The sequence below is a fragment of the Rhodococcus sp. 15-649-2-2 genome (assembly GCF_002258645.1).
In the GTDB taxonomy this organism is placed as follows: domain Bacteria; phylum Actinomycetota; class Actinomycetes; order Mycobacteriales; family Mycobacteriaceae; genus Rhodococcoides.
In genome coordinates, this window is the sequence record NZ_NPFM01000033.1 from 1 (window position 1) to 49,906 (window position 49,906).

Consider the following 49,906-nt stretch of genomic DNA (forward strand, 5'->3'; position numbering starts at 1 on the left):
GGAAAACCCCGTCACCGCCCACAAAGGCGGCACCATCACCGGCCTGAGCGTCACCGCAGGCGACGCCATCACCCAAGGCACCGTCCTCACAGAAATCAAATAACGACATATCGGTAGCGATGCGAAGTTCGGCTCATATCCAGGCCTTGGATGGCGTTACCCTGTAGCGATGTCCGAGCTTCCGGAAATTCGTATCGGTACTGCTGATCGGGAAAAGGCGCTCGACGCGCTGAGCCTGCACTTCAGCGAGGGTCGCCTCACGGTCCCCGAGTTCGACGAGCGCAGCGCCACTATCGCGTCCGCCACGACGCGCGGGGAGCTCGACACGGTATTCGTCGACCTCCCCGCCGCGTCGGCGCCGTCGCAGTCGCCTGCTCGGCCTGGGCAGTCGCCTGCTCCGGCCGAGGCCGGCGGCGGCCTCGATTGGCGTGCAGTGGTCATGCCGCTGGTCATCTTCGGTTCGTTGGCGTTGTTCTTCCTCACCGATTTCGAAAGCAAGTGGCTCTTCTTCCTCCTCATCCCGCTCGCCGGTGCATTGTTGTCCGCAGGCGGACACTCGAAGAGCCCGAAGAAAAAGAAGAAGAGGGAGCGTTGAAGGCTCTCCTGTTCGATGTGTTCGGCACCGTCGTCGACTGGCGTACCAGCATCGCTCGCGACGTCCGAACTCAGTGCGGGCCGGATGTCGACAGCTATTCCTTCGCCGACCGTTGGCGCAGCATGTACCAGCCCGCGATGGAAGAGGTTCGGTCCGGTCGCAGGCCCTTCACCCGGCTCGATGTACTGCATCTGGAATCGCTCCGAGTCGTCCTGTCGGAGTTCGACATTCGGCTGGCCGAGGATCGCATTGCCGCGTTGAATCAGGCGTGGCACCGATTGGATCCCTGGCCGGATTCGGTCCCCGGACTCACCCGGCTTCGCACCGAGTTCATCATCGCCCCGCTCTCGAACGGGAATATCTCACTGCTGCTCGACATGGCCAAGAACGCCGGACTGCCGTGGGATGCAATCCTCGGCGCAGAACCGGTCCGGGCGTACAAGCCCACCCCCGACGCCTACGTGCGTACCGCGGATATTCTGGGCCTCGAGCCGAGCGAATGCATGATGGTGGCCGCGCACAACAGCGATCTCGTCGCGGCTGCCGACTGCGGGTTCGCAACGGCGTTCGTCGCGCGTCCGCTCGAACACGGACCGGGCCAGACTGCCGACCTCGTTGCGGAGTCGGACTGGACCTACAGCGTCGACTCGATCGAGTCTCTCGCAACGCAACTTCACTGTTGACGTTCGGCTGCCTCAGCTCGACTCGGTCGGAACGAGGCGCTGCGCAATCCAGGCGTTCACTTCCCTGTGTGACTCGAACCGTACGATCGTCAACTCCGGACGCCGGAGGCTGCCGTGACGCACTCTCTCCGCAGTCCGAGGGTACGTACGCCATGCCCATCGGATGATGTGGTCACGGTCGAAGAAAATGCGGTGCAACGGCGGCTCGACGTTACCGTTCCACAGTTCGCGCCTGCCGAAGCGTCGACGCAACGTTCGAATCACGATCTGCCGCATCACCGTTCGACGTGGCAGATCGAGCCACAACATCAGATCAGCACGATCGGCGAGGCGATCCCGCACAGCATGGTACTGCCACTCGGTGACCCACGACGGGCGCGCAATGAACTCCTCCACGTCGGACTCGAAAGTCGCCCGCGGCGTCCAATTCGGCCCGTGATAGAGGCTGTCGATCTCGATGTGTTCGATTCCCAGAAGCGATCCGAGACGAGCGGACAGCGTCGTTTTGCCGGAACCGGACGTCCCGGCAACGACGATCCTCGAGGGGCGACGGTATACCGCATCGTTCGGTCCGAGAATCACGGAGACGACTGTAGCGGCCACCACCTTTCGCGGTCTCGACGCTACCGGTCGTCGCGTTTCGCGGTGTTCGCTTTGCGGGCCATCAGATACGCCTGCGGTGTGGGCTCGTATCCCACCGCGGCCCGGTGCACTCGAACGTCCACCGCGAAATTCGCATCGACGAGATCGGCCACGATCGCATCGGGGTCGAGTCGGTAGGCGTCGTACGAAACCGAGTGTCCGTAAACCTGTTCGAGCCGTACTCGCTCGTTTCCGGATTGGAACGCGATCAGCAGCAATCCCCCCGGTGTCAACACTCTGTTCAATTCGGCGAATATCGCCGGCAGGTGCTCGAGAGGAGTGTGGATGATCGAATACCAGGCAACGATCCCGGCAACCGAGCTGTCCGCCGCAGCCAACGACTCCATGGATCCGACGCGGAATGTCAGATGCGGGAATTCGCGTCGAGCAACCTCGACCATGTTCGGCGACAGGTCGATTCCGGTCACGTCCAGGCCCAGCTGATGCAGGTGCTCGGTGATGCGGCCGGAGCCACAACCGACCTCGAGAACCTCGCCACCCGGCACCCGGTCGGCAAACGTCGCCAAGAGACCGAGCTCGAGATGCCGACCGTCGAGTTCGTGACGAACGAGGTCCGCGTAACTCTCGGCAACAGTGTCGTAGGCGGTTCTCGTCATCGAAACATGCTGTTGCTCGGCCACGATCGCTACGGTACCGGCTCACCCTGCGGGGTCAGGTACGAGTGCGTCAGCATCTCGAAGAAGTGGCCGGTGGGGTCACGGAAATACACTCCGCGGCCACCGTGCTCGGTGTTGACCGTTCCTGGTTCGGTCATTCGGGGGTCGGCCCAGTGTTCGACATCGTTGTCCGACAGCCTGGCGTAGGCCTCGTCGAACAGGTCCTCGCTGACCCGAAAAGCGTAGTGCTGGAACTGAATGTCTTCCACCGGTGGTTCGGCGAACTGGATCAGCGTGCCGTCGGTGAGTTGCACGTTGACGAACGGCCCCCACGACGGAGCCTCGGGTAAGGCGAACAGTTCACGAAAGAACGCCGCCGATGCAGAACTGTTCTTCGCAGGAATGATGGTGTGATCGAACGAGATGGACAACCGCTGCCTCCTGGGCAGTACGACGCCTCCATGCCTGACGCAGTCCGTCATCGACACGCGACGCTGCCGTCGACAATTCCAGGCGCGGCGGTCCGGGTCAACCGGTGATTTTGCGGTGGCCGGTCGGTCTTCTTCGTATGACCGATCTCGAGGAAAGGGAAGCATCGTGGTTCGTCGACTTCTGTTCGTTCATGGTGCCGGCGGATTCGTCGACGACGCGGAGCTCGCGCACGGGTTGGCCGGGGCTCTGCGTCTCGACCTTCGTATGCCGGAGCTGTCCGACACAGCCATGGGTTTCGAGGACTGGGCCGAACCGGTTCGGCAGCACCTGGATCGGCTCGGACCGGCGGATTCGGTGATCGCGCATTCCTTCGGCGCGTCGATCCTCGTCCGGGTCCTGGCAGAACGTCGCCGGGATCGGCCCGTCCGGGCTGCTCTACTGGCGATGCCGGACTGGACTCCGCGTGGGTGGGACGTCGCAGACTACGCATTCACCGAGCCTGAGCCCGAGACCGACCTGACACTCGTCCACTGCCGGGACGACGACGTGGTTCCCATTTCTCACCTGGCGCTGAACTCGAAGGCTCTCCCGTCTGCGACAGTGGTCGAGTTCCGGACCGGTGGTCATCAGTTCGACGGCATGATCGACGCCGTTGCCGCCGAGATCCGGAAGCACGGCAACTACCGATAGTCGTGATCGATTCCCGTTGCCCACTGCGAGCATTCGACGGAACTCACGTCGTCGCGGCCTTTCAGGAAGCCCCGGGCACCGAAATCGCCCGACGCCGACGCCACGGCCGCCTCGAAATGACGCCGCGCCAAGACGACCGGATGACCTGGGCGGCCGTCGAACACCGCCCTGGCGAGACCGGTTCCCCGCGCAGCATCGAGCACTGCCCGCACCACCTCGGCTCCGACGTCCGGGGTATCGACCACGTGCACCACTGCGTAGTTCGCGTCCGACGCCGCCGTCAGCCCCGCCTCGAACGACGCGCTCATTCCTTCTTCCCACCGGGGTGCATGCACGGCGATCGCGCCGTCGGGGACAGGGGCATGGGCCGCGCCCAGCACCACGATCACGCGGTCACAGCCGCCGTCACGCAATGCCTGCACTGCCGTACGAAGCCACAGCCCGTCGTGGGCGAGAACCTTGGGCGATCCGTATCGCGTTCCGGCACCGGCGGCGAGCAGCACTCCGACGGCAAGGTCCGACACGATCGCTCCCTTCACTGTTGGGTGGAGTCTTGGATGTTCGCACAACGTCCACGTCGAGTACGCCCCGAAGTTTGTGCGCGCTCGACTAGCGAGGATAGGCGTGATGGCTGATTCTTAGTGCACTTCTCCTGCAGCGTCGCAGGAATCCTGCCCTGTTGCTTCCGCGAGGTGCCCACCCATGTCCGTCAAGCCCACCACCCGCAAACGTGTCCATCCTGTCGATGAAGTTCTTCCTGTTCCGAAACTTGCCGCGTACGGGTTCCAACACGTCGTTGCGTTCTATGCCGGTGCCGTGCTCGTGCCGATCATCATCGGCAGCGCGATCGGACTGACCAACGAACAACTGATCCACCTGATCAATGCGGATCTGTTCACCTGCGGCATCGCGTCGATCATTCAGTCGGTCGGATTCTGGAAGATCGGTGTCCGCCTACCGCTACTGCAAGGCGTGACGTTCGCCGGTGTCTCACCGGTGATCGCAATCGCGATGGCGAACGGCGGCGGCACCGAGGGGTTGCTGTACGTCTACGGTGCCGTCATCGTCGCCGGTCTCGTCACGTTCTTCATGGCGCCGTACTTCAGTAAGCTGCTGCGCTTCTTCCCACCGGTGGTGACCGGTACCGTCATCACGATCATCGGTGTGGCGCTCCTCCCGGTGGCCGTCAACGACGCGGTGACCAATCCCGCTACTCACGAACAGGACCCGACCAACGGGCGGTGGATGGCGTACGCGATCGGCACACTGCTGATCATCGTGTTGATCCAACGGTTCTTCAAGGGATTCATGGCCACCATCGCCGTGCTCCTTGGCCTCGTCATCGGCAGCGCGGTCGCATTCGTGTTGGGAGACATGAACTTCGACGGCACCTCGGACGCATCGTGGGTCGGTTTCACGCAGCCCTTCCTGTTCGGTGTGCCCAAATTCAGTGTCATCGCCATCATTTCGATGATCGTCGTCATGCTGATCATCGCCGTCGAAACCACCGGCAGTGTGTATGCGACGGGTGAGATCGTCGGCAAGCGCATCAAGAAGGACGACATCGCAGCGACTCTGCGCGCGGACGGAGTGGCCACCGTCATCGGCGGTACGTTCAACTCGTTCCCGTACACGGCCTTCTCGGAGAACGTCGGCCTGGTGCGCCTGACCGGTGTGCGCAGCCGCTGGGTGGTGGCCACGGCAGGCGGCATCATGATTCTGCTGGGCCTGCTGCCCAAAACGGCAGCCGTCGTGGCATCCATCCCGCCGCCGGTGCTCGGCGGAGCCGCGCTCGCCCTGTTCGCGACCGTCGCCGTGGTCGGAATCCAGACCCTGTCGAAGGTGGATTTCACCGATCACCGCAACCTGATCATCGTCGCCACGAGCCTCGGGCTCGCGATGCTCGTGACGATTCAACCGTCGGTCTCCGAAGGCGTGCCCGATTGGCTGGAGATGTTGTTCGGCAGCGGCATCGTCCTCGGCGCGGTCTCCGCGATCGTGCTCAACGTGCTGTTCTTCCACATCGGCAACCGCGGTCAGGCCGTCGCCGGCGGTCCGGGTAAGGGCATCACCCTCGACAAGGTCAACGAGATGTCCGCCGAGGACTTCGCTGCCACGTTCGGCAGCTTGGTGCAGGGCACTCCGTGGGTTGTCGAGCGCGCCTACCAGCAACGGCCTTTCGCCGATGCTCACGGTCTGCGCGAGGCCTTCCAGGAGGCACTGCTGGCCGGCACCACCGAGGAACAGATCGAGCTGATCAACAGCTACCCCGATCTCGGCAGCGAGGACGCCACCGGCACCCTCAATGCCGCAGATCACGTCGGCCTGTCCAACCTCGAGGAGGACGAGCACGACAACATCGTCCAACTGGCGGCCGAATATCGCGAACACTTCGGCTTCCCGCTGGTGATCTGCGCGCGGGAGACCGAACGCTACGATCGAGTCCTGGCCAACGGCTGGTCTCGCGTCGAGAACGCACCGTCGGCAGAGCGGTCGTTCGCGATGATCGAGATAGCCAAGATCGCGAACTACCGATTCGACGATCTCGTGGCCGATGCCAACCCGATCGCGGCCGCACGGTTCGGTCGCATCAACGACTTCAGATAGCGAGCGCGAGTTGCTACACGAATGGATAGGGCTCGACGGGTTCAACCGGCTCAGTGATCGTCAGGCGATGCATGCACTCTACGAGTGCTGCGCGTCGTCGATCTGGGCCCGTCGAGTCGCCCAGGGCCGTCCCTTCAGCAGTCGAGATCTGCTGTTGGACAGGGCGGATCGAGTGCTCGCCGAGTTACCCGAGGCCGAGATCGATCATGCGCTCGACGGTCATCCTCGCATCGGCGGAAAGGCCGACAACCCGTCGTCGAAGCGCGAGCAGGCCGCGGTGACGACCGCGGGTTCCGAGGTGCGCGAGAAGTTGGCGGCGGGCAACAGAACGTACGAGGACAAGTTCGGTCACGTCTACCTGGTGTGCGCCACCGGCCGGTCCGCGGAGGACCTGCTCGCTATCCTCGAGGAGAGGCTCGACAACGATGCCGAAACCGAAAGACGGGTGCTCCGCGTGGAACTGGCCAAGATCAATCGAATTCGCCTCGGCCGCATGCTGGGTCCGGAGCAGTGACCGGGCTGTCCACACACGTGCTCGATGCCACCTCGGGAACACCGGCGGTCGGGATGCGGGTGCGGTTGTTCCACCCAGAGAAGGGTGAGATCTCCACCGCCACCACCGATGGGGACGGACGCATCGGTGAAGTCGTACCCGGGCCGATCGATCCGGGCGTCTACCGCCTCTCGTTCGACACGGGTGACTACTTCGAGGCCACGTCGACACCGAGCTTCTACCCCGAGGTGTCCATCTCGTTCACCGTCACCGATCCCGATGCGCACTACCACGTGCCTTTGCTGTTGTCCCCCTTCGCTTATTCGACCTATCGCGGGAGCTGACATGACCGACCTGACCGGCAAGATCGTCCTCGGATCCAATCAGTACGGCAAGGCGGAGAACCGCGTGGTGCGGATCTATCGAGACTCGCCGCGGCACGAAATTCACGACATCAACGTCTCGAGCGCGCTGCGCGGCAACTTCTCCCCTGCGCATCTGGTGGGTGATCAGTCCAACGTGCTGCCCACCGACACCCAGAAGCAGACCGCGTACGCGTATGCCAAGACCAAGGGCCTACTGCACCTCGAGAGTTACGGCCTCGATCTGGCTCGCCATTACGTGGACGACGTCGAGCCCGTCGACGGTGCCCGCATCGAGCTCGAGGAGTATGCCTGGGCTCGAGTGGTCATCGACGGCGTCGAGCACGATCACTCGTGGACGCGAAAGGGCGAGGAGATCCGCACGTCGGCAGTGACCGTCGAAGGCAAGGGCGATGCCCAGCGCACGTGGGTGATCAGCGGCTTCAAAGAAATGGTGATCCTGAAGTCGACGGGTTCGGAGTTCCACGGCTTCCTCGAGGACGACCTGACCGTTCTCGAGCCCACCACCGACCGCGTGATGGCGACGTCACTGACGGCGCAATGGCGTTACACCACAACCGATGTCGAGTGGGACGCGGTGTACGCGGGTGTGAAGGCCGCGATGATCGAAAGGTTCGCCAATCTGCAGTCCTTGGCGTTGCAGCAGACGTTGTACGCCATGGGTGAGGCAGTGCTGGAGAAGTATCCGTTCATCGCCGAGATCTCGATGTCGGCACCGAACAAGCACCACTTCCTGTACGACCTCGGCAAGTTCGACATCGAGAACAACCTCGAGGTGTTCAACGCCGACGATCGTCCGTACGGTCTGATTCAGGCAACGGTCGAACGCGAGGATGCCCCCGATGCCGGAAGTGCCTGGCGAACGTACTCTGTCGTCGGGTGAGTGCGCTGCGCTCACGTGTGCAGTGCAGCAGACCATTCCACCAAGGGAGTCAGGGCACGCCAGGCGTCGCGCACCTTCGTCGCGGCTTTCGGTGTCTTCAGCCACTCGGGTGAACCGAAGTGTTTACCGGCGGTGAGCGACTTGTGCCGGAGAAGGTCGATGCGTGGGTGATCGATCTCGAATCCGCGCGGTTTGGTCTTGAGCGTGTCTCCGCCGATTTCGTAGCCGGCCTTGGTCAGCGCCGCGATGATTCGTTCGAGTTCGGCCCCGCGCACATCGTCGTCCACGGTGCTGCGGTAGCGGGCGATGCCCTCGGTGGAGCTGTTGTAGAAGCCGCCCGCGACGAACAGCCCGGCGGGGTCGATCTGCACGTAGTAGCCCAGACTGTCACCGCGAGCGACGAATCCACCCTGATGGGTCTTGTAGGGGGTTTTGTCCTTCGAGAATCGAACATCGCGGTACGGGCGGAACACCTTGGCATTGCCGAACTCCGGTTCGAGAGTCGCCAGCAGCGCCGTCATCGGTCCTTTGACCGCGTTGTCGTAGACATCTTTGTGTTCGTTCCACCAGAGCTTGCTGTTGTCGGCCTCGAGGTCCTCGTAGAAGTCCAGCGCAGCGAAAGGGATTCCGGTGAAGCCTGTCATTCCTCGATCTTATGCCGCTCCCGTGGCCGACGACCGAGGGATGGATTGCAGAGCGAGGTAAACGTCCAGTCTGTCCTCGGTGGAGCCCAGGTCGCGGCCGAGTAGTTCCTCGACCCGCTTGATTCGATACCGGACGGTGTTGAGGTGCACATGCAACGAGTCGGCGGTTCGGTTCCATGATCCGCCGGTGGCAAGAAACTCACGAAGTGTGTCGACCAGACCGGCGTCGGCGCGCCGGTCGTACTCGAGCAGGGGTGCCAGAACATGCTCGACGAAAGATCGACGCACGTCGTCGGGCAGTGCCGACAGCATCGACACTGCCGACGTCAGCTGCGCACCGGTGGTGACAGTGACGGGGCCCGTTCCCTGCCTGCTCATGTCGAGAGCGTGCCGGGCCGAACGCAGCGCGCCGTCGATGGTGAGACCGGTGGCCTCCGAGCTGACGCCCACGAGCAGGCGGCCGCGCCCGATACCGGAACCCAAGCGGGACAATCGAGTTCGGAGGGTCTGCGCGATGTATGGATCCTCGGTGTTCACGATCGCGACGATGTCGCCGTGTGTGCTGGCACCGACGCAGCCGCCGCCGAAGGAGGTCAGAGTGTCGCTGAGCACTGTCCGCAACATCTCGCGCAGATCGACTTTGCCGCTGTGCACGATCCTGATGACGACCAGCGGACGGTCCGGATCGACGGCTGCCTGCCGCAACCGAGTCAGCGCCTCGGGCCTGCTGCTGTCGGCTTCGATCAATGCCACTGCCTGGTCTGCTATTTCGCGCCGGACCAGCCGTCCTTCCTCGCGTCGAGCACGATCGAGGGCGGCGATGGCTGCCAGCTGACCGAACGCGTCGGAGATCGCGGGAAGGAACGTGTCCATGTCTCCCGCCACCGCGAGAAACCACCGTGTGGTTCTCTGCGCGAGCGACGGGCCGATCCCGAAGATGCTGTACGGCTCGCCGTCACTGAGAGTCGTTGTCGTGGGTAGTCTTTCGGAGGACAGCGCGGCGTGTGTCAACGTGTCGACGTCGGCATCGGAGAACGCGACGACCTCGGCCACCAATCGACGCCCGGTAGCGGTGAAGATCAGACATGCCATTCCAGTTTCCCTGGAGGTGTGCAGGGCCAGCTCGTCGAGGGCCCTACCGTCTGCGACCGCGGTGAGCAGTTGGCGGTGCCGAACGAGGGAGCTGTTGAGCGACGCGATTCGATCACCGGTGACGCGCCCGACGAGGAACTCGGTGACCTCACCGAACGAGACATTGTCGGGTACGGCGAGCAAGGGCAGTCCGTGCCGCTCGCATGCGTCGATCAGATCCCGTGGGATGTGGCCGAGCAATCCCTCCCCCGCCGCCAGCGCCGAGGCCCCGGATTCTGCGACCGCCCGGACGAACACCTCGCTGTCGGCCGGCGTACGACGCCACACGAGGCCGGTGATGACCAATTCACCGCCGGCGATGTAGCGCGACGGATCCGGCAGATCGGTGGTGTAGGTCCACCGCAACGTGCGTCCAAGAGCGTCCTGGTCGGAGGTGAGCAATCGAATGCAGAGCCCTGTGGCGTCGAGCAAGTCCTTGACCAGCACTGTTGCCCTCCCCCCGCTCGGCATTGCTGCGCTCGTTCGAGGCAACCCTAGGTGCGGGTTGTTTCCGCCGAGTTTCGGACGGATCGCCGGACCACCGCAGATCGGTAACAGAAACTCACTAGAGTTCGAGGTGACACATCGGGTGGTGGACCTGCCGGCGCGGTGGACACTCCCGGCGAGGATGAGGTGAACGAAGACCATGGATCTCGGCACTGTCGACAACATTCTGCTTCCCAGCTCCCGCGCGGATCTGCCGCCGGGGCGCAAGGACACCGCAGTGCTCGCAGGTGGTACCTGGCTGTTCTCCGAGAAGCAGGATCATCTGAGCACCCTCGTCGATGTCACCGCCTTGGGCTGGGAACCGTTGACGGTCACCGAGGCCGGACTCGAGATCGCCGCCACGTGCACGATCGAGACGCTGGCTCGATTCGAGTCGCCCTGGCCTGCCGCCGCGCTGTTCCCTCGCTGTGCCGCAGCACTGTTGGCCTCGTTCAAGATCTGGAAGACCGCCACCGTCGGTGGCAACATCGCTTTGGCCCTACCTGCCGGTGCGATGATCTCGGTCACCGCAGCTCTGGACGGCATCGGGCAGGTATGGTCGGCAGACGGTCCCGAACACGACTACGACATCGCGATCGACGAATTGATCACCGGGCCGCATACCAACGCCCTTCGTCCTGGAGATGTGTTGCGCAGCATCGCGATTCCACGGCATGCACTCGAGGCGAGGACCGCGATGCGCAAGCTCGCACTGTCACCGCTCGGCCGGTCGGCCGCGGTGGTGATCGGCCGAGTCGACGCCGGCGGCACGTTCGTGCTGACGGTCAGCGCATCGACCGTCCGCCCGTTCGTACTTCGCTTCTCGGCTCTGCCGACGTCCGACGAACTCGATGACGCGCTGGCCGAGACGATCGACCCCGAGCACTGGTACGACGACCCCCACGGTGCGCCGGACTGGCGTCGACACATCAGTTGTACTGCAGCCCAGCAGATTCGCGAGGAGTTGTCATGATCGTCGACATCAACGGTGTACCGACCGACGTCAGTCCACGGCCGGGCCAGTGCCTACGAACCATGCTGCGCGAACACGAACATTTCGAGGTGAAGAAAGGCTGCGACGCAGGCGATTGCGGAGCATGTTCGGTTCTCGTCGACGGTGAGCCGGTGCATTCGTGCATCTTCCCCGCATTCCGCGCCGAGAACCGATCCGTGACCACCGTTACCGGGCTCGGCACCCCGGACGACCTGCATCCCATGCAGAGCCGCTTCGTCGAAGCCGCCGGCTTCCAGTGTGGTTTCTGCACGGCAGGAATGGTCGTCACCGCATCGACCCTGACCGAGAACGACATGGACCAACTCCCCGAGCGACTGAAGGGAAATCTGTGTCGCTGCACCGGGTACCGGGCGATAGCCGACGCAGTCTGTGGTGTGGTGAACACCGAGAAAGCCGTCGACGGACCGGCCTGCGGGCGGTCCGTCGCTGCGCCGGCCAGCACCCGGATCGTCACCGGAACCGAGCCTTACACCCTCGATCACTCACCCCAGGGGCTCCTGCACGCCACGGTGCTCGGCAGCCCCCATGCGCATGCGCGCATCGTCGCCATCGACGTCACTGCCGCGGAGCGGGTGCCCGGGGTTGTGCTTGTGCTCACCGCGAAAGACAGCCCCACGACCGCATTTTCGACGGCACGCCACGATCGACGCGTCGACGATCCCGACGACACCCACGTGCTCGACACCGTCGTGCGCTTCATCGGCCAGCGGGTAGCGATCGTGGTCGCAGATTCGGTCGCTGCCGCGGAGGAAGGGTGCCGCGCCCTCGTCGTCGAGTACGACGTGCTGCCTGCAGTGTTCGATCCCGAATCCGCGCTCGAACCCGGTGCGCCGAAGATCCACGGCGACAAGGATGCGACGGCTCGCATTGCGGATCCGTCACGAAATCTGGTGGCAGAGTTGCACGGCAGCACCGGGGACGTCGACGCCGCGGTCCGTGATGCGGCGGCGGTGATCACCGGACGGTGGACGACGCAGCGAGTACAACACGTGCACCTGGAGACCCACGGCACCATCGGGTGGCTGGACGAGACCGGAAAGCTGAATCTGCGCACCAGCACTCAGGTTCCGTTTCTGGTACGCGACGAGATCTGCGAGATCTTCGGCCTCCCGCGCGAAGGGGTGCGGGTGTTCACCGCCCGCGTCGGCGGCGGCTTCGGCGGCAAGCAGGAGTTGCTGACCGAGGACGTCGTGGCGCTGGCAGTGCTCCGCACCGGCCGACCCGTGCAATTCGAGTTCACGCGGACCGACGAGTTCACCGTCTCACCGTGTCGTCATCCGTTCCGGGTCGACGTCACCGCTGCCGCGAGCGCCGACGGCACGTTGACCGCGCTGTCGATCGACGTTCTCACCGATGCCGGGGCCTACGGCAATCACAGTGCCGGAGTGATGTTCCACGGGTGCGGCGAGTCCGTCGCCGTCTACCGGTGCGCCAACAAGCGAGTCGATGCGAAGACCGTCTACACCAACAACATTCCGTCCGGAGCATTCCGTGGCTATGGACTGGGACAGGTGATGTTCGCGATCGAATCGGCAATGGACGATCTGGCCAGAGAGATCGACGTCGATCCGTTCGAGTTTCGGCGACGCAACGTGATCGTCCCCGGCGACGACATCGTCGCCGCGCATCTCGAGGAGGACGACCTGCAGTTCGGAAGCTACGGCCTCGATCAGTGCATCGACCTCGCCGAGGCAGCCCTGCGACGCGGCAACGGTGAGCATGCGCCGACGGGATGGAAAGTCGGCGAAGGGATGGCGGTGGCCATGATCGCGACCATTCCACCACGCGGCCATCGCGCCGAGACGTCGGTAGCGTTACTGCCCGAGGGTCGGTACGAGATACGCGTCGGAACAGCGGAATTCGGCAACGGGACCACTACCGTGCACACTCAGATCGCGGCGAGCGAGTTGGGCACGTCGGTCGATCGCATTCAGGTTCGTCAGTCCGACACCGACTCCACCACCTACGACACCGGTGCCTTCGGTTCAGCGGGCACGGTGGTGGCAGGCAAGGCTCTCTACGCGGCGGTCCGCGCTCTGTCGGCACGGATTCTCGATATCGCCGGAGCCGTTACCGGACAACGGCACTCGGACTGCATACTGGGGCCGGAAGGCGTGCGGTGCGGCGATCGGTTCGTCACCCTCGACGACATCTTGGCGAAGGCGGGTGGCTCGCTGGTCACCGAGGGCAACAGCGGCGGGCTACCGAGATCTTTGGCGTTCAATGTCCAAGCGTTCCGGGTGGCGGTGGACGAGAACACCGGCACCGTGCAGATTCTGCACTCGGTGCAAGCCGCGGACGCAGGAACTGTGATGAACCCGCAGCAGTGCCGCGGCCAGGTCGAAGGTGGCGTTGCACAGGCTATCGGCAGCGCACTGTACGAGGAGATCCGTACCGACAGTGCCGGTCTGGTCACCACCGATTCCATCCGGAGCTATCACGTTCCGCAGTTCGCAGATATTCCTCGGACCGAAGTACTGTTCGCCGACACGTACGACCGGTTGGGTCCGTTCGGTGCGAAGTCGATGAGCGAGTCTCCGTACAACCCCGTCGCTCCTGCTTTGGCAAACGCTGTCCGCGACGCCGTGGGGGCCAGACTGTACGACCTACCGATGTCCTCGGACCGCGTGTGGCGGGCCGTCAGCGGTCGTAGAACGTCTGCAGAATGATGGTGCTGCGTGTCTGCACGTTGGCGGTGGCCCTGATCTCCTGCAGTAGGCGCTCGAGTGCACGGGGCGACTCGACCCGCACCAACAGCACGTAGCTCTCCTCGCCTGCAACCGAATGGCACGATTCGATGGCCGAGAGGTGCTTCAGTCTGGCGGGAGCGTCGTCGGGTTGTGCCGGGTCGATGGGAGTGATGGCGACGAACGCCGACAACGGCCGCCCCAGGGCTTCCGGATCGACCTGGGCGGTGTAGCCACGGATCACGCGCCGCGACTCCAGCCGTCGGACTCTGGATTGGACGGCCGAGACGGACAGGGAGGCCTTCTCCGCCAGCGTCGCCAACGTGGCGCGGCCGTCGGAGACAAGCTCGTCGATGATCAAGCGATCGACGCGATCGAGATTTTCACTCACCTGCGCAATGTAGCCCAGTTCAGGAAAGAATCAGCACGCAGGACCGTTTTCGTCGACCGAATCGGTGTTTGCGCCTCTTTCTGCTCGAACATCGGCGGTCACACGAACAGCGGCGGTAGAGCGAGAACCATGACCGCCGACCAACTGACGTGCGTGAGTATCGGTGCCAGGATTCCTCCCGATGCACGCCGCTGAAGACCCATCACGTACCCCAGCAGCACAGCGGCGAAGCCGAGCATCGGATTGCCGGACGCGAGAGTAGCGATCGCGTACACGACGGTCGAGATGATCACCGGGTTCTTCACGCCGATCGCCGAGTACAGCGCCCCGCGGAAGAAGATCTCCTCCGCGACCCCGTTGAGCAGCGCGATGAAGACGATCAGAACCAGCGAGCCCACTCTGGCGTGTGCGAGCACGTTCTCGGTGAAGTCGGCCAGCGGCGGAATCTGCCGTACGACCAGGCCGCCGAGCATGAATACCCCGCCCACGGCGAGACCGATCAGGATGGGTGTGACGATCGGCCTACGGATCGACCCGCCGACCACGATGCGTCCCAGATGCAGGGGGCCCGAGAGCAGTCCGCCCACCGTCCACACCGCAGCGAGTACGAGCGTCAGTGCGTAGAACGACGGGTCGCCGGGCTCGACCTTGAGCGAAAAGTAGAGCACTGTGGCACCGATCACCAATGTGATCATGACGATGATCCGGCGCTTGCGGAATGCTGCGTCGGATTCTCGGTGATCGCGCTCCACAGGATCGACCAGCGCGGACTTCATCACGTTCAGCGCGGTCGTCGACCACGTTCCCATCACGCCTCCTCGGTATCGGTCAAGCGACGCACGGCCGATGACACGCGTCGGTTCACACCGGCCACCACGTCCAGGTTGGTACGCACCGCTGCCGCCACCGGCTTCGAGGACAGCAGTCGCCGCCCGCCGAGGGCTTCGATCAAGCCCCAGGTTCGGTCCGAGGACGCTGCCACACCGCGGCGCCGGACTCCCAGGGCATCGCCGCCGCTCCACGCCGCATCCGTGTTCGCCAGCCGAAGCGGATCCTTCAGCGCACACACACCGGGAGGCTCACCGACCATGCCCCGCACACTACGGGCCATGGCGTCTGCGATGGTGGTCAGACCACGTGGAGGGTCGGGAACGAGTTCACGTATCCGACTCTCCGACGTCGTCATCGTGTTGTGCAGCGACCCCACCAGATCCTCGGCGAGCCCAGCCGGAACAGGAATGATCAGGCCGATCACTTTGCCCGCGAGCGAGGTGGGCACGAACGGCACCGGGACCCCGACCCGTTGAAGACCGGCAGCTTCGACATACGCGAACACCAGATCGCGGTACGGCACCACATCCGGCCCACCGATGTCGTACGAGCCCGCCGGGACCTTCTCGCCGTCGGCGGACGCCACCAGATAGTTCAGCACGTCGTCGACGGCGATCGGCTGCACGGGCTCGGCGAGCCAGCTCGGCAGCGGCAGTACCGGCAAGCGATCGGCGAGATAACGCAACATTTCGTACGACGTCGAACCGGCACCCATGACGATGGCGGCTCGGAGCCAGACCAACTCGACCCCGTCCACCGTCAACGCTTCCCCCACGTCCGCGCGACTCGCGAGATGCTCGGAGAGGTGGTCGTCGTCGGGTACGAAGCCGCCCAGGTACACGATCCGCTGCACACCCGCCCGGGCCGCGGCCGCGGCGAACTGCTCCGCGGACCGTCGATCCTGCGCACGATAGTCGGACTCACCGATGGCGTGCACCAGGTAGTACGCAACATCGATGTCGCCGGATTCTGCGAACGCAGCGGCACACGACTGCTGGTCGGTGACATCCAGCGATACCGCAGTGACGGAGTCGTAGAAGTCGAAGGTTCGCAGGTTGCTCGGCGTACGAGAACCGACCACCACGTCGGCATCGTCGGCCAGCAGAGCTGCCACCAGCCGCGACCCGATGTATCCGCTGGCACCGGTGACGAGGGCTCTCATGCTACGAGGCTAACGGCACTCGGGGCGTGGTGTCGGTGTGGCATTGTCGCTCCTATGGCTCTGGTGTTGGCAGGCGTGGTGCTCCCCGATCCACTCGGTACCGAAACGGTGCTCCGGCGCGGAGTCGCGGTGGCGCGGGTCGGGGTGACCTGGATGATCACCACAACCGAATTCGCGCTTACCCTGCCCGGCCGAATCGAAGCACTGATGAACCACATAGAGACATTGATGACACGCATCGACCGGGTGATCGACTCGGCCGACGCCGTTGTCGCCAGCGTGCAGCGAACGACCGGTGCCGCCGACGAGGTCGTCGCCTCGGCATCGGTCGCCTCGCACACTGCGCTCGAGCTGATCGAACTGTTCGATCCCATCGCCAAGCAGGCCGAGCCCATGGCGCGGAGGTTCGTCGACAACCTGTCCGACGAAGAGGTCGACGCCGCCATTGCCATGGTCGATCAGTTACCCGGCCTTCTCGCTCACATGGAAGCTCTGCTCCCCATCCTCGCCACCCTCGACACGGTGTCCCCCGAGATTCACGAATTGCTCGGAGTCACCAAAGACGTCCGCCGCGCGGTGATCGGCATCCCCGGGTTCAAGTTCTTCCGAAACCGAGGCGAAGACAAGTTGAACGACGAAGAGCGCACCGAAGAGTGACCACTACTTGACGAAGGCGAAATCTTCACCTGCATGGAAACGGGCCAGGGTCTCCGAGATGGACCGCCGTGATGGCGGGTGAAATGCAAACGCGTGCAATGCTGCTGCGACGTAAGCGATTTCGGGTGACTTGATGAAGCCGATCCCGCCGAGCGATTCGATGGCAGCCGAACTACTACGGACCAGTGCGTCACGAATCGCAATGCGGTTGAACAACAGTTTCACCGAGATGTCCTGTCCGCGTTCACCTTCGTCGAAGGCGCGGGCCACGTTCTCGATAGCCGCCATGGACGCCTCGAGTTCGGCCGCCGCCCGAACGTAGCCCTCGTAGTCGCCCTTGTTCTGCTCGATCATCCGCTCGAGCAGTGAAGTCGCCGCACCGATGTAGTTGGCGGAGATCAACATGCCGAACCAGAGGTAACCGGTCATCTCGTGCACGCCATCGGGGTCGTCGTCCTTGTTGGGCAGGACCAGGCTCGCGGGCACTTCGACGTCTTCGAGCAGAACTTCTTCGCTTTGTGCGCCGGCCAGAATGTCGGTGGTCCAGAACGGCTTCACGCTCATACCCGGGAGGCTGGCCGGAATCAGAGCGACCGCGCGGTCACCGGAGTCGATCTCGACACTGCAGGTCAGCAGATCCATCGAACGTGCCAGACTGCACGGCTTCTTGCTTCCGTTGACGATGTAGTTGTCCCCCTTCTTCACGGCCGTCATCGTCGGAATGAACACACTCCCGCCGGTGACGCCCTCGGAGAATCCGGAGGCGACGATCGCCTTCTGTTCGACCAACCCCTTGATCAGTGCTCGGTCGTCCTCGGTGGCACCGCGCGCGAACTCCGTCAGCGAGGCGAGTGAAAGATGGTGCATCGTGGTTCCCGCGCCGAGAGAGGGCGAGCGAGACCCGATGGCCCTCTGCGCCCGGACCGCGTCGATGGCCGGAGCACCGAGACCGCCCAGTTCGCCCGGGACCACCAAACCGGTACCACCGAACTCCCGAAACTTGTCGATCGCGTCCGATTCGCGCGACTCGAGTCGGTCCAGCGGGGTTGCGTCCAGATAGCTCAGAAGGCCGGGCATGTACTTCTCGAGAGTTTCTCTTTCGCGCACCATTAATCCGGTCACAGTTCATCTCCTTGTGTCACTAGTTGATCGTGTGTCACTAATTGATTGCAGCGACGACCATTTGTACCATCACGTGATCGCGACAAAGCGGTCGAAGATTTTCGAGCACAGCGGTTGAGCGGGTGAATTCGCGCTGGCCATCAACGTACCCCTCTACCTGCACAGATAAACTAAAGATATCGTAAAATTTGACCCAGAAAAAAGTACCCAAATCATTTTTTCGGACTGATTTACCAACCGCTTTCCGCTGCAAGAGCGTCTTTTTGAACATCGAATATTCTTCGGCCGAATACCAATCGATGATGCTGCCCGCTCCGAATGAACTCAAGAATTCGCGACAATCCACAATCAACTCTGTGAGGAGTTCTGGTAAACGATGGTTGTCAACAGATTGATGAAACGACTCGGCGGAGACGAGCGCGTGGACTTGCTGCGTGCGGTTCGAGAGGCCGATGTGGTCCCGTACTTCCGCAAGATGGAATCGGCCGTCGCGCCGGTTGTCCGCGTCGAGGGCCGAGACAAGATCATGCTCGGGTCCAACAACTACCTCGGCATTGCCGACCACCCGAAGGTTGTCGAGGGTGCCCAGCACGCACTGGACACATTCGGAAGTGCTGTCACCGGAAGTCGTTTGCTCAACGGCACTTTGGACCTGCACCTCGAACTCGAACACGAAATTGCCCAGTGGCACGGAACCGACGACGCACTCGTCTTCACCACGGGGTACCAAACGAATCTGGGAACGATCAGTGCGATCGTCGGACCCGGTGACACGGTGATCGTCGATTCGGCGGCACACGCATCGATCCGCGACGGCAGCGCACTCTCCGGCGCGTCGGTGGTCAAGTTCAAGCACAACGACATGGCCGATCTCGAAGCCAAACTTCAGCAGCCCGTCGTCGATGACGGAGCCGTGCTGGTCATCGTCGACGGCCTGTATTCCATGGAGGGCGATCTCGCACCGCTCGACGCCGTCTCCGATCTGTGTATCCGCTACCACGCAGCGCTGATGGTCGACGAAGCCCACAGCCTCGGCGTCTACGGGCCCGAACTCACCGGAGCAGCCGAGCTGTTCGGCATCACCAAGGACGTCGACGTCACGATGGCATCGCTGTCGAAGAGCCCGAGCTCCACCGGTGGGTTCGTCACCGGATCGAGTGACTTGATCGACACCCTCCGGGTCAAGGCCCGCGCCTTCCTGTTCACGACCTCGGGCGTGCCTGCTGCAGTGGGTGCAGCGTTGGCTTCCGTACGCCTGATCCGTAGCGACGAGGGTAAGGACCGGGCTCGGCGCGTACTCGAGAACGCCGAGATCTTGCGCGGCGGATTGCAGTCGGCCGGGCTCGACGTAGCAGGCCGCTCCGCGACCCTCCACGGAGATACGGCTGCCCCCATCGTCTCCCTGCACATCGGCGACGACCTCGTGGCCATGAGCTTGTGGAAGAACCTCTACGACCGAGGCATCTTCACCAGCGCCGCCTTGCATCCCGCCGTACCGAAGTCCGGTGCGATACTCCGCCTGTGCGTGATGGCGACACACACCGAACAACAGCTGTCGACCGCCACCGAGCAGATCATCGAGGCCGTAGCAGAGCTGCCCCGATGAGCGATCACGCCCGCGGCTTGCGTATCGCGGTCACCGGAGCCACCAGTGACTTCGCGGCCGCGATACTTCCGAGGCTGTTCGAGGATCCCGAGGTGGACACGGTCATCGGGATAGCCCGTCGCCCAGCCCGGATCACGCACCCGAAGTTCACCTCGCTCCGCTCGGACATTCGCTCTCCCGACCTCGAGGAAACGTTCGCTGGATGCGACGTCGTGCTGCACCTGGCATTCGTGGTCGAAGAGCTCAAAGACAAGGCCGAAACCCACGACATCAACCTGCGCGGCTCACGCAACGTCATCGATTCGGCCTATCGAGCGGGCGTGGCTCGAGTGGTGATCGCGTCGAGCATCAACGCGTACGGTGCCGACATCGCGCCGGAGCCGCTCACCGAGAACAGTTATCCTGCAGGCGATCCCAATCGCTACTACTTCTACGACAAGGCCGAGGTGGAACATTATGCGGAGTGGTGGCTCCGTAGGCACCCCGGCGAGATGACCATCTCCATGTTGCGGTGCACCTACATCATCGGACCCGACTTCGCCAACGACGGAATCGACCAGTTCACCGGGCCGATCGGCGCATTCCCGGAGGCGGATCGGGCGTCGTATCAATTCCTGTACCAGGACGACATGGCCGACGCCTTCCATCGCGCGGCCAAGACCGACCTCGTCGGCCCGTACAACCTGGGTCCGGTGGACTGGGTCGGTGTGCGCGAACTCGCTGCGATGCAGGGCCAGTTGATGTTCGACGTTCCGCAGAAAGCTGCGACGCATGTTGCGAACGTTGCGTTCCGACTGGGGCTCACCCCCTTTTCCGGCCAGTGGGTCACACCGGGCGAACCCATCGTCGATTCCTCGGCTCTCGGCCGCGCCACAGGCTGGGCACCGACACTCACGGCACACGAGAGTGCCGCGGTGATGATTCTGCTGCAGGGCAAGTCACTGTTGCGTCGTGGGGACGCCCTGGCGCGGGGCATAGCGTGCGAAGCAGCGCTACGCCCGGCATCGGAGGCCGTTGCACTGAGCCGCGCTGACGTTGTCGCACTGCAGGTGGAACATCGACAGCTCGATACCGGGCACGGAAGCGTGCACGCCGAGATCCATCGAGCGTCCATCGAATCCGAGCAGTCGGTGGTGCTCGTCGCCGACGCAGGTCTGCATGCGCGGTACCTCACCCCGTTGGCCTCGGACATCACTGCCGGAGGTGTCGATGTTGTGGTCCTCGATCTACCCGGGCACGGCTTGAGCACAGGTCCACGCGGTCGATCGTCGGCGGCGCAGACCACCGAGGCCGTGGATGCAGCACTACGTTTCGCTCGAGTCGAGCTCGATACCGCGCCGATCACCGTACGCAGCGGAACCCGTCACGCTGCGGACACTCTGGTCGGCGGACTTCTCAGGCGGGCCACCGGCTGGAAGACGATGGAAGAACCGGCACACTCCGACGGGCTGCTGCCGTCGAGAATTCGGGTCGACGGAACATCCGGCATTCCGTTCGTGTCGACAGCCGCCGATGCGCTCGCCTTGTGTACGACCACAACGGGTCTCAGCGCCGCCAGGTGAATGTTCGACGCACACGCGTCCACCACGATCGTCGCGAGGTATCGGAGTCTGCCGCAGGGGGCTCGACCGACTGCGAGCGATGCTCACGCTCGAGTCGGTCCACCTCGGCCCGGTTGGTTCGCCATTTTTCGAGCCACATCTCGACGTCGACGGGCCCCAACGGAACGATCGGGGGCGTCGGGAACCGGATCCAGTCGACGATGCGAGCGTTCAACTCGTCCAAGACATCTCGTGCCGAGTCCTCGCGCCGAACACCGATCAGTGTGGACGGCAGCCGCTCGATCTCCTTGCGCAGCTGCAGCGCGGTGGGCAACAACGCGTCGGCCGGGAGATTCTCCCGCTTCAGGTAGCCGCGAACCCACCACAACTCGTCCCGGGGATCGCCCGACGGAATCGGCTTACCGGCCCCCTCGAGCCCATCGAATGCACCCTCGTCCTGGGCCTGACGGATTTGCTTGTCCACCCAGGACTCGAACGTGACTCCTGGCTTCTTGCGTTCGGTCACCCCATCGACTGTAGATCCGATGCCGCGGTGTTCGCCAGGTTCGCCGGACACGACGAGACCCCGGCCCTACCGGGCCGGGGTCGATGCCAGAGCCGGATCAGCCGTACTCGGCGACCAACCGGTCGAATTCGTCGCGGTCGATAACCTGGGGCTCGTTGATCGCGAGCGCCTGTGCGTACTTGCTCGCCAGGTGGTAGTCACGACCGAGCGGCCCTTGCTCGGCGTCGTCCTCGTCGGACTGGATGCTCGCTCCCGGGGGAACCTCGTTCTGCAGGCCGTTGGTCTTGCTGCCGAGCAGAGCATCGAGTTTTGCGGAAATCTTCTGCATGGTCTCTTGGTCGTCGGTCATGGCGACCGGGTACCCGAATCGAGGGAAACAACACGGGCTCGGTGAACCCGAGCTGCACGGGGATTATCTGTCGGCGCCCCGGGGCATGATGGTGGGATGGCCAGGCACGGTATCGGCGCAGGAGCAGCGGACGAGCTGTCAGTGATGGAGAAGCTGTCGCGGCCTACTCGCGAGTGGTTCACCGGCGCTTTTCCGGCCCCCACCTCCGCGCAGCTGGGTGCCTGGTCGTCGATCTCGAGCGGCGCTCACACTCTTGTCGTCGCACCGACCGGATCGGGCAAGACCCTCTCGGCCTTTCTGTGGGCTCTGGACGAGCTGGCGCAACTGGGTGCGGACAGCAAGCGCAAGACGAAGGTCCTCTACATCTCCCCGCTCAAAGCGCTGGCGGTCGACGTCGAACGTAACCTGCGCGCTCCCCTGGTCGGTATCACTCAGACGGCCAAGCGACTCGGCCTCGATCCACCGGAGATCTCGGTGGGCGTGCGCTCCGGCGACACCAGCGCCGCCGACCGTCGGAACATGATCAAGACTCCCCCGGACATTCTGATCACCACCCCGGAGTCGCTGTTCCTCATGCTCACCTCGGCAGCGCGAGACATTCTCGCCGAGGTCGACACCGTGATCGTCGACGAGGTGCACGCCGTGGCCGGCACCAAACGCGGCGCACATCTCGCGGTGTCGCTCGAACGGCTCGACGGCATGCTGGACAAGCCGGCGCAGCGCATCGGCCTGTCCGCGACGGTTCGCCCGCACGAGGAGGTCGGACGGTTCCTGGCCGGAGCTGCTCCCATCGAGATCGTCGCCCCGCCTGCCCCCAAAACGTTCGACCTGACGGTCCAGGTACCCGTCGAGGACATGACCGAACTGGGTGTCACCGATCCGAACGCCGATACCTCCGCCGCTCCCCCGGCGCAGGGCTCGATCTGGCCGCACGTCGAAGAGAAGATGGTCGATCTCATCCTCGAGCACAGTTCGTGCATCGTGTTCGCGAACTCGCGAAGGCTCGCCGAGCGACTCACGGCGCGGCTGAACGAGGTGTATGCCGAGCGAATCGGCGACGGCGTCGAGACACAACACAAGCCGCCGTCGCAGGTCGGCACTCCCAACGACGTGAACCACGGTGCCGATCCGTTGTTGGCCCGGGCCCACCACGGCAGCGTCAGCAAGGACCAACGCGCACTGATCGAGGACGACCTCAAGACCGGGCGGTTGCGCTGCGTCGTCGCCACCAGCAGCCTCGAACTCGGAATCGACATGGGCGCGGTCGATCTGGTCGTTCAGGTCGAGGCACCGCCGTCGGTGGCCAGCGGGCTCCAACGCGTCGGACGCGCGGGACACCAGGTCGGCGAGATCTCCAAGGGCGTGCTGTTCCCCAAACACCGCACCGACCTGATCCACTGCGCGGTCACGGTCGAACGCATGACGTCGGGCAAGATCGAGGCACTGTTCGTGCCCGCCAATCCGCTCGACGTGCTGGCCCAACAAACTGTCGCGGCCTGCGCCCTCGAACCCATCGACGCCGAGGACTGGTTCGATTCCGTCCGTCGCACAGGCAGTTTCGCCACGCTGCCCCGTTCGGCCTACGAATCGACTCTGGATCTGCTCTCGGGGCGCTACCCCTCGGACGAGTTCGCCGAACTCCGACCGAGGCTCGTGTGGGACCGCGACGCCAACACCCTCACCGGCCGGCCCGGGTCGCAGCGATTGGCGGTCACCTCTGGCGGAACCATCCCCGACCGCGGATTGTTCACCGTCTACATGGTCGGCGAAAAGCAGTCCAGAGTAGGCGAACTCGACGAAGAGATGGTCTACGAGTCACGAGTGGGTGACGTCTTCGCGCTCGGTGCCACCAGCTGGCGCATCGAGGAGATCACCCACGACCGGGTGTTGGTCAGTCCGGCGTACGGCCAACCGGGAAGGCTCCCGTTCTGGCACGGCGACGGTCTCGGTCGGCCGGCGGAACTGGGTCGGGCTCTGGGCGAGTTCCTGCGGAGCACCACCGATCGCAGCAACTTGGCCGAACGACTGAGCACCGACGGCCTCGATGCGAACGCCGTCAACAACCTGATCGCGTTGCTCGACGAGCAACTCGAGGCGACGGGTCAACTGCCCACCGACAAGACGATGATCGTCGAACGGTTCCGCGACGAACTGGGCGACTGGCGACTGGTGCTGCATTCGACCTACGGCCAGCAGGTACACGCGCCGTGGGCACTCGCGGTGGGCGCGAGACTGATCGAGCGCTACGGCATCGATGCCGCCCCCACGGCCTCCGACGACGGCATCATCGTCCGACTCCCCGATACCGACGATCAGCCACCCGGCGCGGAGCTGTTCGTGTTCGAGCGCGACGAGATTGCCGACATCGTCACCGAACAGGTCGGCGGATCGGCATTGTTCGCGTCCAGATTTCGCGAATGTGCCGCTCGCGCACTACTTCTGCCCCGCCGCAACCCGGGCAAGCGGGCACCGCTGTGGCAACAACGGCAGCGTTCGGCGCAGCTGCTCGACGTGGCACGCAAGTACCCGACGTTCCCGATCCTGCTCGAAACCGTCCGCGAATGCCTCCAGGACGTCTACGACCTCCCCGCCCTCGAAGACATCCTGGCCCGCATCGGTCGGCGCCAGATCAGAATCGTCGACGTCGAGACACCATCGCCGTCACCGTTCGCCAATTCGCTGCTGTTCAACTACGTCGGCGCTTTCATGTACGAGGGCGACAGCCCCCTGGCCGAACGCCGGGCCGCTGCACTGTCACTGGACTCCGCGCTGCTGGCCGAGTTGCTCGGACGCGTCGAGCTGCGAGAATTGCTGGACGCAGGCGTCATCACCACCACCGAACTCGAGTTGCAGAGACTGCCCGAGGACAGACATGCCAAGGACATCGAAGGCGTAGCAGATCTGTTGCGGCTGCTCGGCCCGTTGACCGTGGACGAAATCGGGCTGCGCACCAACGGCGACGAATTCCCGCAATGGCTCACCGAACTCGCCGATGCCAAAAGGGCCATGGAGGTCACGTTCGCCGGACAGACCTGGTGGACGGCCATCGAGGACGCGGCTCGCTTGCGCGACGCACTCGGTGTTCCACTACCCATCGGCACCCCGGCCGCATTCATAGAACCCGTCGACGACCCGCTGGTCGACCTGATCAGCCGGTACGCACGAACCCACGGACCGTTCACCCTCGACGACGCAGCGGCGCGATTCGGCGTCGGCACCGCCGTGGTACGCGACGTCCTGCGCAGATTGGCTGTGGACAAACGCGTCGTCGAGGGCGAGTTCCGTCCCGGTGCCGCGGGCAGCGAATGGTGCGACGCCGAGGTTCTCCGGCGATTGCGGCGTCGGTCGCTCGCTGCGGCTCGGCAGGAGGTGGAACCCGTCTCCACCGCCACCCTCGGCCGCTTCCTGCCCGCGTGGCAGCACGTGGACAGCCGACGTCTGAGTGGCATCGACGGTGTCGCAACCGTCATCGAACAACTTGCGGGCGTTCCTGTTCCGGCATCGGCCTGGGAATCTCTCGTGCTCTCGTCGCGAGTGACCGATTACAGCCCGGCGATGCTCGACGAACTCACCTCCACCGGTGAGGTGTTGTGGTCGGGGCACGGTGCGATCTCGTCCAAGGACGGCTGGGTGAGCCTGCACATGGCCGACACCGCACCCCTCACCCTCGTACCCGCAGCCGAATCCGATCTGTCGGAGTTGCAGATTCGAATTGAGGACGCCGTCGCGGGCGGCGGTGCGTACTTCTTTCGGCAACTCTCCGACACCGTCGGCAGTACCGACGACACGGCGCTGCAGGCTGCCTTGTGGGAGTTGGTGTGGGCAGGGCGTCTGAGCAACGACACGTTCGCGCCGCTGCGCGCACTGCTGAACTCCACAGCCACCCGCTCGGCCCCGAGTCATCGATCCCCACGTCGCACACCGCGACTGCGTTCCTACCGTCAGTTCGAGCGGCCGTCACTGCCCACCCGCACCGGCCCACCGACGGCCGGCGGCCGATGGTCACGATTGCCCGAACTCGAACCCGACCTCACCGTTCGCGCTCATGCCACCGCAGACGTACTTCTCGAGCGCTACGGCGTGGTGACCCGCGGCTCGGTGATGAACGAAGGGGTCCCGGGCGGATTCGCCACGATGTACAAGGTGCTCACCGGGTTCGAGGATTCCGGTCGATGCCGTCGCGGCTACTTCGTCGATTCGCTCGGCGGTGCCCAGTTCTCCACCTCCGACGTGGTCGACCGGTTGCGCAGTTACGACGAACCGAAGAAGAACGCCAGCGCCGTCGTACTCGCGTCGTGCGATCCGGCCAACCCCTACGGCGGAGCACTGCCCTGGCCGAAAGCCGGTGGTGGCGAGGCTGGTGTCGGCGAGAAGCCGGACGAAACGACGAAGCATCGGCCGGGCCGCAAGGCCGGTGCATTGGTCGTCCTCGTCCGAGGCGAATTGACGATGTTCGTCGAACGTGGCGGAAAGTCGGTGTTGACGTTCGGCGACAATACCGAGGACATCGCCTCTGCGGCAACAGCATTGGCAGGCACAGTCAAGCGCGGCGGAGTCGACAAACTGCTCGTCGAACGGATCAACGGTCACGACATCCACGGCACGGACTTCTCGAAGACACTGACCGAAGCAGGTTTCTCGGCAACACCACGAGGGCTTCGCTTGCGCCGCTGAATCATCCGTGACCGAGAAGAACATCAGAGAGGACACCGACACCGATGCCCGAGGGCGATACGGTCTGGCGCGCGGCCAACACTCTGCGGGCGGCGCTGGAGGGACAGCAACTCACCTCCTGTGACATTCGCGTACCACGTTATGCCACAGTAGATTTCACCGGCAAGACGGTCGACTCTGTCGCGTCACGCGGCAAGCATCTGCTGATTCGGGTGGGCGGTTACTCCATTCATTCGCACCTCAAGATGGAGGGCACCTGGCACGTCTATGCACCCGGTGCGAGGTGGCGTCGCCCGGCGTTCCAGGCGCGCATCATCTTGAACACCGCGAACGCGCAGGCCATCGGGTTCGAACTCGGAGTGCTCGACATCATCGAGGACGAAGAGGAGGCCGTCGGATACCTCGGACCGGACCTTCTCGGACCCGACTGGGACCCCGACGTCGCCCTGACCAATCTGGAGTCGGATCCGGCTCGTCCCGTCGGACTCGCTCTGCTCGACCAGCGCAACATCGCCGGCCTCGGCAATGTCTACCGCAACGAGATCTGCTTTCTGCGTGGAATCGACCCGCGTACACCGGTCGCCGACGCCGGCGACCTGAAGAAGACCATCGACCTGTCCTATCGACTGATCATGGCCAACAAGGATCGAAATCAGCGCGTCACCACTGGAGATCGGCGACCCGGCCGACACTTCTGGGTGTACGGCCGGGAGAACAAGCCGTGCCGACGGTGCGGAACCACCATCGAGTTCGGGCTCATCGGTGACAACCCGCTCGAGGAGCGGCAGATCTACTATTGCCCGCACTGTCAGAACTGAGGTCTGGCGAGATTGTCCGGTCCATGGTGTCCTTTTCGACGAACCCCGTTCGTCCTTCAGTTGTAGGTCGACGATCGGCGCCGACCACGACGATTCTTCAGGAGCTCACCATGACCGCATACGCAGCCATCGTCTACACCCATGATGCCGACTGGACCTCGCCCGACGTGGCGGACGAAATGGCCGAATACGGTGCATTCAGTGCCGCGGCCGGACCCGCGATCACCGGTGGCGCTGTCCTTCACCCCACGTCGACCGCCACCACGGTGCGCGTGTCGGGTGGGAAGGGCGGCGACGTTTTGACGACGGACGGTCCGTTCGCCGAAGCAAAAGAGGTACTCGCGGGGTTCTTCCTCCTCGAGGCACAGGATCTCGACGCGGCAATTGCATTGGCAGCACAGATCCCCGCGGCGTGGAACGGAGCAATCGAAGTACGGCCGATCATCCCGATGGCTCAGTGAGCACACCGGCCGAGCACCTGGCGGCCGTGGTTCGTGACGAGGGTCGCCGAGTTCTGGCGACCCTCGTGCGGATCACCGGCAGTCTTGCCGTCGCCGAAGACGCGGTGTCCGAGGCCGTGGTGGCCGCACTCGCCCACTGGCCTCGGTCGGGTGTGCCCGACAACCCCCGCGCCTGGCTCACGACCGTGGCTCGCAACAAGGCGCTCGACATCGTCAGACGCGAGGCCGGGCGCAGCGCCAAGGAGCGGGAGGCAGCGAATCTTGCACTGCTGAAACAGGATTGGAGTGACGGCGACCAGGATTCGGTCAGTGACGACCTACTGCGGTTGGTCTTCACCTGCTGCCATCCGACTCTCTCCGTCGAGGCGCAGGTGGCACTGAGCCTGCGCACCCTCTGCGGGCTGGCCACTGTCGACGTCGCACGCCTGATGCTCGTGCCCGAAGCCACCATGGCCAAACGCCTCACGCGCGCGAAGAAGAAGATCGCCGCTGCCAACATTCCGTACCGAGTACCGGATTCGGCGGAGTTACCGCAACGACTGGACGCGGTGTCCACCACGGTGTACCTGCTGTTCACCGCGGGGCATCTCGGCGGCGAGACTCTGGTGCGGCCTCAGTTATGCGACGAAGCAATTCGGTTGGCCCGCCTGATGATCGACCTCATGCCGGACGAGCCGTCTCTTCGAGGGCTGCTGGCATTGATGCTGTTCACGGATTCGCGCCGGGCCACAAGAACGGACGGGGAGGGCGGCCTGGTCAGGCTCGAAGATCAGGACCGATCTCGCTGGAACAGAGAAGCGATCGACGAGGGCATGCAGTGGGTGGACAGTGCGCTACGGCGCAACGACACCCAACCCAGCCGATACACCATCCAGGCAGCCATCGCAGCATGTCACTCCGGTGCGGCGACCTACGCCGACACCGACTGGTCTCGGATCGTCGTGCTGTACGACGCTCTTGCCGTCGTGGAGAACACACCGATCGTGGCACTCAACCGAGGTGTCGCCGTCGGGGAAAGTCAGGGTCCCGCCGCCGGACTCGATGCACTCGACGCCATCGACTCTCTGGGTGGGCACTATCTCTGGCATGCCTGTCGAGCTGTGATGCTGGATCGACTCGGCCGGGCGGAGGAAGCCAGAAGTGCACGAACAACTGCTCTGACTCTCGACCCGACGCCGGCCGAAAGGGCGTTCCTGCGAGCGCAGCTCGACTCGCATACTCACTCTGATCAGCACCGCCGGGACCAAACCTGACGGCTCACTGTCAGGTGAGACCAAGCCTGCTCACAGCTTCGCCGATCACCATGGATCCCATGTTGACATTGGCGATACTCACCCTGCTGGTCATGGCCGTCTCCGGCGCAACGGCGGCTCGCGCACCCAGAACACTGGTGCGAACTCGCTGACTCAGAACCCGCGAACCGGTTCCAGAATTTCCTGTCGGGCCTCCGGAGCGACGACCCGCAACGCGTCCGCCGACTCGTCGTCGGGCTGGCGCTGCGACTCGATCTCGGCCTCCACCCGGGCGCGGTAGGTCTCGACTTCACGATCGACCATGGCCTCGTCCCACCCCAGAACGGGCGCGATCAACGCGGCCACCTGACCCGCGCAGTTCATCCCACGGTGCGAGTACTCGATGGAAATCCGGGTACGACGCGACAGCACGTCCTCCAGGTGCAACGCGCCCTCCGCCGCCGCCGCATAGACCACCTCGACCTGCAGATAGGACGGTGCATCGGTGAGTGGTTGCAGCAGTTCGGGTTTCCCGTCCGCCATCGCCAACACCTCGTCGATCAGCGAACCGTATCGGTCCAGCAGGTGCGTCACCCGATGTGGATGCAAGTTGTACATCTCGCCCAGATGCGGTGCCTGATTGACCAGAGCGAAGTAACCGTCGGCACCGACGAGGGGCACCTTCTCGGTGATCGATGACGCCACCCGCACCGGAATGTCCTCCGCCGCCAGATCGACGGCGTCCTCGGCCATCACTCGGTAGGTCGTGTACTTGCCGCCGGCGATGGCGATGAGTCCCGGTGCCACGCGAGCGACCGCGTGCTCGCGAGAGAGCTTGGAGGTCTCGTCGCTCTCGCCTGCCAGCAGTGGCCGCAGGCCCGCATAAACACCGTCGATGTCCTCATGGGTGAGCGGCGTGACGAGCACACCGTTGACCTCACCCAGGATGTAGTCGATGTCGGCCTTGGTCGCGGCCGGATGGGCAAGATCGAGATTCCAGTCGGTGTCGGTGGTGCCGATGATCCAGTGCGCACCCCACGGGATGATGAAGAGCACGGATTTCTCGGTGCGCAGAATGATCGCGGCTTCGCTGACGATTCGGTCGCGCGGCACCACGATGTGCACACCCTTCGATGCTCGCACCCGAAACCGTCCGCGCATGTTGGACAGCGATTGAATCTCGTCGGTCCACACGCCGGTGGCGTTGATCACCACGTGTGCGCGTACTTCGGTGGTGGCACCGGTCTCCGAATCGCGCACTCGCACACCGGATACCCGATCTGCCTCCCGCAGGAACCCGACGACCTGGGTGGATGTACGAACCACGGCTCCGTAGTGAGCGGCCGTTCTGGCGACGGTCATGGTGTGCCGGGCATCGTCGACGACGGTGTCGTAGTACCGAATTCCGCCGATCAGCGACTTCCGTTTGATGCCGGGCGACATCCGCAACGCACCGGAACGCGTCAGATGCTTCTGCTGCGGAACCGATTTGGCCCCACCCATCCGGTCGTAGAGAAAGATGCCCGCGGCGATGTACGGGCGCTCCCACAGGCGATGAGTGAGCGGAAACAGAAACTTCAGCGGCTTGACCAGGTGAGGTGCGAGTGTGGACAACGAGAGTTCTCGTTCGTGCAGCGCCTCGCGTACGAGCCCGAACTCGAGCTGCTCGAGATAGCGGAGCCCGCCGTGGAACATCTTCGACGAGCGAGACGAGGTGCCCGACGCGTAATCACGCGCCTCGACCAGAGCCACCTTCAGACCCCGCGTCGCCGCGTCGAGGGCCGCACCGGAGCCGACGACGCCACCGCCGACGACCACGACGTCGAACTGCTCGGTTCCGAGCTGGTCCCACGCCTCCACCCGCTGGGTGGGTCCGAGGAACTTCGTGTTCGATCGGTTGCTCACTGTGACGCTCCCTATCCGTCGAAAAACCCCGCGCACTACGTGCATGTCAGGTTACCGCCCCAGGTCCGCCACGCGCAGAACCTGCCGACCGGGCTCCGCGAGGTCAGCGAGTGCGGATGGACGTGTGTGCAGCGCCCAATCGACGCACCGCCTCCGCCAGCTCTGCCGGGGTCGATCCCGCGAAGCTCAACCGGAGCGAGCGGCCGTACTGCTCGGCCGACGCAAACGCCGAGCCGGGAACGAAGGCGACTCCATGCTCCAGGGCGACCGCGAGCAACTCGCTCGTATCGGTCCCGTCCTCGAACGTCGCCCAGGCGAACATTCCACCCGTCGGGCGCGAGACCGTGAGCCGCGCGGAGAACTCGGCATCGAGCGCATCCGTCAATGCCGTTGCACGGCAAGCATACTCGCGACGCAGTGTCGTCAAGTGCGCGTCCAACCATGCAGTGTCGCCGAGCATGCTCGCCGCCATCAGCTGCGTCATCGAGGAACCGCACAGATCGGCACCCTGCTTGAGGAGCTCCACAGCCGCACACACGGCGGGTGGTGCGACGAACCAGCCGACACGCAGCGTCGGAGCGAGGATCTTCGACGCACTCGACAGCCGGATGACGCGATCGCCGAAACAGGCTATCGGCGGCGGCGGTGCGCCCGTACCGTGCACAGAGCCTGTTGCTGCGAACCAGATCTCGCCGTACGGGTCGTCCTCGATCACCCAGAATCCGTAGTGATCCGCGAGCGCCGCGAGGTGCCGACGCCGGTGCTCGCTCATCGTGACCCCGCGAGGGTTGTGGAAGTTGGCGACCGTGTGGACCACCGCAGGACGCAGCCCCGCCGTCAACCGTCGTTCGAGTTCCGCGGTGTCCATCCCGTCGGCGTCGATTTCGATGGCCTCGATCCGTGCCTCGGCGATCGAGAACACCTGCAGCGCACCGGTATACGCGGGCTCGTCGACCACGACAACGGCACCTGGGTCGATCAGCGCCTGCGCGAGCAGCGTCAGGGCCTGCTGCGATCCGTGCGTGACGACGACGGTGTCCGTCGGAACCGTCACTCCCCCGCGCACGGCGCTCTCTCTGGCCGCGATCACGCTGCGCAGCGTGCGATGACCGGCAGTCTCGCAGTATTGGACGGCATCGGGGCTCCGCAGTACCGCGTCGGCGGCAGCCGCGATGCGGTCGACGGGGATCAGATCCGTGGCCGGCAGGCCTCCCGCCAGGCTGATGACGTCGTCGCGAGAGGTGAGGGCAAGAAGATCACGGATGGCCGAGCTGGACAACGATGCGGTACGTCGGGCCAAGCCGACGGGGAGGTGAGTAGAAGACATGAAAGAGACTCCGGGGCAGCAGGAACGAAGGAACGGCCCGCGGATCCGCTGAGTCGAGGAGAGAGCGGACGGGTGTGTCCGCTCTCTCGACTGTCTCACGTGCTACCGAAATATGAAACGCAATTCTCACATAGTGAGATCAGTCCAGATCGTCGTGCGCCATCAGCTGACGCGCAGCCTCGATGACCGATCCCGACAACGACGGATAAACCGAGAACGTGTTGGCCAGGTCGTTGACCGAGAGGTTGTTCTGCACCGCCATCGCGATGGGCAGAATCAGCTCCGACGCACTCGGGGCGACCACAACGCCGCCGATGACGACGCCGGTGGCCGGGCGACAGAAGATCTTGACGAAACCGCGCTTGAGCCCGCTCATCTTCGCTCGCGGATTTGTGGTCAGTGGCAGCATCACCACGCGCGCCGGTACGTCACCGGCGTCGATCTTGGACTGTGCGACGCCGACCGACGCGATCTCGGGCCGCGTGAACACCGCGGAGGCCACGGTCTTGAGCTTGATCGGGCTCACGGCCTGTCCCAGTGCGTGGTACATCGCGATGCGTCCCTGCATCGCCGCGACCGAGGCCAGCGGCAGCAGACCGGTGCAGTCACCGGCTGCGTAGATGCCCGCGACCGCGGTACGAGATACGCGGTCCACTCGCAGGTATCCACCCTTGTCGAGTTCGATGCCGACCTTCTCGAGTCCCAGACCGGAGGTGTTGGGAACCGATCCGACGGTCATCAGCGCGTGACTGCCCTCGACGGTGCGACCGTCCGACAGCGTGACGAGAACACCGTCGTCGGTGCGAACCACCGAGTCCGCACGGGCGTGCTTGACGAGGGTGACACCTCGCTCGTTGAACGCGTCCTCGAGGACCAGAGCGGCATCCTCGTCCTCGTGTGGGAGGACGCGGTCGCGGCTCGAGACCGCGGTGACCTTGACGCCCATCTCGGTGTAGGCCGAGACGAACTCGGCACCGGTCACACCGGATCCGACGACAACCAAGTGCTCGGGTAGGGCCTCGAGGTCGTAGAGCTGACGCCAGTTGAGAATGCGTTCGCCGTCGGGCTCGGCTCCCTTGACCACGCGGGGGCGGGCACCGGTCGCGATGAGGACGACGTCGGCGTCGAGGATGCGTTCCTCGCCGTCGGCCAACACCGCCTTGATTTGATGCGAGGCCATACCGACATGGGTGTCGATCATCTCGGCGCGGCCGGCCAGGAGTTCGACGCCGACCGAGGTGACGCGGTGGGCGATGTCGGCCGACTGAGCCTGCGCGAGACTCTTGACTCGGTCGTGAATCTTCGGAAGCGCAACGGCGGCCTGCGATGGATCGAGCGAAATACCCAGGTCGCTGGCTCGACGCATTTCGGTGCGAATGCCGGTCGAGGCGATGAACGTCTTCGACGGCACGCAGTCCCACAGAACGCAGGCACCGCCGATACCGTCGGAATCGACGAGCGTCACCTGTCCGCCGTGCTGGGCGGCTACCAATGCTGCTTCGTACCCTGCCGGACCACCACCGATGATCACAATCCGGGTCATTGATCCTCTTCTCGCGTGCTCGAAATTCTCTCGCTTTGTCCCCTCAACGGTATTGCAGAGGCCGCCCCGGCGCGTCGGTAGGGCTGGCTTCGGTGACCCGGGAGGCGACCGGACCTGCGACGACTCACCGAAACAGGACCACGACGCGTCAACCGGCACCGATACGGTTTAGGCTGGCCGACGTGCCAATTTATGCCGCCTACGGATCGAACATGCATCCGGAGCAGATGTTGCAGCGATGCCCACACTCCCCCCTGTCGGGAACCGGGTGGCTGCACGGATGGCGGTTGACCTTCGGCGGCGGCGACATCGGCTGGGAAGGCGCACTCGCCACGATCGTCGAGGATCCCGACTCTCAGGTCTTCGTCGTCCTCTACGACGTATCGGACGAGGACGAGGAAAGTCTGGATCGCTGGGAGGGCTCCGAACTCGGCATTCACCGCAAGATCCGACTACGCATCGAGACCGGCCGTGAGCCGGTACTGGCGTGGATGTACGTGCTCGACGCCTACGAGGGTGGCCTGCCGTCGGCCCGCTATCTCGGAGTGATGGCGGAAGCAGCCGAAATTGCCGGTGCCCCAGCCGAATACGTCCGAGACCTACGAACCCGCAACAGCCGCAACGTCGGTCCCGGCACAGCCTCGTAGCTCGAAGGGCAGATCAGAAGTAGTTCTTCATCACCGACGCCACCCAGGCCGGCTCGGTCACGTCCGCACGCTCCGGAACCATGGACTGCAGGAACGGTTTGACGTCGAGGACCGGTGAGCCGTCGATAGCGTCGAGACCTCGAACTCGGATGCGCAGTCCGTCGACGTCGACGATCTCGCACCGCGACACTCCGAGATGGTTGGGGCGGTCCTTGACGCGTTGGGCGAGGACTCCCACCCGAGGAAGCGTCGTGTCGCCGCGGGGGTGGCGCGAGCCGGTGGTCGTCGCCGCCGGATCACATCGGTGGAAGCCGTAGACGACCTCGAGGTGCGAGAAGTCGGCAAGACCGAGAGTCGCGTCGACGTCGAGCACGGTCCGGTCGAGGTCGATGACGGACTCGACGGATCCCCAGTTGTCGTCCACCACCTCGGCACGGTCGGATCGAACGATTCCGATCGGCGACACTTCGAAAGCCATCTCGTTCCCTGCCCCTAGTTCGGATCCAGCGCGATTCCGGTCATCACCTTCACACCCACGGCCAGTGCTCGCTCGTCGAGATCGAACGTGGGCTGATGGATGTCGAGTTGGGGGCCGGTACCTGGCCATACGCCCAGCCGAGCCATCGCCCCCGGCACCCTTTCGAGGTACCACGAGAAATCCTCGCCGCCACCGGACTGCGCGGTATCGGCGAGGGCGGTTGCCCCGACGCGTGTGATCGCCTTCTCGAAGGTGTGCGTGGACGAGGGGTCGTTGACCACCGGTGGTACGCCGCGGCGGTAGTGCAACTCGAATTGCACCCCGGTGGGTGCGAGCAATCCGGTGACGATCTCGCGGACCAACGGTTCGAGCAACGCCCAGGTCTCGTGATCGCCGGTGCGGACGGTGCCGGTCAGCATGCCGGTCTGCGGAATGGCGTTGGGGGCCTGGCCCGCCACCACCGCTCCCCACACCATGACCGTGCTGGTCCGAGGATCGATGCGCCTGCTCAGCATCCCGGGCAGGCCGGTGATCACCGTGCCGAGCGCGTACACGAGATCCGTCGTCAGGTGCGGCCGCGACGTGTGACCGCCGGGTGAGTCCAGCCGCAGCTCGACGGTGTCGGCGGCGGAGGTGATGGCACCGACACGTACGCCGACCTGTCCCACCTCGAGCCGCGGATCACAGTGCAGCGCAAAGATCTTGGTGACACCGTCGAGCGCGCCCGCGGCCACCGCGTCCAGCGCACCCCCGGGCATGACCTCCTCGGCGGGCTGAAAGATCAGGCGCACCCCGTACTGCAGATCCGGCAGCGATGCCAGCGCCAGCCCGGTCGCGAGCAGCACCGTGGTGTGCGCGTCGTGGCCGCAGGCGTGCGACACCCCGGGCACAGTCGACGAATACGCCGCGCCGGTGTTCTCCTGCAGCGGTAGGGCATCCATGTCTGCCCGCAACGCGACACGAGGACCGTCGGGTCCGATGTCGCAGATCAACCCCGTTCCGCCGGGGAGGGGCTTGGGTGACAGGCCCGCTGCTTCCAGTTGTTCGATCACGAATGCGGTGGTGCCGAATTCGCGTCGAGCGAGTTCCGGGTTGGCGTGAATGTGCCGACGCCACAGCGACAGATCTGCCGTATGCGACTCGATCCACCGATCGATCGCGGCCTCACGAGTGTTCACTGTTGCCCAGCCGATCGGGCGCTCACGCCGTCGAGCAGGCGGGCCCGAGTGCTGGGATCGGCTGCAGCACGCGCGGCAGTTCTGGCCAGACCGAGGGCTCCGTCGCGTAATGCTCGGTCGGCGGACTCGGTGACGCACGCAGCGGCGAACTCCGGCTGATGCGTCACCGCCCCGCCTGCGTCGAGCCCGACGACGGGATGGATACCAGGTAGAACATTCGTCACGTTTCCCATGTCTGTGCTGCCCAACGGGCGAAATCCTTCCAAATCCGGAGCCAACGGCGATCGGCCCAACGCTTCGATCTCCTGACGAAAAGCCGCGACCAGCCACGAATCCGGCGTCAACGCAGCGTATGTCGGTGACACCGTACGAATCTCGTGAGTACACCCGGTGGCGAGTGCCCCGGCCTCGAAACACGCGAACGCCTTGGTCGTCAGCGCCTCGAGCGACTCCGTGGTGTTCGCGCGCAGGTAGTAGAGCAACTCGGCATGGCCGGGAACGATGTTCGGCGCCGCCCCGCCATCGCTGACGATGCCGTGGAACTGCTGACCGGGTGCCAGGTGCTGACGCAGCAAACCGAGCGCCACCTGGGAGATGGTGACCGCATCGCCTGCGTTGATTCCCCATTCCGGAGCGGCCGAGGCATGCGCGGCGCGGCCGGTGAACTGCACGGCGACGTCGGCCAGAGCCAGCGACGTCGCACCGACGATGTCGAAGGGTCCGGGGTGGACCATCAGTGCCGCGCCGATGCCGTCGAACACTCCGCGCTCGAGCATCAGCACCTTGCCGCCGCCGGTCTCCTCGGCCGGGGTGCCGAGCACTCGGACGGTGACGCCCAGAGCGTCGGCGACCGGAGCCAATGCAAGCGCCGCCCCCACCGCGGACGCCGCAATGATGTTGTGCCCGCACGCATGACCGATCTCCGGCAGGGCGTCGTACTCCGCACAGATACCGATCACCAGGTCCCCGCTGCCGAACGACGCGGTGAACGCGGTATCCATGTCTGCCACGTTCGACTCGATCTCGAAATCGTGGGCTCTGAGCGTTTCGAGGATCTTGGCGACGCTGCGATGTTCTTCGAACGCCAGCTCGGGCTCGGCATGAATCGAGTGCGACAGTGCGACCAGTTCGCCGGTCGCGGCGGCCAGGGCGCGGTCCATGGCACTGGCCACAGCAGCACTGTTCGATTCGTCCGTCACGAGAGACAGTGTGTCACTAGCGTGGCCGAGTGTCGGAACGGCTGTGCCGACTTGCAGGCAGAGACCGGCTTGCTACTTTCCGAAGCTGAAGTTGCTGTCGTCGGTTGCGGTGTTCAGCGCGGCGAGCAGATCCACGTGCATACGTGCCTTGATTCCGGCAAGATTTGCACCCCGGGTGCTCGTCAGCGCCGCAGCCTTCGCGACCGCATCGGACACCAAAGACTCCTCCGGTGCCGTCGCCTCGACGATTCCGGCGGTCACGGCGTCGGCACCGCCGTAGCGGCGACCGGTCGTCATTGCCTCGACGGCCGTCTGCTTGGGCAGCCGGGAGTTGATCAACGCGGACATCCCCACGGTGAACGGCATGTTCAGGTTCACCTCGGGCAGGCAGTAGAAGCCTCGGTCGGCGCGTTGGATGCGGAAGTCGTGCGAGGTGGCGAACATTGCGCCCGCTCCGAACGCGTGCCCCTGCACCGCGGCGACGGTGGCCATCGGAAACGCCAGGAGCCGGGTGTAGAGCGTGTGGACACGGTCGAGGTACCAGGTGATCTTGTCCAGGTTGGCGAAGAGCCAATCGGTGTCGAGACCGTTGCTGTAGAACTTGCCCGCCGACGTGGTGACCAGTGCCGCCGGACCGGTCGAAGCCTCGACCTCGTCGAGCAACGCGTGGGTGGCGTCGATCCAGTCCGGGTGGAACCGATTCTCCGGATTGTCCGCGCCGTCCTGGGCACCGAGGAACAGGATGTGGACGTCGCCGTCGCGTTCGAGATAAGGCATGCAGCGGATACTACTCGGGGGTAACTTGCTGGTGGCAACCTCCATCGGTCGCACATCCATCGCGTCGATCTCCTACTGTTGTTCATCGTGGCAACCACCGACGCACATGAGACCGACCCCGTGACCGACCCCGAGGGGGCCGCGCGCACCGCCGCCGACGCTCTCGCCGCGGCGACCGGAGTCGACGCCCATTCCGTGGCCATCGTCCTCGGCTCCGGCTGGCAGGCAGCAGCCGATGTCTTCGGCTCCCCCACCGCGACCGTGCGCATGGCCGACCTGCCCGGCTTCGCGCCGCCGTCGGCGTCGGGTCACTCGGGCACCATCACCTCGGTGGACGTCGGCGGTACCCACACCCTGCTGCTGCAGGGCCGCACCCACGCCTACGAAGGTCACGACCTGCGACGCGTCGTGCACCCAGTGCGCACCGCGATCGCTGCAGGCGCGACGACCGTCGTGCTGACCAATGCCGCAGGCGGAATTCGCGATGGCATGAGCGTCGGGCAGCCCGTCCTGATTTCCGACCACCTCAACCTCACCGCACGTTCGCCTCTCGTCGGTGCCGAGTTCGTCGATCTGGTCGACGCGTACTCCCCCGAACTTCGCGCTCTTGCGGCCCAGATCGATCCGTCTCTCGAAGACGGCGTCTACGCAGGTCTGCCCGGCCCCCACTACGAGACGCCTGCCGAGATCCGGATGCTGCGCACTCTCGGAGCAGACCTCGTGGGTATGTCGACGGTGCACGAGACGATCGCCGCACGGGCGAAGGGCGCTCGAGTCCTCGGCATCTCGCTGGTCACCAACCTTGCGGCCGGAATGACCGGCGAGCACCTCAACCACACCGAAGTACTCGCTGCCGGTAAGGATTCCGCTGCCCGGATGGGTGCCTTGCTGCACGAATTGGTCACTCGGCTGTGACCGAGGAGCTTTCCGAACGCGTGCAGCGCTGGATCGCAGGCGATCCGGACCCCACTACCCGTGACGAACTGCGCAGCCTGTCCGATGCCGAACTCACCGATCGGTTCAGTGGCCCACTGACGTTCGGCACGGCGGGCTTGAGAGGACCGGTACGCGCGGGACCCAACGGGATGAACGAGGCGGTAGTGGTGAAGACCACCGCCGGAATCGCAGCATGGTTGATCGAGAAGGGCCTCGGCGGGTCGACCGTCGTCGTCGGCCGCGACGCCAGAACCGGCTCCGAACAGTTCGCCTTCGCGGCCGCGGAAACCCTGTCCGCCCAGGGATTTTCGGTGGTCTTGCTGCCTCGACCGCTCCCGACTCCCGTCGTCGCCTTCGCGGTACGTGCCCTCGACGCCGAGCTCGGCGTGCAGATCACGGCGTCACACAACCCCGCGGCGGACAACGGCTACAAGGTGTACCTCCGCGGCGGCACGCAACTGATCCCGCCGAGTGACGCGGAGATCGAGACGCTGATCGCCGCCACCGGCGACGCGGTCGACGTTCCCCGTTCGATCGTCGAACCCAGCGGTACCGACATCGCTGCGCGTTACCTCGATTCGGTTGTTGCACTGCCTCGTTCGACGCGCCGAGATATCCGCATCGCCCTCACGGCGCTGCACGGCGTCGGCGGCGAGCTGGCCACAGCGGCGCTGCGTGGAGCAGGGTTCCGCGACGTCCAGGTGGTCGAGGAACAATTCGAGCCCGACCCAGCGTTCCCCACCGTCACGTTCCCCAACCCCGAGGAGCCGGGCGCCGCCGATGCGGTGCTCGCTCTCGCGGCTGCGATCGACGCCGATGTCGCGATAGCCCTCGACCCCGATGCCGATCGCTGTGCGGTCGGGGTGCCCACGGACGGCGGGTGGCGCATGCTGACCGGCGACGAGACCGGAGCACTGCTCGCGAACCATCTCCTCGCCGATGCGCCCGCCGACCCGTTGGTGGCCAACACCATCGTCTCGTCGCAACTGCTCTCCGCGCTCGCTCCGGCGCGTGGTGCCCGCTATGCCCGCACCCTGACCGGATTCAAATGGCTCGTCCGCGCGGGCGAGGGTCTCGTGTACGCCTACGAGGAGGCAATCGGGCACTGCGTCGATCCGAATGTGGTGCGTGACAAGGACGGTATCTCGGCAGCGGTGGTGCTCGCAGATCTGGCCGCCGGCCTGAAACAGGACCGGCGCACCCTGCTCGACGTGCTCGACGAGCTCGCGGTCGAGTTCGGCGTACACCTGGGTGCGCAGGTCTCGCGGCGGGTGCAGGACCTCGCCGAGATCGGGAACATGATGGACCGGCTACGCACCGAACCGCCGACGGAATTGGCCGGCCGGGCCGTCATCGTCGAGGATTACGCTGACCGCGACGACGAGTTGCGCACCGACGCAGTCGAGATCAGCGGATCGGGGCTGCGGGTGATCGTGCGGCCGTCCGGTACCGAACCCAAGCTCAAGGCGTACCTCGAAGTGATCGAGCAGGTCGAAAGCCGTGACGAACTGGCGCGCGCCCGGGCGGCAGCGGGCGAGGTACTGGCCGAACTGACCGACTACGCCCAGCACCTCTAGCCCTGGTAATCCCGAATCTCAGAACAACGCCGACTGCACCGCGGGCAGATCCGAGGTGAAGGCACCGAGTTCTATTCGCCGACCTTTGAGTGCTGCCAGATCCACGACGTAGGTGTCGTCGTCCACAGTGGCGATCACCGCCTGCCCGACGCATGTCCTGATTTCGAGTCCATGAGCTCCGGTCGCGACATCCGCGGGGTAGGTGACGCGACTGACGTTCTCGCTCAACGCTTCGCGTCCGGCGGGTGGCGTCCATCGTTCGTCGATCGGGGTGCACCCTGCGATGCCCGCGCCGGTCAGCATCTCGCGGACCTGCTCGGCCCGGGCAGCGGTGGCGGCGTCGAGCTTCTCGACGTCGATCGGTAGACACAGCGAGGCCGCTTTCGCCGCGGATCGCACTGCCTGCCGAAGCCCCATCGACTCGGTCACGAGATCCTCGGCCACCCGAACAGCTTTCCCGTCGTCGGCGTGGGCGACGTACCGCGCACAAATGGCTCCTTGCTCGGCGAGCCGGCCCCACTTACGTGTGTCCGCTGCCGTCCCGATCTTGAAGGTGCCGTTCGCGAATGCCGCCAGATAGAGCCAATGCGGTTGCATGACATGCTTTTCCAGATCACGCGAGACGAAGCCGCTGCGATGCACGGTGTGCACGAATCGAAAACTGTCCTTGTCGGCGCAGGTCGCGCACTGGCCCGACGCGACGGCGCGCTCCCGGCCGGGGCACGGCACGTAGCGCGGCGGGCCGTCGGCCCGAAATGCCATGCGCCCGGTGCAGTACCGATCGGTCGAAGCACCCGGCGCGCGGTAACCGAATGTGCGGCCGACCAGTTCGTGAAACTCGATCTGCTCGGTGTCGACATCGAGCACCCGTAATCTCGGGCGGGGTGCAGGTGCCGCCTCCGAGGGCCAGGAGACCCCGAGGACCAAGCGGGCGGCGGTAGCGGAGGTCAGCGCGGACCGAACTGACGATCGCCTGCGTCACCGAGGCCGGGAACGATGAACGCGTTCTCGTTCAGGCCGTCGTCGATGCTCGCTGCCACCAATCGGACCGGCAGGCCCGAGGCTTCCAGCGCGGCAACACCTTCGGGAGCGGCCACGACGCAGATGGCCGTAACCTCCGCCGCACCGCGACCGACGAGCAGTTCGATCGTGTGCACCATGGAACCGCCGGTGGCCAGCATGGGGTCCAGCACGTACACCGGCGTCTGCGACAGATCGTCGGGCAAGGACTCCATGTACGGGACGGGCTGATGCGTCTGTTCGTCCCGGGCCATCCCCACGAATCCGACGCGGGACTGCGGAATCAGACTGCTGGCCTTCTCCACCATGCCCAGACCTGCACGCAGAACCGGTACTAGCAACGGCGGGCGTGCCAGCCTGGTGCCCTCGGTCACGGCGACGGGGGTGCGCACTTCGAAGGTATCGATGGCGGCGTCTCGGGTGGCCTCGTAGACCAGCATGTGGGTGAGTTGACGAAGAGCCGTCCGGAACGTGGCATTGTCGCTGCGCTCGTCCCGCATCGTGGTGAGCAGGGCTGCGGCCAGTGGGTGGTCGACCACGTGTGTTTCCATGCCGTCCAGGATAGGACTTCGGTGGTCGGACGCGAACGGCAAGTCAGGGGAACCGAATGGCGGGCATCCGCGTCGAACCAGTTGGGCGTCGCACTCGGCGGCCCTGAATCGATTGCTTTCTCAGGGGGCACTGATGGCCGAACTCGTCGTCGACACCGAGGGGGTCCTCGCATACAGTGCGGTGGCGTCGACCATGGCCCAACAGATCGCCGCGGCGGGCGCTGCCGCTGCTGCGTGCGGTCCAGCCGTGCTCGCACCGGTGTTCGGCCTGATCGGACAGGAATTTCTCGGTGCTGTCTCCGGTACCCATCTTGCGCACACCGACGCCGTGGTGCGCTTGGCCGGAGCGGTGGCGAGCATCGGTTCCGCGGCCACGGCATCGGCGGTGTCGTACGCCCTCACCGATGCCGGCACCGGAGCAACCGTCGCGGGCTCGGCGGCCGGTATCGCGCCGGACGCGAGGTAGCGGCCATGATCGATCTGTTGGCCCGTCCGATCGTCGACCTGCTCGGTGCCTTCGGCAACGGAGCGGTTCCCACCGGGGGTCCGGCCGATGTGCTTCGTGTGTCTTCGGCAGCGATCGAGGCGGCGCAGGGAGTCGGCAGGGTCGCGATCACCGAGCTCGCCGCGAATTGGAACGGTGCCGCCGCCGACGCCGCAATTCGATACGCCGAGAACGCACACTCGTCCGCGATCGCCCTCGCGGACCACGCCGACGACATCGCTGCCGTCGTCGATCAGGCCTGCCGCGATACCAACCAGGGTTTCCTCGAACTGCAGGCCATCGCGGCGTCGTTCGTGGGCATCGCACTCTCGGCCGGACCGATCATCGCTACGCCGGTAGGGCAGACCATGCTGATCTCGGCAGCCATCGAGCACCTCGAGCGGGCTCTGGTGGTGGTTGCCCGTGTTCGAGCCGAATTGGCCGCGCACACTGCGAAAGTCGGGACACTCGCCGCTCCGCCGACGGTGCCCGCACCTGTGGGCGGAGGACCCGTACCTGCACCCGGATCTTCCTCGAATCTCATGACCTCACCTGCCACGTCGCAGGTGATCGAGGCCGGTGAGAAATTGGCGAAGACGTTCGCGCAGTCGTTGTCCTCCCCTGCTACCGGAGCCGACCTGCCGGGTGGTGGCGGCGGTGGCGCACTGAACTATCTGGGTGATCCGGCCGCCGATTCTTCCCGGTCGACCGACAGCGCCGGTCGCGGCGTCGAAGTGCGGTTGCCCGACGGCAGTATCGTCACCGCACCGAACCCCGAGGCCGCGGGTGCCGTTCGTAGTGCATTGACGCAACAGGGCGTGCCCTACGCGTGGGGCGGTACCACTCCGGGCAGCGGGCTCGACTGCAGCGGATTGACTCAGTGGGCGTACTCGCAACAGGGCGTCGAGATCCCCCGTCTGGCGCAGGAACAAGGCATCGGCTCGGCCGTGGCACCGGGTGAGGTGATGCCCGGCGACCTTGCGGTCTGGGACGGCCACGTGGCCATGGTCATCGGCAACGGCCAGCTGGTCGAAGCCGGAGATCCGGTGCAGGTCGGACCGATCCGAACGACCAACAGCGGTATGGGCTTCAAGGGCTTCTACCGTCCGACCGAATGAAGGGCCGGCCAGTGACGGACTCGGACACCACCGTTGTCAGTGCGGTATCGGGCACCAGATCGGGATCGGTGACAGTGCGCTCCACCGAACACGGGCTACCGATCGCAGTTGCCATCGACGAGCGCGAACTGCGTTACGGCGGAGGCGCATTGGCGGCGACGATTCTGCAGCAAAGCGAGCGGGCGAGCGCCGCGGCCCGCGCCCAGCGCCGTACCCTGCTGGCCGAAGACGGCGTTCCTGCCGACGTTCTCGATCGCCTCGGATTACCCACGAGCGCCCGAGTGGCCGCCGATGCGAACGAGGACTCGGCCGAGGATGTCGCCCCCGCGAGTTGGTTGAGGCAGGCATGACCCACACGCACACCACCGAAGTCGACGCTCTGGTCGGCGGAGCCCAGCACCGACTGGACACTCTGCGCGAGACTCACGAGCGACTGGACCGCATCAGGTTTCGAGTCACCTCTCCGGACAACCTGGTGACCGTCGTCGCCGATGGATCCGGTGCCATGGTCGAACTCGAACTCGCCGAGAACCTCGGATCGGTGACCGCTCGCGTACTCGCGTCGACGATCACCTCCGTGGCTGCCGAGGCCGCCGCTGGGGCACTCGACCACCGCGAAGGCATCCTGCAAAGTCTGCAAGCGTCGTTCACAGACTCCTGAGATAGGCTTCGCGCCATGGCTGGAGACATCATCCCGATCGAACTCGGTCTCACCGCCGGTGACTTCTCGACACTGTGGGCACCGGAGTGGCGAGAAGGCGACGACGAGTGGGAGGCATTCCTCGGACACGAGGAAGATCTGTACGGATTCTCGACCGTCGCAGAGCTCGCGGCGTTCGTCCGATCCGACGACGACAACGATCTCACCGACCATCCGTCGTGGCCGGTGGTCTCCGCTCTGGCGGCGTACGAGCTCGAGCCCGACGATCTGCATCGCTTCGATCTGGTGGCCGTACCGGAGCTGGTGGCCTCGGACCCCGAAGCCGACGTCCTCGCCGAACTGCAGGCAACCTTCGACATCGTCGCCTCCATCGGTGACGTATGCGAATTGCGGCCCGTCACAAGCTTTTTCGGAACCAATCCGTTCGTGGGGGCAGTCGGCGGAGGCGTCGAGAACTTCCTCGGTCGTGAGGGAGCCGAACTGTGGGATCGCATCGGAGCGGCGGTTGCCAAACACTGGGACGACGTACTGGACGCAGTCGACTCCATCGTCACCTCGCCCGACGTCGATTCCGCTGCCGTTGCCGTAGCCGAAGCCGAGATCACAGCAGCGGCGGAGAATGCCGTCGACGCCGATGACGCCACGGACGACATCGACTCCGATTCCGACGACGAAGACGAAGACGACGATTCCGAAGACGACGATGTCGATCGTGATCCGATCGCCGCTGCGGCCGCCGAGGAAACGTTCTGGACCACTGTCGGCATCGATCCGATTCGCATCATCACCTCGGACGACACGCTGTACACCCTGCGTTGCTACCTCGGCGACAAACCGGTGTTCCTCGGCCGCGGCGGTGCGATCAGCGTGTTCGGCTCCGAGCGCTCGCTCGCCCGGTACCTGGCCGATGATCACGACCACGATCTCGCTCAGGTCAGCACGTACTCGGACATTCAGACCGCCGCCATCGACGGCTCGCTCGACATCACAATCACCGACGACAACGTGTACGTGCTCCCCGGCCTGGCCGACGATCTCGCCGAGGGCCCGACTGCGGTCGATGCCGATCAGCTGGATCTGGCCGTCGAATTGTTCACCGATGCAGCCGATTTCGCCGGTGACACATCCGTCGAGGAGGCGCTCGCCACGTCGACGCCGTTGGGCTGGTACGTCTCGTACACCCTCGAACCGAGTCCCGATCGACTCGCTCCCAGCGCGCCGTTCGCCGTCGAGGCCGAAGCATGGCGCGCGCTCGAGCGCGAGTTCGAGGGCCGGCTCCGCAAGAAGTAGCGACCGGCCCTCGCGCGGAGGGTCAGCCGATCAGGACCGCATAACCGGGCTTGATGACGTCGTCGATCAGCGCCAGCCGCTCGTCGAACGGTAGAAATGCGGACTTCATGGCGTTGATGGTGAACCGCTCGAGATCACTCCAACCGTAGCCGAAGGTCTCGACGAGCTTGACCATCTCGCGACTCATCGAGGTGTCGCTCATCAACCGGTTGTCGGTGTTGACGGTGACCCGAAAGCGTAGGCGTGCAAGCAGATCGAACGGGTGTGTCGCCAAGGACTCGACCGCGCCGGTCTGCACGTTGGAGCTCGGGCAGAGTTCGAGCGGCATTCGAGTGTCACGCACGTATGCGGCCAGCAAACCGAGCGTGGGCGAGCCGTCGGCTTCGTGGGTGATGTCGTCGGTGATCCGAACTCCGTGACCGAGCCTGTCGGTCCCGCAGAACGCCACTGCTTCCTGAATGGACGGGAGACCGAAGGCTTCGCCCGCGTGAATGGTGAAGTGTGCGTTGCTTGCTCGCATGTACTCGAAGGCATCGAGGTGGCGGCTGGGAGGAAAGCCCGCTTCGGCACCGGCGATGTCGAAGCCGACGACCCCGCGATCGCGGAATCGAACCGTCAACTCCGCGATCTCCCGCGAGCGAGCCGCATGTCGCATCGCGGTGAGCAGGGTACCGATCGTGATGTTCTTGCCCCGTACCTTGGCTGCGGAGATCCCCGCCTCGAAACCTGCGAGGGTATGGGTGACGACCTCGTCGAGGGTCAGTCCGCGTTCGAGATGCTGCTCCGGGGCGAAGCGCACCTCGGCATACACGACGCCGTCGTCGGCGAGATCCTCGGCGCATTCGCGCGCTACTCGAAATAGTCCCTCGGGTGTCTGCATCACGGCCACCGTGTGCGCGAACGTTTCGAGGTAGCGCACCAGCGAGCCGCTGTCGGCGGACTCGCGGAACCATTCGCCCAGTGCAGCGCCGTCGGTGGCGGGAAGCCCGTCGTAACCACACTCGTCGGCCAGTTCCAGCACTGTCTGCGGTCGAAGTCCGCCATCGAGGTGATCGTGCAGCAACGCCTTCGGAGCTGTCCTGATCGACGCGTGATCGAGTGGCGCGCTGCCACCGATCGAAGACTGTGTGTTCTCCGTGGTGCTCATGTGTCGACGGTAGCGCGCAGCCCGCGCGTCCGCCGGAACCCCTCGGCGAGTCCGCGGATTCCGGCGAACCCTGCTACTTCTGCGACCCATTTCGTTGCATTGTTACTCCGATGAAAACAATTCCGTCGATACACAGCGAATCGGCGACGGAAATCGTAGTGTTCATCCAACACACGCGACCGATTCTGTCGGGTCTCCTTCCGACGTCCTCGGTCGACTCGAACCTCGGAGAGACCTATGTCGATTGCGGAACCGCCGAACACCATTCCGGGTAAGGGACTCAACACCGGCGCTCTCGGGTTGGTCGGCAACATCGTCATCGGACTGTCGGCGGTGGCGCCGGCATACAGTCTAGCCGCCACCCTCGGCTACGTCGTCCTGGCCGTCGGCGACAAAGCACCGTCGATGTTCCTCATCGCTTTCGTCCCGATGCTGCTCACGGCCTTCGCCTACCGAGAATTGGGACGCGACACCCCGGACTGCGGAACATCGTTCACCTGGGGCACCAAGGCATTCGGCCCGTGGGTCGGCTGGATGGCGGGATGGGGGCTGGCAGTCTCGGCGATCATCGTGCTCGCCAACGTTGCCGAGATCGCTGCCATCTATCTGTTCGAGTTCCTCGGTCTGTCGGACTTGGCGGAGTCGACTGCGGCCAAGGTCGCACTCGGTTCGTTCTTCATCGTCTCGATGACCTACGTCAGTTTCCGCGGCATCCTGATCAGCGAACGCATGCAGAACGTGCTGCTGGTCGTGCAGTTCGGTGTGCTCATCGGAGTGTCGGTGACTGCATTGGTCAAGGTGGGGACCGGCACCGCCGGACCTCAGGCCATCACGCCCCAGTGGAGTTGGTTGGTTCCCACCGGGGTGACGATGTCCGACGCGGCCCAGGCCATCATCCTGTGCATCTTCATCTACTGGGGATGGGACGCCTGCCTGGCCGTCGGCGAGGAAACGAAGGATTCGGAGAAGACGCCGGGACGCGCCGCGGTGATCACCACGCTGATCCTCGTCGCCACGTACGTTCTCGTCGGATACGCCGTGCAGTCGTTCGCCGGCTTCGGCGATACCGGCATCGGCCTGAACAACCCGGACAACGTCGACGACGTGCTCACCATCCTCGGAGATCCCGTCGCCGGCTCGATCGTGGCCTCCTTGTTGTTGCTGACCGTCTCGATCTCGGCGCTGTCCTCGACTCAGACGACCATTCTGCCCACTGCCCGAGGAACCCTGTCGATGGCTGTGTACGAGGCCATTCCCAAGCGGTTCGCCAGCGTGCACCCCAAGTACATGACCCCTGGCTTCGGCACACTCGTGATGGGGGCCGCGGCCCTGCTGTTCTACCTGGTGCTCACCTTCGTCAGCGCCAACGCATTGCAGGATTCGGTGGCCTCGCTCGGGCTCGCGGTCGCGTTCTACTACGGCATCACCGCATATGCGTGCACCTGGTACTTCCGCCGGACGCTCTTCTCGTCCGTCCGAAACCTGTTCATGCGCGGCATCTTTCCGTTTCTCGGCGGACTGTCGATGACGTGGGCGTTCGTGCAGAGCGCAATCGACATGATCAAACCCGACTACGGTTACACCGTCTACGGACCGATCGGCGGAGTGTTCGTCCTCGGCGTCGGCATGCTGGTACTCGGAATCCCGCTGATGCTGCTGTGCTTCGTGGGCAACAAGGACTTCTTCCAGGGCAAGACACTCACCGCGTCCACCGAAGTCAAGGTTCCGGACACTTACTAGAAGAGAAGGACCGAAACTCATGAAGATCACCGTCGGCTACCTCGCCACTCCCAGCGGCGACGACGGCGTAGCCCTGGCCATCGCCCTCGCTCGTGCTCTCGACGCCTCCATCGACATCGTGCTGGTCATGGCCGTGGACGAACCGGTCATGGAAGGCAGCGGACCGTACCGGAAAGTGCTGGAGGCGAAAGCGAAGGGTTGGGTGGACGACGCCGCTGCCCAGGTCCCGTCGGGCATCGCGGTCACCACCCACGTGCTCTCGCACGAGTCTTTCGCCCGGGCCCTCATCGACTTCGCCGTACAGAACGATGCCGACATGATCGTCGTCGGCGGCGCAGGCGACGGTCTGTTGAATCGGCATTCGATCGGGTCGGTTGCCGGTCAGCTTCTGCACGCCTCCGAAGTGCCACTGGCACTTGCCCCTCGGGGCTACCGGCTCTCCGACGCTCCGATCACCGACCTCACCGTCGCCGTCCCCACCCGGGCATCGGCCCCGAATCCGTTGCCGTTCGCGATCACTCTTGCCAGCGCGGCGCACGTGCCGGTCCGGTTGGTGTCGCTGGTGTCTCTCGAACCGACCGGAGCACCGAGCGACGAGACCTCACTGGACACGCGTCGACGACAGGTCGCCGCCGCGCAGGAGAATCTCGAGCACGCGGCCCGCACTCTCCCCGATATCGACGGCTTGCAGTCGATCGTCGCCGACGGGTCTTCGTTGGACGAGGCCATGGGCAACCTCGACTGGAAGCCGGGCGATGTGCTGTTCCTCGGATCGAGTGGATTGGCAAGCCCCAAGCGGGTCTTCCTCGGATCGAGTGCGGCCAAGATACTGCGGGCCGCCCCGGTGCCGGTGGTCGTCGTTCCGCACGAGTAGACGGTATGGAGGTCTTGGCTGGGGCCTCTCCGCATGTAAGCGTGGGTTGCCGACAGGAGTGGGTCCTGGCCGGTAGAGCCACAGATGTGGGAGGCC

50 protein-coding genes are annotated in these 49,906 nt (G+C 64.8%); 27 read left to right on the forward strand and 23 right to left on the reverse strand.

The genetic code is table 11. From position 1 onward, the window contains the following. From CH305_RS29570 to CH305_RS25380, 3 genes are all read left to right on the forward strand, one after another. Positions 1–103 (forward strand): hypothetical protein (locus CH305_RS29570; protein ID WP_256983990.1); only part of this gene is annotated, 103 nt, incomplete at its 5' end. A gap of 66 nt (positions 104–169) precedes the next feature. Then, a complete protein-coding gene (locus tag CH305_RS25375; RefSeq protein ID WP_094705368.1) occupies positions 170–595 on the forward strand; it encodes a DUF1707 domain-containing protein in 426 nt (141 codons plus the stop codon). Further along, the gene (locus tag CH305_RS25380; protein WP_032404813.1) at positions 592–1,278 is read left to right on the forward strand and encodes a haloacid dehalogenase type II; all 687 of its coding nucleotides are present in this window, start codon (positions 592–594) and stop codon (positions 1,276–1,278) included. Before CH305_RS25375 ends, CH305_RS25380 begins: the two co-directional genes overlap by 4 nt. A gap of 12 nt (positions 1,279–1,290) precedes the next feature. Here the strand turns inward: CH305_RS25380 and CH305_RS25385 are convergent, their stop codons facing one another. The 3 genes from CH305_RS25385 to CH305_RS25395 are packed head-to-tail and all read right to left on the reverse strand — an operon-like array spanning position 1,291 to position 2,968. After that, on the reverse strand, positions 1,291–1,860 hold the full coding sequence (locus CH305_RS25385; protein WP_179278406.1) for an AAA family ATPase: 570 nt from the start codon (positions 1,858–1,860) through the stop codon (positions 1,291–1,293). Between the two features lie 41 nt (positions 1,861–1,901). Continuing rightward, positions 1,902–2,537 (reverse strand): class I SAM-dependent methyltransferase, encoded by a 636-nt coding sequence (locus CH305_RS25390; protein ID WP_032404812.1) that lies wholly within the window; start codon positions 2,535–2,537, stop codon positions 1,902–1,904. 29 nt (positions 2,538–2,566) lie between these two features. Continuing rightward, positions 2,567–2,968, reverse strand: a complete 402-nt coding sequence (locus CH305_RS25395; RefSeq protein ID WP_094608000.1) for a VOC family protein — start codon at positions 2,966–2,968, stop codon at positions 2,567–2,569. A gap of 166 nt (positions 2,969–3,134) precedes the next feature. Between CH305_RS25395 and CH305_RS25400 the strand changes: the two genes are divergently transcribed. After that, the gene (locus CH305_RS25400; protein ID WP_032404810.1) at positions 3,135–3,659 is read left to right on the forward strand and encodes an alpha/beta hydrolase; all 525 of its coding nucleotides are present in this window, start codon (positions 3,135–3,137) and stop codon (positions 3,657–3,659) included. On the opposite strand, the gene CH305_RS25405 is transcribed toward CH305_RS25400, so the two are convergent. After that, positions 3,650–4,186 (reverse strand): NTP transferase domain-containing protein, encoded by a 537-nt coding sequence (locus tag CH305_RS25405; protein ID WP_094705396.1) that lies wholly within the window; start codon positions 4,184–4,186, stop codon positions 3,650–3,652. The genes CH305_RS25400 and CH305_RS25405 overlap by 10 nt on opposite strands. Before the next feature lie 175 nt (positions 4,187–4,361). Between CH305_RS25405 and uraD (CH305_RS25410) the strand changes: the two genes are divergently transcribed. From uraD (CH305_RS25410) to pucL, 4 genes are read left to right on the forward strand one after another with little or no spacing between them, the layout of a single operon-like run. Then, complete coding sequence (gene uraD / locus CH305_RS25410) at positions 4,362–6,266, forward strand: 2-oxo-4-hydroxy-4-carboxy-5-ureidoimidazoline decarboxylase (RefSeq protein ID WP_032404809.1); 1,905 nt, start codon at positions 4,362–4,364, stop codon at positions 6,264–6,266. A 10-nt stretch (positions 6,267–6,276) separates the two neighbouring features. Beyond that, complete coding sequence (gene uraD, locus CH305_RS25415; protein WP_032404808.1) at positions 6,277–6,780, forward strand: 2-oxo-4-hydroxy-4-carboxy-5-ureidoimidazoline decarboxylase; 504 nt, start codon at positions 6,277–6,279, stop codon at positions 6,778–6,780. Then, positions 6,777–7,103: a hydroxyisourate hydrolase gene (uraH, locus tag CH305_RS25420; RefSeq protein WP_032376865.1), complete on the forward strand. Its 327-nt coding sequence runs from the start codon at positions 6,777–6,779 to the stop codon at positions 7,101–7,103. The genes uraD (CH305_RS25415) and uraH overlap by 4 nt, the downstream gene beginning before the upstream one ends. A gap of 1 nt (position 7,104) precedes the next feature. Further along, positions 7,105–8,025, forward strand: coding sequence for a factor-independent urate hydroxylase (gene pucL, locus CH305_RS25425; RefSeq protein ID WP_094705370.1), 921 nt, complete (start codon positions 7,105–7,107; stop codon positions 8,023–8,025). A gap of 11 nt (positions 8,026–8,036) precedes the next feature. On the opposite strand, the gene CH305_RS25430 is transcribed toward pucL, so the two are convergent. After that, entirely contained in the window at positions 8,037–8,669 is a 633-nt protein-coding gene (locus CH305_RS25430; protein ID WP_094705372.1) for a DUF2461 domain-containing protein, read from the reverse strand. Between the two features lie 9 nt (positions 8,670–8,678). Beyond that, on the reverse strand, positions 8,679–10,247 hold the full coding sequence (locus CH305_RS25435) for a PucR family transcriptional regulator (protein ID WP_094608016.1): 1,569 nt from the start codon (positions 10,245–10,247) through the stop codon (positions 8,679–8,681). Between the two features lie 199 nt (positions 10,248–10,446). Between CH305_RS25435 and CH305_RS25440 the strand changes: the two genes are divergently transcribed. Together CH305_RS25440 and CH305_RS25445 are read left to right on the forward strand one after the other, a co-directional pair. Continuing rightward, positions 10,447–11,259 (forward strand): FAD binding domain-containing protein, encoded by an 813-nt coding sequence (locus CH305_RS25440; RefSeq protein ID WP_094608003.1) that lies wholly within the window; start codon positions 10,447–10,449, stop codon positions 11,257–11,259. Beyond that, complete coding sequence (locus CH305_RS25445; protein WP_094705374.1) at positions 11,256–13,970, forward strand: molybdopterin-dependent oxidoreductase; 2,715 nt, start codon at positions 11,256–11,258, stop codon at positions 13,968–13,970. Before CH305_RS25440 ends, CH305_RS25445 begins: the two co-directional genes overlap by 4 nt. Here the strand turns inward: CH305_RS25445 and CH305_RS25450 are convergent. From CH305_RS25450 to CH305_RS25460, 3 genes are all read right to left on the reverse strand, one after another. Next, positions 13,942–14,379 carry an Lrp/AsnC family transcriptional regulator gene (locus CH305_RS25450; RefSeq protein ID WP_032376860.1) on the reverse strand — a complete coding sequence of 146 codons (438 nt, stop codon included), beginning with the start codon at positions 14,377–14,379 and terminating at the stop codon, positions 13,942–13,944. The two genes, CH305_RS25445 and CH305_RS25450, sit on opposite strands and share 29 nt — an antisense overlap. A 98-nt stretch (positions 14,380–14,477) precedes the next feature. Further along, positions 14,478–15,188, reverse strand: coding sequence for a CPBP family intramembrane glutamic endopeptidase (locus CH305_RS25455; RefSeq protein ID WP_032376859.1), 711 nt, complete (start codon positions 15,186–15,188; stop codon positions 14,478–14,480). Beyond that, a complete protein-coding gene (locus tag CH305_RS25460; protein ID WP_094616569.1) occupies positions 15,188–16,372 on the reverse strand; it encodes an NAD(P)H-binding protein in 1,185 nt (394 codons plus the stop codon). The genes CH305_RS25455 and CH305_RS25460 overlap by 1 nt, the downstream gene beginning before the upstream one ends. Positions 16,373–16,426: 54 nt before the next feature. Between CH305_RS25460 and CH305_RS25465 the strand changes: the two genes are divergently transcribed. Beyond that, positions 16,427–17,029 carry a hypothetical protein gene (locus tag CH305_RS25465; RefSeq protein ID WP_032404802.1) on the forward strand — a complete coding sequence of 201 codons (603 nt, stop codon included), beginning with the start codon at positions 16,427–16,429 and terminating at the stop codon, positions 17,027–17,029. Positions 17,030–17,032: 3 nt separating this feature from the next. On the opposite strand, the gene CH305_RS25470 is transcribed toward CH305_RS25465, so the two are convergent. Both CH305_RS25470 and CH305_RS25475 read right to left on the reverse strand, forming a co-directional pair. Continuing rightward, positions 17,033–18,151 (reverse strand): acyl-CoA dehydrogenase family protein, encoded by a 1,119-nt coding sequence (locus tag CH305_RS25470; protein WP_032404801.1) that lies wholly within the window; start codon positions 18,149–18,151, stop codon positions 17,033–17,035. Between the two features lie 37 nt (positions 18,152–18,188). Then, positions 18,189–18,479 carry a hypothetical protein gene (locus tag CH305_RS25475; protein ID WP_143545331.1) on the reverse strand — a complete coding sequence of 97 codons (291 nt, stop codon included), beginning with the start codon at positions 18,477–18,479 and terminating at the stop codon, positions 18,189–18,191. A 48-nt stretch (positions 18,480–18,527) separates the two neighbouring features. Here CH305_RS25475 and CH305_RS25480 point away from each other — a divergent pair, with 48 nt between their 5' ends. Both CH305_RS25480 and CH305_RS25485 read left to right on the forward strand, forming a co-directional pair. Further along, positions 18,528–19,757: an aminotransferase class I/II-fold pyridoxal phosphate-dependent enzyme gene (locus CH305_RS25480; RefSeq protein ID WP_094705376.1), complete on the forward strand. Its 1,230-nt coding sequence runs from the start codon at positions 18,528–18,530 to the stop codon at positions 19,755–19,757. Beyond that, a complete protein-coding gene (locus CH305_RS25485) occupies positions 19,754–21,319 on the forward strand; it encodes an NAD-dependent epimerase/dehydratase family protein (RefSeq protein WP_094705378.1) in 1,566 nt (521 codons plus the stop codon). Before CH305_RS25480 ends, CH305_RS25485 begins: the two co-directional genes overlap by 4 nt. On the opposite strand, the gene CH305_RS25490 is transcribed toward CH305_RS25485, so the two are convergent. Together CH305_RS25490 and CH305_RS25495 are read right to left on the reverse strand one after the other, a co-directional pair. Next, positions 21,303–21,824, reverse strand: a complete 522-nt coding sequence (locus CH305_RS25490) for a DUF1992 domain-containing protein (RefSeq protein ID WP_094705398.1) — start codon at positions 21,822–21,824, stop codon at positions 21,303–21,305. The two genes, CH305_RS25485 and CH305_RS25490, sit on opposite strands and share 17 nt — an antisense overlap. A 97-nt stretch (positions 21,825–21,921) precedes the next feature. After that, positions 21,922–22,173: a hypothetical protein gene (locus tag CH305_RS25495; RefSeq protein WP_032376853.1), complete on the reverse strand. Its 252-nt coding sequence runs from the start codon at positions 22,171–22,173 to the stop codon at positions 21,922–21,924. Positions 22,174–22,269: 96 nt separating this feature from the next. Here CH305_RS25495 and CH305_RS25500 point away from each other — a divergent pair, with 96 nt between their 5' ends. The 4 genes from CH305_RS25500 (at position 22,270) to CH305_RS25515 (ending at position 29,379) form a co-directional block, all read left to right on the forward strand. Continuing rightward, positions 22,270–26,847: an ATP-dependent helicase gene (locus tag CH305_RS25500; protein WP_373454590.1), complete on the forward strand. Its 4,578-nt coding sequence runs from the start codon at positions 22,270–22,272 to the stop codon at positions 26,845–26,847. Between the two features lie 44 nt (positions 26,848–26,891). Continuing rightward, positions 26,892–27,665, forward strand: a complete 774-nt coding sequence (locus CH305_RS25505) for a DNA-formamidopyrimidine glycosylase family protein (protein WP_094705380.1) — start codon at positions 26,892–26,894, stop codon at positions 27,663–27,665. Between the two features lie 110 nt (positions 27,666–27,775). Further along, complete coding sequence (locus CH305_RS25510; RefSeq protein ID WP_032404796.1) at positions 27,776–28,126, forward strand: YciI family protein; 351 nt, start codon at positions 27,776–27,778, stop codon at positions 28,124–28,126. Next, positions 28,123–29,379, forward strand: a complete 1,257-nt coding sequence (locus tag CH305_RS25515) for an RNA polymerase sigma factor (RefSeq protein WP_094705382.1) — start codon at positions 28,123–28,125, stop codon at positions 29,377–29,379. Before CH305_RS25510 ends, CH305_RS25515 begins: the two co-directional genes overlap by 4 nt. Before the next feature lie 153 nt (positions 29,380–29,532). Here CH305_RS25515 and glpD read toward each other — a convergent pair whose 3' ends face one another. The 3 genes from glpD to CH305_RS25530 form a co-directional block, all read right to left on the reverse strand. Further along, positions 29,533–31,308 carry a glycerol-3-phosphate dehydrogenase gene (gene glpD, locus CH305_RS25520; RefSeq protein WP_371828282.1) on the reverse strand — a complete coding sequence of 592 codons (1,776 nt, stop codon included), beginning with the start codon at positions 31,306–31,308 and terminating at the stop codon, positions 29,533–29,535. Positions 31,309–31,366: 58 nt separating this feature from the next. Then, positions 31,367–32,590, reverse strand: a complete 1,224-nt coding sequence (locus tag CH305_RS25525) for a PLP-dependent aminotransferase family protein (RefSeq protein WP_094705384.1) — start codon at positions 32,588–32,590, stop codon at positions 31,367–31,369. Positions 32,591–32,729: 139 nt separating this feature from the next. Further along, the gene (locus CH305_RS25530; protein ID WP_032376850.1) at positions 32,730–34,133 is read right to left on the reverse strand and encodes an NAD(P)H-quinone dehydrogenase; all 1,404 of its coding nucleotides are present in this window, start codon (positions 34,131–34,133) and stop codon (positions 32,730–32,732) included. 182 nt (positions 34,134–34,315) lie between these two features. Between CH305_RS25530 and CH305_RS25535 the strand changes: the two genes are divergently transcribed. Further along, a complete protein-coding gene (locus tag CH305_RS25535; RefSeq protein ID WP_032404793.1) occupies positions 34,316–34,780 on the forward strand; it encodes a gamma-glutamylcyclotransferase in 465 nt (154 codons plus the stop codon). Between the two features lie 13 nt (positions 34,781–34,793). Here the strand turns inward: CH305_RS25535 and CH305_RS25540 are convergent, their stop codons facing one another. The 4 genes from CH305_RS25540 to CH305_RS25555 form a co-directional block, all read right to left on the reverse strand. Next, complete coding sequence (locus CH305_RS25540) at positions 34,794–35,258, reverse strand: TrmO family methyltransferase (RefSeq protein ID WP_032404792.1); 465 nt, start codon at positions 35,256–35,258, stop codon at positions 34,794–34,796. Between the two features lie 14 nt (positions 35,259–35,272). Beyond that, the gene (locus tag CH305_RS25545) at positions 35,273–36,436 is read right to left on the reverse strand and encodes a M20 family metallopeptidase (protein WP_032404791.1); all 1,164 of its coding nucleotides are present in this window, start codon (positions 36,434–36,436) and stop codon (positions 35,273–35,275) included. Continuing rightward, complete coding sequence (locus CH305_RS25550) at positions 36,433–37,596, reverse strand: M20 family metallopeptidase (protein WP_037156236.1); 1,164 nt, start codon at positions 37,594–37,596, stop codon at positions 36,433–36,435. The genes CH305_RS25545 and CH305_RS25550 overlap by 4 nt, the downstream gene beginning before the upstream one ends. 111 nt (positions 37,597–37,707) lie before the next feature. Next, entirely contained in the window at positions 37,708–38,412 is a 705-nt protein-coding gene (locus tag CH305_RS25555; RefSeq protein WP_032405061.1) for an enoyl-CoA hydratase/isomerase family protein, read from the reverse strand. Positions 38,413–38,532: 120 nt separating this feature from the next. Here CH305_RS25555 and CH305_RS25560 point away from each other — a divergent pair, with 120 nt between their 5' ends. After that, complete coding sequence (locus tag CH305_RS25560) at positions 38,533–39,327, forward strand: purine-nucleoside phosphorylase (protein ID WP_094705402.1); 795 nt, start codon at positions 38,533–38,535, stop codon at positions 39,325–39,327. After that, positions 39,324–40,925 (forward strand): phospho-sugar mutase, encoded by a 1,602-nt coding sequence (locus CH305_RS25565; RefSeq protein WP_094705386.1) that lies wholly within the window; start codon positions 39,324–39,326, stop codon positions 40,923–40,925. The genes CH305_RS25560 and CH305_RS25565 overlap by 4 nt, the downstream gene beginning before the upstream one ends. Before the next feature lie 18 nt (positions 40,926–40,943). Here CH305_RS25565 and CH305_RS25570 read toward each other — a convergent pair whose 3' ends face one another. Continuing rightward, a complete protein-coding gene (locus tag CH305_RS25570) occupies positions 40,944–41,792 on the reverse strand; it encodes a DUF2797 domain-containing protein (protein ID WP_249304952.1) in 849 nt (282 codons plus the stop codon). An 80-nt stretch (positions 41,793–41,872) separates the two neighbouring features. Further along, the gene (upp, locus tag CH305_RS25575; RefSeq protein ID WP_032376845.1) at positions 41,873–42,496 is read right to left on the reverse strand and encodes a uracil phosphoribosyltransferase; all 624 of its coding nucleotides are present in this window, start codon (positions 42,494–42,496) and stop codon (positions 41,873–41,875) included. A 133-nt stretch (positions 42,497–42,629) separates the two neighbouring features. On the opposite strand from upp, the gene CH305_RS25580 reads away from it, so the two are divergent. From CH305_RS25580 to CH305_RS25595, 5 genes are read left to right on the forward strand one after another with little or no spacing between them, the layout of a single operon-like run. Beyond that, positions 42,630–42,962 carry a type VII secretion target gene (locus tag CH305_RS25580; protein WP_094705388.1) on the forward strand — a complete coding sequence of 111 codons (333 nt, stop codon included), beginning with the start codon at positions 42,630–42,632 and terminating at the stop codon, positions 42,960–42,962. A 5-nt stretch (positions 42,963–42,967) separates the two neighbouring features. Further along, positions 42,968–44,098, forward strand: coding sequence for a C40 family peptidase (locus tag CH305_RS25585; RefSeq protein ID WP_094705390.1), 1,131 nt, complete (start codon positions 42,968–42,970; stop codon positions 44,096–44,098). After that, positions 44,095–44,448, forward strand: coding sequence for a hypothetical protein (locus tag CH305_RS25590; RefSeq protein ID WP_094608012.1), 354 nt, complete (start codon positions 44,095–44,097; stop codon positions 44,446–44,448). Before CH305_RS25585 ends, CH305_RS25590 begins: the two co-directional genes overlap by 4 nt. Further along, positions 44,445–44,759: a YbaB/EbfC family nucleoid-associated protein gene (locus CH305_RS29205; protein ID WP_052070163.1), complete on the forward strand. Its 315-nt coding sequence runs from the start codon at positions 44,445–44,447 to the stop codon at positions 44,757–44,759. Before CH305_RS25590 ends, CH305_RS29205 begins: the two co-directional genes overlap by 4 nt. A 15-nt stretch (positions 44,760–44,774) precedes the next feature. Then, positions 44,775–46,049 (forward strand): primosomal protein, encoded by a 1,275-nt coding sequence (locus tag CH305_RS25595; RefSeq protein WP_179278407.1) that lies wholly within the window; start codon positions 44,775–44,777, stop codon positions 46,047–46,049. A gap of 22 nt (positions 46,050–46,071) precedes the next feature. On the opposite strand, the gene CH305_RS25600 is transcribed toward CH305_RS25595, so the two are convergent. Beyond that, complete coding sequence (locus tag CH305_RS25600) at positions 46,072–47,196, reverse strand: adenosine deaminase (protein WP_094705392.1); 1,125 nt, start codon at positions 47,194–47,196, stop codon at positions 46,072–46,074. Positions 47,197–47,433: 237 nt separating this feature from the next. On the opposite strand from CH305_RS25600, the gene CH305_RS25605 reads away from it, so the two are divergent. Both CH305_RS25605 and CH305_RS25610 read left to right on the forward strand, forming a co-directional pair. After that, complete coding sequence (locus CH305_RS25605) at positions 47,434–48,936, forward strand: APC family permease (protein ID WP_032376840.1); 1,503 nt, start codon at positions 47,434–47,436, stop codon at positions 48,934–48,936. A gap of 19 nt (positions 48,937–48,955) precedes the next feature. After that, on the forward strand, positions 48,956–49,810 hold the full coding sequence (locus tag CH305_RS25610) for a universal stress protein (protein WP_094616558.1): 855 nt from the start codon (positions 48,956–48,958) through the stop codon (positions 49,808–49,810). The last annotated feature ends 96 nt before the right edge of the window (positions 49,811–49,906 follow it).

What these genes read in the sequence shown, in the direction of transcription:
- CH305_RS25465 (WP_032404802.1), top strand. Translation starts at nt 16,427, where the DNA reads ATGGCTCTGGTGTTGGCAGGCGTGGTGCTCCCCGATCCACTCGGTACC.
- glpD (WP_371828282.1), bottom strand. Translation starts at nt 31,308, where the DNA reads ATGCACGTAGTGCGCGGGGTTTTTCGACGGATAGGGAGCGTCACAGTG.
- CH305_RS25445 (WP_094705374.1), top strand. Translation starts at nt 11,256, where the DNA reads ATGATCGTCGACATCAACGGTGTACCGACCGACGTCAGTCCACGGCCG.
- upp (WP_032376845.1), bottom strand. Translation starts at nt 42,496, where the DNA reads ATGGAAACACACGTGGTCGACCACCCACTGGCCGCAGCCCTGCTCACC.
- CH305_RS25590 (WP_094608012.1), top strand. Translation starts at nt 44,095, where the DNA reads ATGAAGGGCCGGCCAGTGACGGACTCGGACACCACCGTTGTCAGTGCG.
- CH305_RS25600 (WP_094705392.1), bottom strand. Translation starts at nt 47,196, where the DNA reads ATGAGCACCACGGAGAACACACAGTCTTCGATCGGTGGCAGCGCGCCA.
- CH305_RS25580 (WP_094705388.1), top strand. Translation starts at nt 42,630, where the DNA reads ATGGCCGAACTCGTCGTCGACACCGAGGGGGTCCTCGCATACAGTGCG.
- CH305_RS25500 (WP_373454590.1), top strand. Translation starts at nt 22,270, where the DNA reads ATGGCCAGGCACGGTATCGGCGCAGGAGCAGCGGACGAGCTGTCAGTG.
- CH305_RS25550 (WP_037156236.1), bottom strand. Translation starts at nt 37,596, where the DNA reads ATGGACCGCGCCCTGGCCGCCGCGACCGGCGAACTGGTCGCACTGTCG.
- CH305_RS25460 (WP_094616569.1), bottom strand. Translation starts at nt 16,372, where the DNA reads ATGAGAGCCCTCGTCACCGGTGCCAGCGGATACATCGGGTCGCGGCTG.
- CH305_RS29205 (WP_052070163.1), top strand. Translation starts at nt 44,445, where the DNA reads ATGACCCACACGCACACCACCGAAGTCGACGCTCTGGTCGGCGGAGCC.
- pucL (WP_094705370.1), top strand. Translation starts at nt 7,105, where the DNA reads ATGACCGACCTGACCGGCAAGATCGTCCTCGGATCCAATCAGTACGGC.
- CH305_RS25430 (WP_094705372.1), bottom strand. Translation starts at nt 8,669, where the DNA reads ATGACAGGCTTCACCGGAATCCCTTTCGCTGCGCTGGACTTCTACGAG.
- CH305_RS25540 (WP_032404792.1), bottom strand. Translation starts at nt 35,258, where the DNA reads ATGGCTTTCGAAGTGTCGCCGATCGGAATCGTTCGATCCGACCGTGCC.
- CH305_RS25505 (WP_094705380.1), top strand. Translation starts at nt 26,892, where the DNA reads ATGCCCGAGGGCGATACGGTCTGGCGCGCGGCCAACACTCTGCGGGCG.
- CH305_RS25525 (WP_094705384.1), bottom strand. Translation starts at nt 32,590, where the DNA reads ATGTCTTCTACTCACCTCCCCGTCGGCTTGGCCCGACGTACCGCATCG.
- CH305_RS25455 (WP_032376859.1), bottom strand. Translation starts at nt 15,188, where the DNA reads ATGGGAACGTGGTCGACGACCGCGCTGAACGTGATGAAGTCCGCGCTG.
- uraD (WP_032404809.1), top strand. Translation starts at nt 4,362, where the DNA reads ATGTCCGTCAAGCCCACCACCCGCAAACGTGTCCATCCTGTCGATGAA.
- CH305_RS25585 (WP_094705390.1), top strand. Translation starts at nt 42,968, where the DNA reads ATGATCGATCTGTTGGCCCGTCCGATCGTCGACCTGCTCGGTGCCTTC.
- CH305_RS25495 (WP_032376853.1), bottom strand. Translation starts at nt 22,173, where the DNA reads ATGACCGACGACCAAGAGACCATGCAGAAGATTTCCGCAAAACTCGAT.
- CH305_RS25375 (WP_094705368.1), top strand. Translation starts at nt 170, where the DNA reads ATGTCCGAGCTTCCGGAAATTCGTATCGGTACTGCTGATCGGGAAAAG.
- CH305_RS25480 (WP_094705376.1), top strand. Translation starts at nt 18,528, where the DNA reads ATGGTTGTCAACAGATTGATGAAACGACTCGGCGGAGACGAGCGCGTG.
- CH305_RS25595 (WP_179278407.1), top strand. Translation starts at nt 44,775, where the DNA reads ATGGCTGGAGACATCATCCCGATCGAACTCGGTCTCACCGCCGGTGAC.
- CH305_RS25390 (WP_032404812.1), bottom strand. Translation starts at nt 2,537, where the DNA reads ATGACGAGAACCGCCTACGACACTGTTGCCGAGAGTTACGCGGACCTC.
- CH305_RS25485 (WP_094705378.1), top strand. Translation starts at nt 19,754, where the DNA reads ATGAGCGATCACGCCCGCGGCTTGCGTATCGCGGTCACCGGAGCCACC.
- CH305_RS25555 (WP_032405061.1), bottom strand. Translation starts at nt 38,412, where the DNA reads ATGCCTTATCTCGAACGCGACGGCGACGTCCACATCCTGTTCCTCGGT.
- CH305_RS25610 (WP_094616558.1), top strand. Translation starts at nt 48,956, where the DNA reads ATGAAGATCACCGTCGGCTACCTCGCCACTCCCAGCGGCGACGACGGC.
- CH305_RS25440 (WP_094608003.1), top strand. Translation starts at nt 10,447, where the DNA reads ATGGATCTCGGCACTGTCGACAACATTCTGCTTCCCAGCTCCCGCGCG.
- CH305_RS25510 (WP_032404796.1), top strand. Translation starts at nt 27,776, where the DNA reads ATGACCGCATACGCAGCCATCGTCTACACCCATGATGCCGACTGGACC.
- CH305_RS25605 (WP_032376840.1), top strand. Translation starts at nt 47,434, where the DNA reads ATGTCGATTGCGGAACCGCCGAACACCATTCCGGGTAAGGGACTCAAC.
- CH305_RS25530 (WP_032376850.1), bottom strand. Translation starts at nt 34,133, where the DNA reads ATGACCCGGATTGTGATCATCGGTGGTGGTCCGGCAGGGTACGAAGCA.